Annotated in this window: 50 protein-coding genes (1 of these 50 cut by a window edge); 21 read left to right on the forward strand and 29 right to left on the reverse strand. The window is 67.5% G+C overall.

Annotated features, from left to right (window positions below; all coding sequences use genetic code 11):
• Window positions 1–849: the 5' portion of an isoleucine--tRNA ligase gene (ileS, locus tag C4N9_RS13255; RefSeq protein ID WP_109533807.1), read on the reverse strand. The gene continues 2,052 nt to the left of window position 1, outside the view; only the first 849 of its 2,901 coding nucleotides appear in the window; it begins with the start codon at window positions 847–849; its stop codon lies off the left edge, out of view.
• A gap of 340 nt (window positions 850–1,189) precedes the next feature.
• On the opposite strand from ileS, the gene C4N9_RS13260 reads away from it, so the two are divergent.
• On the forward strand, window positions 1,190–1,714 hold the full coding sequence (locus tag C4N9_RS13260; protein WP_168192227.1) for a MarR family transcriptional regulator: 525 nt from the start codon (window positions 1,190–1,192) through the stop codon (window positions 1,712–1,714).
• Between the two features lie 22 nt (window positions 1,715–1,736).
• Here C4N9_RS13260 and C4N9_RS13265 read toward each other — a convergent pair whose 3' ends face one another.
• Entirely contained in the window at window positions 1,737–2,306 is a 570-nt protein-coding gene (locus tag C4N9_RS13265) for a YqgE/AlgH family protein (RefSeq protein WP_245902551.1), read from the reverse strand.
• A gap of 121 nt (window positions 2,307–2,427) precedes the next feature.
• On the opposite strand from C4N9_RS13265, the gene C4N9_RS13270 reads away from it, so the two are divergent.
• Window positions 2,428–3,264, forward strand: coding sequence for a protein-disulfide reductase DsbD domain-containing protein (locus C4N9_RS13270; protein WP_109533809.1), 837 nt, complete (start codon window positions 2,428–2,430; stop codon window positions 3,262–3,264).
• Between the two features lie 4 nt (window positions 3,265–3,268).
• Here C4N9_RS13270 and C4N9_RS13275 read toward each other — a convergent pair whose 3' ends face one another.
• The 7 genes from C4N9_RS13275 to rpmI all read right to left on the reverse strand — a co-directional run bounded on the left by C4N9_RS13275 (window position 3,269) and on the right by rpmI (window position 10,985).
• Window positions 3,269–6,694, reverse strand: a complete 3,426-nt coding sequence (locus tag C4N9_RS13275; RefSeq protein ID WP_109533810.1) for an efflux RND transporter permease subunit — start codon at window positions 6,692–6,694, stop codon at window positions 3,269–3,271.
• Window positions 6,695–6,721: 27 nt separating this feature from the next.
• A complete protein-coding gene (locus C4N9_RS13280) occupies window positions 6,722–8,194 on the reverse strand; it encodes an efflux RND transporter periplasmic adaptor subunit (protein ID WP_109533811.1) in 1,473 nt (490 codons plus the stop codon).
• Between the two features lie 79 nt (window positions 8,195–8,273).
• Entirely contained in the window at window positions 8,274–8,816 is a 543-nt protein-coding gene (gene moaB, locus C4N9_RS13285) for a molybdenum cofactor biosynthesis protein B (RefSeq protein ID WP_109533812.1), read from the reverse strand.
• Between the two features lie 8 nt (window positions 8,817–8,824).
• A complete protein-coding gene (locus tag C4N9_RS13290) occupies window positions 8,825–9,433 on the reverse strand; it encodes a LysE family translocator (RefSeq protein ID WP_109533813.1) in 609 nt (202 codons plus the stop codon).
• A complete protein-coding gene (locus C4N9_RS13295) occupies window positions 9,430–10,263 on the reverse strand; it encodes a uracil-DNA glycosylase (protein ID WP_109533814.1) in 834 nt (277 codons plus the stop codon). Before C4N9_RS13295 ends, C4N9_RS13290 begins: the two co-directional genes overlap by 4 nt.
• Window positions 10,264–10,398: 135 nt before the next feature.
• A complete protein-coding gene (gene rplT, locus C4N9_RS13300; protein WP_109533815.1) occupies window positions 10,399–10,767 on the reverse strand; it encodes a 50S ribosomal protein L20 in 369 nt (122 codons plus the stop codon).
• 17 nt (window positions 10,768–10,784) lie between these two features.
• Entirely contained in the window at window positions 10,785–10,985 is a 201-nt protein-coding gene (rpmI, locus tag C4N9_RS13305) for a 50S ribosomal protein L35 (RefSeq protein WP_109533816.1), read from the reverse strand.
• 231 nt (window positions 10,986–11,216) lie between these two features.
• Here rpmI and C4N9_RS13310 point away from each other — a divergent pair, with 231 nt between their 5' ends.
• Entirely contained in the window at window positions 11,217–11,678 is a 462-nt protein-coding gene (locus C4N9_RS13310) for a PaaI family thioesterase (RefSeq protein WP_109533817.1), read from the forward strand.
• Between the two features lie 43 nt (window positions 11,679–11,721).
• Here the strand turns inward: C4N9_RS13310 and C4N9_RS13315 are convergent, their stop codons facing one another.
• Both C4N9_RS13315 and pyk read right to left on the reverse strand, forming a co-directional pair.
• The gene (locus tag C4N9_RS13315) at window positions 11,722–11,961 is read right to left on the reverse strand and encodes a hypothetical protein (RefSeq protein ID WP_109533818.1); all 240 of its coding nucleotides are present in this window, start codon (window positions 11,959–11,961) and stop codon (window positions 11,722–11,724) included.
• A gap of 31 nt (window positions 11,962–11,992) precedes the next feature.
• Window positions 11,993–13,438, reverse strand: coding sequence for a pyruvate kinase (pyk, locus tag C4N9_RS13320; RefSeq protein WP_109533819.1), 1,446 nt, complete (start codon window positions 13,436–13,438; stop codon window positions 11,993–11,995).
• 217 nt (window positions 13,439–13,655) lie between these two features.
• Between pyk and C4N9_RS13325 the strand changes: the two genes are divergently transcribed.
• The 4 genes from C4N9_RS13325 (at window position 13,656) to C4N9_RS13340 (ending at window position 17,360) form a co-directional block, all read left to right on the forward strand.
• Window positions 13,656–13,985: a DUF1244 domain-containing protein gene (locus C4N9_RS13325; RefSeq protein ID WP_109533820.1), complete on the forward strand. Its 330-nt coding sequence runs from the start codon at window positions 13,656–13,658 to the stop codon at window positions 13,983–13,985.
• Window positions 13,986–14,309: 324 nt separating this feature from the next.
• Window positions 14,310–14,594 carry a hypothetical protein gene (locus C4N9_RS13330; protein WP_109533821.1) on the forward strand — a complete coding sequence of 95 codons (285 nt, stop codon included), beginning with the start codon at window positions 14,310–14,312 and terminating at the stop codon, window positions 14,592–14,594.
• Window positions 14,595–14,762: 168 nt separating this feature from the next.
• Window positions 14,763–16,055 (forward strand): calcium-binding protein, encoded by a 1,293-nt coding sequence (locus C4N9_RS22370; protein WP_109533822.1) that lies wholly within the window; start codon window positions 14,763–14,765, stop codon window positions 16,053–16,055.
• A 177-nt stretch (window positions 16,056–16,232) separates the two neighbouring features.
• The gene (locus C4N9_RS13340; RefSeq protein WP_109533823.1) at window positions 16,233–17,360 is read left to right on the forward strand and encodes a calcium-binding protein; all 1,128 of its coding nucleotides are present in this window, start codon (window positions 16,233–16,235) and stop codon (window positions 17,358–17,360) included.
• 97 nt (window positions 17,361–17,457) lie between these two features.
• Here the strand turns inward: C4N9_RS13340 and C4N9_RS13345 are convergent, their stop codons facing one another.
• From C4N9_RS13345 to dgcN, 4 genes are all read right to left on the reverse strand, one after another.
• Window positions 17,458–18,321, reverse strand: a complete 864-nt coding sequence (locus C4N9_RS13345; protein WP_109533876.1) for a D-amino-acid transaminase — start codon at window positions 18,319–18,321, stop codon at window positions 17,458–17,460.
• 49 nt (window positions 18,322–18,370) lie between these two features.
• Window positions 18,371–19,111, reverse strand: a complete 741-nt coding sequence (locus C4N9_RS13350) for a metallophosphoesterase family protein (RefSeq protein WP_109533824.1) — start codon at window positions 19,109–19,111, stop codon at window positions 18,371–18,373.
• Window positions 19,108–20,070, reverse strand: a complete 963-nt coding sequence (dgcA, locus tag C4N9_RS13355) for an N-acetyl-D-Glu racemase DgcA (RefSeq protein ID WP_109533825.1) — start codon at window positions 20,068–20,070, stop codon at window positions 19,108–19,110. Before dgcA ends, C4N9_RS13350 begins: the two co-directional genes overlap by 4 nt.
• A gap of 190 nt (window positions 20,071–20,260) precedes the next feature.
• On the reverse strand, window positions 20,261–21,262 hold the full coding sequence (gene dgcN / locus C4N9_RS13360; RefSeq protein ID WP_109533826.1) for an N-acetyltransferase DgcN: 1,002 nt from the start codon (window positions 21,260–21,262) through the stop codon (window positions 20,261–20,263).
• 347 nt (window positions 21,263–21,609) lie between these two features.
• Between dgcN and C4N9_RS13365 the strand changes: the two genes are divergently transcribed.
• A complete protein-coding gene (locus C4N9_RS13365; RefSeq protein ID WP_109533827.1) occupies window positions 21,610–22,569 on the forward strand; it encodes an L-malyl-CoA/beta-methylmalyl-CoA lyase in 960 nt (319 codons plus the stop codon).
• A gap of 177 nt (window positions 22,570–22,746) precedes the next feature.
• On the opposite strand, the gene C4N9_RS13370 is transcribed toward C4N9_RS13365, so the two are convergent.
• The 3 genes from C4N9_RS13370 to C4N9_RS13380 are packed head-to-tail and all read right to left on the reverse strand — an operon-like array spanning window position 22,747 to window position 24,591.
• Entirely contained in the window at window positions 22,747–23,148 is a 402-nt protein-coding gene (locus tag C4N9_RS13370) for a DUF1801 domain-containing protein (protein WP_109533828.1), read from the reverse strand.
• Window positions 23,141–23,749 carry a GyrI-like domain-containing protein gene (locus C4N9_RS13375; RefSeq protein ID WP_109533829.1) on the reverse strand — a complete coding sequence of 203 codons (609 nt, stop codon included), beginning with the start codon at window positions 23,747–23,749 and terminating at the stop codon, window positions 23,141–23,143. The genes C4N9_RS13370 and C4N9_RS13375 overlap by 8 nt, the downstream gene beginning before the upstream one ends.
• The gene (locus C4N9_RS13380) at window positions 23,746–24,591 is read right to left on the reverse strand and encodes an AraC family transcriptional regulator (RefSeq protein WP_109533830.1); all 846 of its coding nucleotides are present in this window, start codon (window positions 24,589–24,591) and stop codon (window positions 23,746–23,748) included. The genes C4N9_RS13375 and C4N9_RS13380 overlap by 4 nt, the downstream gene beginning before the upstream one ends.
• A 134-nt stretch (window positions 24,592–24,725) precedes the next feature.
• Here C4N9_RS13380 and C4N9_RS13385 point away from each other — a divergent pair, with 134 nt between their 5' ends.
• Window positions 24,726–26,864 carry a DEAD/DEAH box helicase gene (locus C4N9_RS13385; protein WP_109533831.1) on the forward strand — a complete coding sequence of 713 codons (2,139 nt, stop codon included), beginning with the start codon at window positions 24,726–24,728 and terminating at the stop codon, window positions 26,862–26,864.
• Window positions 26,865–27,056: 192 nt separating this feature from the next.
• On the opposite strand, the gene C4N9_RS13390 is transcribed toward C4N9_RS13385, so the two are convergent.
• Complete coding sequence (locus C4N9_RS13390; protein ID WP_109533832.1) at window positions 27,057–28,043, reverse strand: 2-hydroxyacid dehydrogenase; 987 nt, start codon at window positions 28,041–28,043, stop codon at window positions 27,057–27,059.
• Window positions 28,044–28,403: 360 nt separating this feature from the next.
• Between C4N9_RS13390 and C4N9_RS13395 the strand changes: the two genes are divergently transcribed.
• From C4N9_RS13395 to C4N9_RS13405, 3 genes are read left to right on the forward strand one after another with little or no spacing between them, the layout of a single operon-like run.
• Entirely contained in the window at window positions 28,404–28,838 is a 435-nt protein-coding gene (locus C4N9_RS13395; RefSeq protein WP_245902552.1) for an SH3 domain-containing protein, read from the forward strand.
• Between the two features lie 28 nt (window positions 28,839–28,866).
• Window positions 28,867–30,966 carry a hybrid sensor histidine kinase/response regulator gene (locus C4N9_RS13400; RefSeq protein ID WP_109533834.1) on the forward strand — a complete coding sequence of 700 codons (2,100 nt, stop codon included), beginning with the start codon at window positions 28,867–28,869 and terminating at the stop codon, window positions 30,964–30,966.
• Complete coding sequence (locus tag C4N9_RS13405) at window positions 30,966–31,709, forward strand: response regulator transcription factor (RefSeq protein WP_109533835.1); 744 nt, start codon at window positions 30,966–30,968, stop codon at window positions 31,707–31,709. Before C4N9_RS13400 ends, C4N9_RS13405 begins: the two co-directional genes overlap by 1 nt.
• 207 nt (window positions 31,710–31,916) lie before the next feature.
• Here C4N9_RS13405 and fliP read toward each other — a convergent pair whose 3' ends face one another.
• From fliP to fliF, 4 genes are all read right to left on the reverse strand, one after another.
• Complete coding sequence (gene fliP / locus C4N9_RS13410; RefSeq protein WP_109533836.1) at window positions 31,917–32,720, reverse strand: flagellar type III secretion system pore protein FliP; 804 nt, start codon at window positions 32,718–32,720, stop codon at window positions 31,917–31,919.
• Between the two features lie 266 nt (window positions 32,721–32,986).
• Window positions 32,987–33,220 carry a FliM/FliN family flagellar motor switch protein gene (locus C4N9_RS22295; protein WP_245902557.1) on the reverse strand — a complete coding sequence of 78 codons (234 nt, stop codon included), beginning with the start codon at window positions 33,218–33,220 and terminating at the stop codon, window positions 32,987–32,989.
• A 64-nt stretch (window positions 33,221–33,284) separates the two neighbouring features.
• Window positions 33,285–33,881 carry a FliH/SctL family protein gene (locus C4N9_RS13420; RefSeq protein WP_109533838.1) on the reverse strand — a complete coding sequence of 199 codons (597 nt, stop codon included), beginning with the start codon at window positions 33,879–33,881 and terminating at the stop codon, window positions 33,285–33,287.
• Window positions 33,881–35,461: a flagellar basal-body MS-ring/collar protein FliF gene (gene fliF / locus C4N9_RS13425; protein WP_109533839.1), complete on the reverse strand. Its 1,581-nt coding sequence runs from the start codon at window positions 35,459–35,461 to the stop codon at window positions 33,881–33,883. Before fliF ends, C4N9_RS13420 begins: the two co-directional genes overlap by 1 nt.
• Window positions 35,462–35,595: 134 nt before the next feature.
• On the opposite strand from fliF, the gene C4N9_RS13430 reads away from it, so the two are divergent.
• From C4N9_RS13430 to C4N9_RS13450, 5 genes are all read left to right on the forward strand, one after another.
• On the forward strand, window positions 35,596–36,153 hold the full coding sequence (locus C4N9_RS13430) for a flagellar basal body-associated FliL family protein (RefSeq protein WP_109533840.1): 558 nt from the start codon (window positions 35,596–35,598) through the stop codon (window positions 36,151–36,153).
• A gap of 12 nt (window positions 36,154–36,165) precedes the next feature.
• Window positions 36,166–36,726 carry a DUF6468 domain-containing protein gene (locus C4N9_RS22130; RefSeq protein ID WP_210404035.1) on the forward strand — a complete coding sequence of 187 codons (561 nt, stop codon included), beginning with the start codon at window positions 36,166–36,168 and terminating at the stop codon, window positions 36,724–36,726.
• The gene (locus tag C4N9_RS13440; protein ID WP_109533841.1) at window positions 36,726–37,364 is read left to right on the forward strand and encodes a MotE family protein; all 639 of its coding nucleotides are present in this window, start codon (window positions 36,726–36,728) and stop codon (window positions 37,362–37,364) included. Before C4N9_RS22130 ends, C4N9_RS13440 begins: the two co-directional genes overlap by 1 nt.
• Before the next feature lie 113 nt (window positions 37,365–37,477).
• The gene (motA, locus tag C4N9_RS13445; RefSeq protein WP_109533842.1) at window positions 37,478–38,347 is read left to right on the forward strand and encodes a flagellar motor stator protein MotA; all 870 of its coding nucleotides are present in this window, start codon (window positions 37,478–37,480) and stop codon (window positions 38,345–38,347) included.
• On the forward strand, window positions 38,347–40,647 hold the full coding sequence (locus C4N9_RS13450) for a hypothetical protein (protein WP_109533843.1): 2,301 nt from the start codon (window positions 38,347–38,349) through the stop codon (window positions 40,645–40,647). The genes motA and C4N9_RS13450 overlap by 1 nt, the downstream gene beginning before the upstream one ends.
• Here the strand turns inward: C4N9_RS13450 and C4N9_RS13455 are convergent.
• The 4 genes from C4N9_RS13455 to paaG all read right to left on the reverse strand — a co-directional run bounded on the left by C4N9_RS13455 (window position 40,637) and on the right by paaG (window position 43,860).
• Window positions 40,637–41,254, reverse strand: coding sequence for a TetR/AcrR family transcriptional regulator (locus C4N9_RS13455; RefSeq protein ID WP_109533844.1), 618 nt, complete (start codon window positions 41,252–41,254; stop codon window positions 40,637–40,639). The genes C4N9_RS13450 and C4N9_RS13455 overlap by 11 nt on opposite strands.
• Window positions 41,255–41,317: 63 nt before the next feature.
• Window positions 41,318–42,628, reverse strand: a complete 1,311-nt coding sequence (paaK, locus tag C4N9_RS13460; RefSeq protein WP_109533845.1) for a phenylacetate--CoA ligase PaaK — start codon at window positions 42,626–42,628, stop codon at window positions 41,318–41,320.
• 3 nt (window positions 42,629–42,631) lie between these two features.
• Complete coding sequence (gene paaI / locus C4N9_RS13465) at window positions 42,632–43,060, reverse strand: hydroxyphenylacetyl-CoA thioesterase PaaI (RefSeq protein WP_210404036.1); 429 nt, start codon at window positions 43,058–43,060, stop codon at window positions 42,632–42,634.
• An 11-nt stretch (window positions 43,061–43,071) separates the two neighbouring features.
• The gene (paaG, locus tag C4N9_RS13470) at window positions 43,072–43,860 is read right to left on the reverse strand and encodes a 2-(1,2-epoxy-1,2-dihydrophenyl)acetyl-CoA isomerase PaaG (RefSeq protein WP_245902553.1); all 789 of its coding nucleotides are present in this window, start codon (window positions 43,858–43,860) and stop codon (window positions 43,072–43,074) included.
• Between the two features lie 134 nt (window positions 43,861–43,994).
• Here paaG and C4N9_RS13475 point away from each other — a divergent pair, with 134 nt between their 5' ends.
• Both C4N9_RS13475 and C4N9_RS13480 read left to right on the forward strand, forming a co-directional pair.
• Window positions 43,995–44,804: an NAD-dependent epimerase/dehydratase family protein gene (locus C4N9_RS13475; RefSeq protein ID WP_109533848.1), complete on the forward strand. Its 810-nt coding sequence runs from the start codon at window positions 43,995–43,997 to the stop codon at window positions 44,802–44,804.
• Window positions 44,801–45,406: a sugar transferase gene (locus C4N9_RS13480; RefSeq protein ID WP_109533849.1), complete on the forward strand. Its 606-nt coding sequence runs from the start codon at window positions 44,801–44,803 to the stop codon at window positions 45,404–45,406. The genes C4N9_RS13475 and C4N9_RS13480 overlap by 4 nt, the downstream gene beginning before the upstream one ends.
• A 27-nt stretch (window positions 45,407–45,433) precedes the next feature.
• Here C4N9_RS13480 and C4N9_RS13485 read toward each other — a convergent pair whose 3' ends face one another.
• Both C4N9_RS13485 and C4N9_RS13490 read right to left on the reverse strand, forming a co-directional pair.
• Window positions 45,434–45,718 carry an NfeD family protein gene (locus tag C4N9_RS13485; RefSeq protein WP_109533850.1) on the reverse strand — a complete coding sequence of 95 codons (285 nt, stop codon included), beginning with the start codon at window positions 45,716–45,718 and terminating at the stop codon, window positions 45,434–45,436.
• On the reverse strand, window positions 45,718–46,599 hold the full coding sequence (locus C4N9_RS13490; RefSeq protein ID WP_109533851.1) for an SPFH domain-containing protein: 882 nt from the start codon (window positions 46,597–46,599) through the stop codon (window positions 45,718–45,720). Before C4N9_RS13490 ends, C4N9_RS13485 begins: the two co-directional genes overlap by 1 nt.
• Window positions 46,600–46,809: 210 nt before the next feature.
• Between C4N9_RS13490 and ettA the strand changes: the two genes are divergently transcribed.
• On the forward strand, window positions 46,810–48,465 hold the full coding sequence (gene ettA / locus C4N9_RS13495) for an energy-dependent translational throttle protein EttA (protein WP_109533852.1): 1,656 nt from the start codon (window positions 46,810–46,812) through the stop codon (window positions 48,463–48,465).
• A gap of 502 nt (window positions 48,466–48,967) precedes the next feature.
• Window positions 48,968–49,483 (forward strand): MarR family winged helix-turn-helix transcriptional regulator, encoded by a 516-nt coding sequence (locus tag C4N9_RS13500; protein WP_210404037.1) that lies wholly within the window; start codon window positions 48,968–48,970, stop codon window positions 49,481–49,483.
• Window positions 49,484–49,705: the final 222 nt, after the last annotated feature.

Raw genomic sequence — 49,705 nt, forward strand, 5'->3', positions numbered from 1 at the left:
GGCCAGAAGGATCGTCTCGCCCACCGTCACCGTGGCCTTTTCCTCGGCCTCGGTCACGCGGTAGAGGCCATAGGTGATCGACGGGTTATAGGCGACCGCGCGGTTTTGCGGGATGGTCCAGGGCGTCGTGGTCCAGATCACGACCGAGGCCCCGTCCAGCGCGCCGTCCACAGGTTTGAACCGCACCCAGATCTGGTGGCTGGTATGGTCGTGATACTCGACCTCGGCCTCGGCCAGCGCGGTCTTCTCGACCGGGGACCACATCACGGGTTTCGACCCCTGATACAGCGCGCCGTTCATCAGGAATTTCATGAATTCCTCGGCGATCACTGCCTCGGCGTGGAAGTCCATCGTCAGATAGGGGTCGTTCCACGTCCCGGTCACGCCCAGGCGCTTGAATTCCTCGCGCTGGACGTCGATCCAGCCTTCGGCGAATTTGCGGCATTCCTGACGGAAATCGACGATGTCGACCTCGTCCTTGTCCAGCCCCTTGGCGCGGTATTGTTCCTCGATCTTCCACTCGATGGGCAGACCGTGGCAATCCCAGCCCGGCACGTAGCGGCTGTCAAAGCCCATCATCTGGTGCGAGCGCACGATGATGTCCTTGATCGTCTTGTTCAGCGCGTGGCCGATATGCAGATGCCCGTTCGCATAGGGAGGGCCGTCATGCAGGATGAAGGGCTTGCGGTTGCCCGAGGCGCGGGCCTTTTCGCGCAGCGCCTCGTAGACGCCGAGCCGTTCCCAACGGGCCAGCCATTCGGGCTCGCGCTGGGGCAGGCCCGCGCGCATCGGGAAATCCGTTTCGGGCAGGAAAAGGGTGTCTTTGTAGTCAGGGGTATCCGCGCACATCGCGTGAGCTCCGGTCGTCTCGATCACAGGGGAAATAGCAAAGGTCGGCGCAGGTCGCCATACGCCTTGTCCCGGCAACTCTGGTCAGAGCGCCGGGCCGCTAATTCGAATGATGGCCGCGAGACGATACCACATGAGCCGGCGTATAGGCCGCACGGCCATCGGGGTAAAGGGGGCAGCGGCTGCGCCGCACAGCGCCGGGCCCTCCGGCTGGCCCTTTCCGAGGCACGCCATGACAGCGCAAGAGCGGGAAAAGTGCGCTTCCTGCCTGCCCCTGCGACACGATGCTTCACGCGTGAAAAAGGCTTGATTTTCCCGCCCACAGATGAATTGTTTTCGTATGGTAACATCAGTCGCCCACACCGCTGCCGCCCTTCCCGCAGATGCCGATGCCGAAACGCATCCGTCGCAGGAAAAGTCTTCGGACACCAATTACTACGAACGGTCGCTGACCGTGGCCCTGCTCCGGGCCCGGGAATCGACCATGCGGCGCTTCAAGAAATACGTCGACGAACGGGACCTGTCCCTGCCGCAGTGGCGGGTCCTGCGCGCGCTGGCCGAAGGCGAGCCGCTCGATGCCGGGACCCTGTGCGAACGCTGCGTGATCCTGCCACCCTCGCTGACGCGGATCCTGCGCGCGCTGGCCGAACGCGGCCTGACGCGTCAGGTCGATTGTGCCGATGCGCGCCGCCATATGGTGGCCCTCAGCGACAAGGGACAGGCGCTGTTCGACGAACTGGTGGGCGCGTCGGAAAATTCCCGGCGCGAGATCTACGATGCGTTCGGCCCTGAAAAGATGGCGCTGCTGCTCGATCTGCTCAACGAACTGCGCGAGATCACCGAAGCCCTGCCCGAACCCGATTGAAACGTGACGGCCGGGCGCGCGGTCAGGCGCGCCCCGCCACCGCCGACAGGCCAACGGGATCGACGCCCATGGATTTCAGCGCGCCGTTCCACTGATGCTCGCCCGGATCGTCGGAAAAGATCAGCCCACGCGGCGCCGAAGTCGTGAGCCACGCGTTCTGCGCGATCTCGTCTTCCAATTGCCCGGGCCCCCAGCCCGAATAGCCCAGCGCCAGCAGCCATTGATGCGGCCCGGTGCCGGTGGCGATGGCGCGCAGGATATCGGTCGAGGCGCTCAGCATCAGCCCGCCGGGCAAGGGCTGCGCATCCTCGTCTTCGAACCCGTCATCGCCATGCAGCACGAAACCGCGCTGGGTCTCGACCGGGCCGCCCGACAGGACCGGACCGTCGGCCAGCGCCTCGTCGGCCTCGATGCCGATCTGCTCCAGCACATCGCCCAGTGACAGATGCGGCAGCGGCCGGTTCAGGACCAGCCCGAAAGCCCCTTCGGCGTTGTGCGCGCAGATATAGATCACCGAGTGATTGAAGCGCCGATCCCCCATCGCCGGGGTCGAAATCAGCAGCTTTCCGGTCAGGTCCAAAGTCATCGACATCGTGGCGTGCCCCCTCATCCCTTCAATGTGGCGCGCAGCCCCGCGCTTGCCAAGGCCACGCGCGCCCGGCTCTCGCCGTTTTGTGACTTTTCGCCCGGGACCGTTCTGCTAAGCACGGTCCATGACTTCGCATCGCCCGACCCTCGGCGCCGCCCTCCGGACCGCGCTGGCAGCCATCGCTCTTGTCACTGCCCCGCTCGCCGCCCCCGCCCAGTCGCGCGGCGCGCCTGTCGTCGAGGCCGAGATCCTGCCCGGCTGGGCCACCGATCGCGGCACCCATATGGCCGCGCTGCATCTGCGCCTGTCGCCGGGCTGGCATACCTATTGGCGGGTGCCGGGCGATGCGGGCATCGCGCCGCGCTTCGACTGGAGCCGCTCGCAGAACGTGGCCTCGATCCGGCCGATCTGGCCGCGCCCCGAGGTGTTCGACCAGAACGGCTATCGCAGCTACGGCTATGAAGATGAGCTGATCCTGCCCATCGAGATCACCCCCGCCGATCCCGCGCGCCCGGTGGCGCTGATGGGGCAGATGGCGCTGGGGGTCTGCAACGAGACCTGCGTGCCCGCCGATGTCTCGGTCGCGCAGGTCATCCGCGGCGCGGGCGGACAAGATCCGCGCATTCAGGCCGCGCTCGACAGCGCCGCGCGTCCCGGCAGCCGCGCGGGACTGGGCGCCGCGACCTGCCGTCTGGTGCCCGACGCGAACGGAGCCGAACTGACCCTGCGCGCGCCGTTTCCGCCGCAGGGCGGGGCCGAACATGTGATCGTCGAGCTTCCTGGATCGGCCTATCGCATCATCCGCCGCGATACCCGCCGCGACGGCGCCGAACTGGTGGCCGAAACCCAGCTGCGCGCGCCGCGCCGGGGCGAGGCCGCCGCCATCGACCGCTCAACGGTGATCTTCACCGTGCTCAGCGATACCGGCATGGTCTGGGGTCAGGGCTGCACGGGCGGCTGAGCCGCTATTCCGCCGCCGGCGGCAAGGCCCGCCTGCGCCCCGGCAACAGCGTCAGCAACCCGCCCAGCCCCCAAAGCGCCAGCACGCCACCGCCCACCGCTGTCAGGAACACGCCGAAGGCGGGCGCCATGCCCCCGGCCCCCGGCAGGACCAGCGCGGTCAGCGGCCCGGCCTGTTGCGTCACCAGCGTCCAGCCCATCGTCAGCGCGAAGGCCACAGCGACCAGCCCGGCGGCAAGCCATGGCAGCGCCCTCAGCCCCGCCCCCACCTGCGCGCGGGGCATGCGCAAAGCCCGCTTCAGAGACCGCACCGCCCGGCTCATGTCGTGCCCCGCCGCCAGCAGCGATGGCACGATGAGCAGCACAAGGAACATTCCGAAGCCCAGCCCATAAGCCAGCGTCACCACCGTGGGCCGTAGGAATTGCGCGTCGTTCGAGCGTTCGAACAGCAGCGGGCCCAGCCCCATCACCGTGGTCGCCGTGGTCAGGAAGACGGGCCGCAAACGGTCGGCGGCGGCATCGGCGATCGAGGGCAAAAGGCCACGATCCTTGGCGTAATCGTCCACCGTCGTCACCAGCACGATGGAATCGTTGATGATGATCCCCGCCATGCCGATGATCCCCACGACCGAGAACATCGTCAGCGGAATGTTCCACGCCGCATGGCCATAGATTACCCCGATCATGCCGAAAGGGATGACCGACATCACGATCAGCGGCCTGAGCCAGCTTGAGAACACCCAAGCCAGAACGAGGTAGATCGCGATCAGGCAGATCATCGCGCCCAGAGCGGCGTCGCTGAGGAACTGGTCCTCCTGCTCGCTCAGGCCCGACAGCCGGAAGGTCACGCCGAAATCCGAGGCAAGCTGCGGCAGGATCTCGGTTTCCAGTTGCGCCAGCAGTGCCGAGGCGGCGGCGGCATCCTCTTCGTCCAGCGTGCCGCTCACCGTGACCAGTTGCAGCCCGTTCTCGCGGTTGATCGCGCTGAAGCCCTGCTGCGTGCGCACCCGCACGATGTCGCCCAAGGGCAGATAGCGCCCCTGTTCGCTGCGCAACAGCGTGCTTTCCAGAAAATCGGCGGCACGCTCGCTTTCGGGCAGGCGCACCCAAATCTCGGCCGAGCGCACGCCATCGGGAAAGACCGCCGCTTCGATCCCGCTGAGCCGCTGGCGCAATTCGCGCGCCAGAATGTCGGTCGAAAAGCCCAGCGCCTGCCCCTGCGGCGTCAGCTCCAGAACCAGCTCTTCCTTGTCATAGGCGAGCGTGTCTTCCAGCCCGGTGACGATCGGATAGGCTTCCAGCAGCGCCTTCAGCGCCTCGGCGGCGGCTTTCAGCGTCTCGGCATCCCCGCCGATCAGGTCCACCGACAGCGAGTCCCCGCCCGGCCCCATGCCATACGAGCGGAAACTCAGCTCTTCCAGCAGCGGATGCTCGCGCACCTCGTCTTGCAGCATGGCGGTGAATTCAAAGGAAGAATAGGGCCGGTTATCCGCGTCGATCAGGTCGATGGTCAGCGATCCCAGCTGATCGGGCGTGCGGTTTTCCGACGCCGCCAGCCCGCGCCCGGAATTGGCGCCCACCTCGGCCAGGATCGACGCCACGGGCCATGCCCCGTGCTCGGCCTCCAGCCGCTCGGACAGGGCCGACGCGGCGCGCTGCAATTCGCGCACCACTGCCATCGTATCCTCGCGCGTGGCGTCCGAGGTCATGACGAAATTGGCCCGCAGCGTCCCCTGTTCGGGGGACGAGAAGAAGCGCCACGTCACCGTGCCGCCCAAAAACGCCGTCGCACCCCAGGCCAGCAACACGACCAGCCCCGCCAGCACGACATAGCGCGCGCGGATCACCAGATGCATGAAGCGCAAGAAAACCCGGTCGCGGAACCAGTCGAAGCCCCGGTTCACCATGCGCGAGGGCCAGTCGTACCAATGTTCCTTGGCCGCGCCGGCCAGCGCGTGGGCCATGTGGTTGGGCAGGATCAGGAAACACTCGATCACCGAGGCGATCAGCACCGCGATCACCGTCCAGGGAATATCGGCGATCATGTCGCCGAACCGTCCGCCCACCGCCGTCAGCCCGCCAAAGGCGATGACCGTGGTCAGCGACGCGGCAATGACCGGCAACCCCATCCGGGTCGCGGCGTTTTCGGCGGCCTCGAACGGGGACTCTTTCAGCACCCGGAACCGCCAGTCGGCATGTTCCCCCACCACGATGGCATCGTCGACCACGATCCCCAGCGTGATGATCAGCGCGAAAAGCGAGATCATGTTCAGGCTCATGCCGGTCGCGTACATGAAGGCCACCGCCGCCAGCATCGATACCGGAATCCCGGCCGCGACCCACAAGGCGGTGCGCGCGTTCAGGAACAGGAACAGCAGCACCACGACCAGCCCCAGCCCCTGCAGCCCGTTCGAGACAAGAATGTTCAGCCGCCCCGAGATCATGTCCGCCCGCGCATTGGCCAGCATGATCGTCGTGCCCTCGGGCAGCGACAGCGTCATCTCGTCCGCGACAGTCTGCACGGTTTCCTGGATGCCGATCGCGTCGCCGTTCTCCGAGCGGTCCACCCGCACCGTCAGCGCCTGCCCGGCATCCGAGTAATAGGCCAGATCGCGGTCCACCGCCTCTTCGCGCACATCCGCCACGTCGCCCACGGTCAGCGTGCTGCCGTCCGGGGCCGAGCGCAGCACGATGGCGCGGATCTCGTCGGCATTGCGCCGCTCCTGCCCCGTGCGCACCCGCTGCGCGCCGCCCGACAACTCGCCCGACGGATCGACCGAGACCGAGGCGTCGATGGCCGCCGCGATCTCGGCCATGGTCACGTCGTATTGCACCAGCCGCATCGACGGCACCTCGACCGATATCTCGGGCGAGGCGATGCCCTGTATCGACGCCCGCGTGATCCCGGCGGCGAACAGACGCGCGACGAATTCATCGGTAAACAGCGCCAGTTGTTCGATGGAAACGGGCCCCGAGATGATGACATTCGTCACCCGGTCGCGCCAGGTCGAGCGCAGAATGCGCGCATCCTCGGCCTCTTCGGGCAGGGTCGAGACGCTGTCGATCGCATCCTCGACATCCGCGGTCGCGCGCTCGATATCCCAACCGGGTTCGAATTCCAGCGAAAAGGACGCCCGCCCCTCGGTCGCGCGCGTCTCGGTGGACATCACCCCCTCGACCGCCATCAGCGCGGGCTCGACCACCTGCACGATGGCGGCGTCCACATCGCCCGACCCGGCGCCCGGCCAGGCGATGCTGACCGAAACCGAATCCACGACGACATCGGGGAAGAACTGCGCATGCATCCGCGGCAGCGACAACAGCCCCGCGGCCAGCATCAGGACCAGAACCAGATTGGCCGCGGTGCGGTGGCGCGTGAAATAGCGGAACAGGCCAAATGCGCCCGAGATGATCGACTTGTCACGCGCCATGGATCACGCTCCCTGCCCCGCGCCCATTCATCCGCCCTGCCGCCCGCCGCCTTCCAGACGCTCTATCAGCCGGGCGGGAACGGCCTCCTGCTCCAGCTGGGCCAGGATGCGCGTGCGCACCGGCTCGGGGAGTCCGCGATTGGTCTCGACCCGCGCGATCAGCGCCGCGCGCCGCTCGGCATCCAGCGTCACCAGTTCGGGCGCCGCCGGAATCTCGGCCTGCGCGGCATCGGCGCTGCGCTGCGGGTTGATGCGGATCCCAGCGCCCAAAAGCGGGTTGCGCGCCGCGACGATCTCGCGCCCGGCCAGATCCCCGGCCCGGATCAGCACGTCATCGCCCTGCCGCCGCACCACCGCGACCTGCGCCGCTTCCAGCCGGTCCTCGGCGCCCAGCACCAGCACCTCGCCCTCGGCGTCGACAGCGGCGGCGGGAACCAGCGCCACGTCCACCATTTCCGGCTCGGTGATCCGCACGACGACGAAATCGCCGGGCCGGAAGCCGCGCGGCTGCAGGATCGAGGCGAAGATCACCCGCCCCGACTGCCCGTCGCCGACCGAGGGCGCCACGCGGCTCAGCCGCCCGGTCGAGGTGATCTCGACCCCGCCCAGCTCAAGCGAGATCTCGGCCTCGGCATCGACCAGATCGCCCGCGTCGTCCAGAAGCCGCAGATATTGCGCGGTCGACAGCCGGAACGACACTTCCAGCCGGTCCGGGTCGATGATCGAGGCCAGCTGCTCGTTCGACGCGACCTGCCCGCCCGCCACTGCCACCGTCCCGCTCAGGACGCCGGCGAAGCTTGCGGTAATCTCGGTCTCGGCCAGCGCGCGCTCGGCTTCCGACAGGTTGATCCGCTGGCGCTCCAGCGCCGAGCGCGCCGTGGCGACCCGTGCCAGCGCCGTCGCTTCCGCCTGCCGCCGCGAGATCAGCGCCGCGCGGGCCCCGGCAAAAGCCAGCTCCGCCTCCTCGACCGCCGAGGCCGAACCGATGCCGCGCTCCTGGATCGTTTCCTGCCGCTCAAACGCCCGGCGCCGCAGATCCACCTGCGCTTCGGCTTCGGCCCGGTCCAGCCCGACCAGCTCCAGCGCCAGCTCGGCATCGCGCAACTCGTCCTCCGCCTGCGCCAGATCCGCGCGCACCAGTTGCAGCGTCGCCTGCGCATCGGCCGGATCGAGCCGGACCAGAACCTGCCCCTCGCTGACCTCGGCCCCTTCTTCGAACCCCTCGGCGAGTTCCAGGATCCGCCCCGCCGACGGCGCGCGCAGTTCCAGCGTCCGACGCGAGACGACCTCGCCGAAAGCCGACAGAACCGGCGCCACCACGCCCGGCTCCAGCGTCAGCACGCGCGCGGTGAAAACCCTCTCGCGGGGCGCGCGCGTGCGGTCTTCCTGCGCGGCCCGTTCGGCCAGCGTGTCGCGCACCATGCCACCCGCCAGGCCCAGAAGGCCCAGCGCGACGGCACCGAGGAACACGGCAATCAGGCTTCGGGTCAGAAATCGCATTGCGGGACTTTCGTGATACTTAACCTACGAAGAATGCCGCCCGCTGGATCACCGGGCAAGCCTGTCACGTCCCGGCGCGTCACTTCCGTCGCAGATGTTCGTCAAGCCGGGGCATGATTTCGACGAAATTGCAGGGCCGGTGACGGAAATCGAGCTGCCAGTGCAGGATTTCGTCCCACGCATCCTTGCACGCACCGGGCGATCCGGGCAGCGCGAACAGGTACGTCCCGCCCGCGACGCCGCCGGTGGCCCGGCTCTGGACCGCCGAGGTACCGATCTTCTGCATCGACACCATGGTGAAAACCGTGGCGAAGGCTTCGATCTCTTTCTCGTAGACATCGCGATGCGCCTCGACCGTCACGTCGCGGCCGGTCAGGCCCGTGCCGCCGGTGGACAGGATGACATCGACGCCCTCGTCATCGATCCACTGCCGCAATTGCTGGGCGATCAAGGCGCGCTCGTCGGGTAGGATCATCCGCCCGGCAAGTTGATGCCCGTCCGCCGTCAGCCTCTCGACAAGCACATCCCCCGAACGGTCGTCTTCCAGCCTGCGGGTATCCGACACGGTCAGCACGGCGATCCGCACCGGGATGAAGGATTTGCTTTCGTCGATACGGCCCATGCTCTGCCTCATTTCAGGAATGCAAGCCGGGCCGCCAGCCCGGCAAAGATCACGGCCGAGAGACGGCCCAGCACCGTGGCAAAGCGCGCCGAGCGCATCAGCCGTCCGGCCAGCCCCCCGGCCGCAAGCCCCACCGCGCCGTTCACCAGCAATCCGCCCAGACTGAGAATGCCGCCGAACAGCAGGAATTGCGGCAGGATCGGCCCGGCAGGGTCAAGGAATTGCGGGATGAACGCCAGCACGAACAGGATGACCTTGGGATTGGTCAGGTTGACCATCAGTCCTTCGCGAAATGCCCGCCGGGGCGAGACCGGCGGCATATCGGGCAGGCCCGACGCGCGCAGGGATTTCCACGCGAGCCAAAGAAGATAGGCCACGCCCAGCCAGCGGATCGCGTCGAACAGCGCCGGATGCGCCGCGACCAGCGCGCCCAGCCCCAGCCCCGCCACCCCGACATGCACCATGCCGCCCAGTGCGATACCCAGATTGGCCGCCATCGCCGCCCGTGGCCCGCCGCGCAGCCCCTGTCCCAGACAGAACATCATGTCCGCGCCGGGCGTCAGGTTCAGCGCCAGCGCGGCCGGGACAAAGGTCAGAAGGGTCCACGGGTCGATCATGGCAGGCTGCGCAGACGCGCCTGCAATTCCAGAAGATCGGCCCAGGCCTCGCGCTTGGCGTCGGGCGAGCGCAGCAGATAGGCCGGATGCAGCATCGGGATCGCCGGACGCCCCGCGACCTCGGCCCATTTGCCGCGCAGTTTCAGGATCCCGCGCCGGCCCAGGAGCGCGTCGCAGGCGACGTTGCCCACCACGACCAGAATCTCGGGATCGGCCAGTTCGATATGGCGCAGCAGGAAGGGCCGCAGCATCGCCAGCTCGTCCTTCGTGGGCTCGCGATTGGCGGGCGGACGCCATGGGACGGTGTTGGTGATGTACAAGGCCTGCCCCGGATCAGGACTTTCGCGCGACAGGCGGATCGCGCCGAACATCACGTCCAGAAGCTGGCCCGCGCGGCCCACGAAGGGACGCCCTGTGCGGTCCTCGTCGGCGCCCGGCCCCTCGCCCACGATCATCACACGCGCCTGCGGATTGCCATCGGCGAAGACGCAATTGCGCGCGCCGCGCTTCAGGCCGCAATGCGGGAAGACCGACAACGCCTCGTGCAGCGACGGCAAGTCCTGCGCCGCGCGCGCCGCGCGTTCGGCGGCGTCGATGGCGACGGCGGCCTCGTCCGGCGGGGGTGCGGCGGGCGCAGCCGCAGCGGCGCCGGACGGGGCCTCGTGCCGGGGTTCTGGCGAAGCCTCGCGCGCCGCCTCACGCTCGGCCCGGGCTTCGGCGACCGAAGCGAATCGGTCCACCGGATCGGCGCCCAGCGCCTCCGTCACGCCCAGTTCCACCTGCCATTCCAGCAAGGCCCGGGCCAAGTGCCAATCCATCGCCGCGTTCATGCGCGCGACCCTAGCCTATCGCGCGCGCCGCGCCAATGCGGCGCACCGCGCCGCGCATGGCAAAACAGGCGCCAAGAAGAAGGGGCCGCCCCGAAGGACGGCCCCTGCCGGATTTCCAAACGTCCGAAGGATCGCTTACGCCTTGGCGGCGGCGTCCTGCGCGCTGCTCACGATCTGGGCAAACGCCTCGGGCTCGTGAACGGCCAGATCGGCCAGAACCTTGCGGTCGACTTCGATCCCCGCCACGTCCAGCATGTGGATGAAGCGCGAATAGGTCAGCGACGGATCGATCGCGCGGACCGCAGCGTTGATCCGCTGGATCCACAGCGCGCGGAAGCTGCGCTTGCGGGCCTTGCGGTCACGGGTGGCGTATTGGTTCGCCTTGTCGACCGCCTGCGTGGCGGTACGGAAGTTGCGCGAACGGGCGCTGTAGTAACCGGACGCCTGCTTGATAACCTTGCGGTGACGGGCGTGGGTGACCTTGCCGGATTTGACGCGTGCCATGTGTGTCTCTCCTCAGCTCAGCGGTCGTAAGGCATGTAGGACTTGACGATCTTCGCGTCCTGATCGCTCAGCACCGTGGTGCCGCGCGCGTCGCGAATGAACTTCTTGGTCCGCTTGATCATGCCATGGCGCTTGCCGGCCTGAGCCGATTTCACGTGGCCATTGGCCGTGACCTTGAAGCGCTTCTTGGCGCTCGCCTTGGTCTTCATCTTGGGCATTTCCGTCTCCTGTCTTGGCGAGAGGTCAGAACGCGCGACTCGGCATGCCACTTGGGCCGGTCACGCGGGTGATGAGCGCGCCCTCTACCGCGCGCCCGCAGGCTTTGCAAGGGCCATCGGCCCGCGATCGCGGCTGTCGCGCAGAAAACGCCCCGACGCAAGGTCACGCCACCGGCAGCTTTGCATCGGCGCGCCACCGGAGTAGCCCTGTTGCAACAACAGAGGTGCCCCATGACCGAGACAAACACCCCCGAACCGATCTGGAAAACCCCCTTCTCCATCGACCGCGCCAACCAGCTCAGCAAGGGATGCGCGAACGAACGGCTGGGGATCGAGCTGATCGAGGCCGGCCCCGATTACGTCGTGGGCCGGATGCCGGTCGACGAGCGCACCAAGCAGCCCGCCGGCATCCTGCATGGCGGCGCCTCGGTGCTGCTGGCCGAAACGCTGGCGTCCTTTGCCGGGGCGTTCTGCGTCGATCCGGAAACGCAATCCGTCGTCGGGCAGGAAATCAACGCCAACCACCTGCGCTCGGCCACGTCGGGCCATGTCACCGGCACCGCGCGGCCCCTGCATCTGGGACGCCGCTCGCATGTCTGGGAAATCCACATCACCAATGACGACGGCAAGCTTGTCTGCGTGTCGCGCATGACGCTGGCGGTGGTCGACCGGCCCTCTTCCGGCCGGTACTGACCCGGCCCCGCCTGCCCTGGTTGGCCCCGTCTGGCCGCGCGCCTCAGCGCGGCCAGTACCGCGCCGCGGTCTCGATCAGCAGGTCGGGGATCGTGCGCCAGTCATAGCCGCCGCCGGGATGGGTGAGTTGCGCCCAGACCACCACCAGCCCCCCCAGAACCACCAGAATCAGCGCAGCCCAGGGAAAGCGCCGGTCGGCCCAGGCCGAGACCAGCGCCACGAAGGCGAGCGGGAAAAAGACCAGCCCCACGAGAAAGAGGAGGTCGCGGTCGAGCATATCCATGGATCGGCGGCCTTTATTGTCTGGCGCGCAGTCAATCGCCCTCGGCGCGGTAAATCAAGCGCTCGTCGCAGGGGGCGACGCGCAGGATGTTGGTCGTACCCTGCTGGTTGAACGGCACGCCCGCCGTGACCACGATCTGATCGGCCTGCGTCCCGAAACCCAATTCGCGCACCGCCCGCGCGGCGCTGACCACGGCGGATTTGAACCGCTCGATCGGGCCGGTCGCCACGCAGGTGACACCCCAGACAAGGCAGAGCCGCCGCAGCGTATGGACCGAGGTGCTCAGCGCAAGGATCGGCACATGCGGCCGCTCGCGCGCGACTTTCAGCGCGGTGGTGCCGGATTCGGTGAAACAGCAGATCGCCTTGATATCCGTCGATTCCGCGATTTCGCGCGCCGCCGAGACGATGCCATCGGCGATCGAGGTCCGCTCGTAGACCCGGAAGGCGGCGATCACCTGCCGGTAGGTCGCGTCCTTTTCCACCGACAGGGCGGTGTTGTGCATCGTGCGCACGGCCTCGACCGGGTAATTCCCCGCCGCCGATTCCGCCGACAGCATCACCGCGTCGGCGCCCTCATAGATCGCGGTGGCGACGTCCGATACCTCGGCCCGTGTGGGCATCGGGCTTTCGATCATCGATTCCATCATCTGCGTGGCCACGATCACCGGCTTGGCCAGCGCGCGCGAGCGCCGCACCAGCCGCTTCTGGATCGGCGGCACGGCATGGACCGGCAGCTCGACCCCCAGATCCCCGCGCGCGACCATGATCCCGTCGGACACCGCGGCGATCTCGTCGAAGCAATTCACCGCCGCCGGTTTCTCGATCTTGGCCAGGATCGCGGCCCGGCCCCGCGCCAGTTCACGGGCCTCTTCCACGTCCTCGGGGCGCTGCACGAAGCTCAGCGCCAGCCAGTCGACCCCCAGGTCGCAGACGAATTCCAGGTCGGCCTTGTCCTTGTCCGACAGCGCGCGCAGCGGCAACACCACGTCGGGAACGTTGACGCCCTTGCGGTTCGAGATGACGCCCGCCACCACGACGGTGCACTCGGCGTAATCCGCGCCGCAATCCTCGACCTTCAGCCGGATCTTGCCGTCGTTGACAAGCAGGCTGGCGCCCGGTTTCAGTGCCGCGAAAATCTCGGGATGGGGCAGCGTGACGCGCTTGTGGTCGCCCTCGGCCTCGTCCAGGTCGAAGCGGAAACGCTCGCCCTCTTCCAGCTCGACCGCGCCCGCCGCGAACGTGCCCACCCGCAGCTTCGGCCCCTGCAGATCGGCCAGAAGCGCGATCGGGCGACCGGTCTCCTTTTCGATCTGGCGCACGATGGCATGGCGCGCCGCGATCTCGGAATGCGAGCCGTGGCTCATGTTCAGGCGGAACACGTCGGCGCCGGCATCGAACAGCGCGCGGATGGTCGCCATGTCCGACGATGCCGGGCCCAGCGTGGCCACGATCTTGACGTTGCGGTTGCGGCGCATGGCGCCTCCTTCCTGCTGTTCTTGGGCGTTGCTGTTTCCTATCGCGCAAATGTTACGATGCGGCAACCGCCCAGACGGGGTTCGTGTGAACGCTAACACCAGTTTTCGTCAAATGTTAAGCGCCACCCGTCCCCCTGCCCCGCAGCGCGCGCCTTGACCCGTGCGGAGCAAAACGCCAGTTCTTGCGTCAGGCGAACAAGGATTGAGCGAGGCTGTCATGGATGACGCAACCCGGACCCGGATCGAGGCCGCGACCTATCGGCGGCTGATCGAGCACCTGATGCACGACCGCCCCGACGCGCAGAATATCGACCTGATGAACCTTGCGGGTTTTTGCCGCAACTGCCTGAGCCGCTGGTACGGCGAGGCGGCCGCGAAAGAAGGTATCGACCTGTCGAAAGAGGAATCGCGCGAGATCGTCTACGGCATGCCCTATGACGACTGGCGCGCGAAGAACCAGCGCGAGGCGACGCCCGAACAGCTGAAAGCCTTCGACACCGCTTTCGAGCAGAATGTCGGCCCGAAAACGGACGCGACCAAGGACTGAGGTGCCCGGAAGTCCTGCGCGAATCACGACGCCCGGCGCCTGCGCCGGGCGTTCGCGTTTCGGCGGCGGATCCGCAGGACGGCGCGCCCGGCCATTTCCGCCGTCCCGACAATAAGTCACGCGGCAAGCGACTGTTTTCGCATGAGAACGAAACAGGGGTGAATTACGGCGAAAACTTGACGAAGATGTGGCGAATAGCGTCAGGTCGCTGGAATACGAAGAAACGACCGACACGCCGGGTCTCCGGGTTCGGCGCGCCCGCGAGAAATCCGGTGCGGCCGACCGGCAATCCCCCGCATCGAGCAAGAGGCAAAACAGACTCCGATGACCACCCGCGCCCCGTACGCCACCGCCCCGACCGATCATGCCGAGCGCTCCGCCCGTCCGCGCGACGCCCGCGTGATCACCGATTTCGAGGCCGGCGACCGCCTGCACCTGGCCATCCCCTACCGGCGCGGCACCCCGCCGCCGCAGGTCTCGTTCCATGCCAATGATGCCGGGGACCTGCTGGTGATCGTCGATGGCGCGGTTATGACGATCCTGTCGGGCGGGGCGATGATTGACCTCGAATCGGAGGTGATCGTGGACCTGGTGGCGACACGAAGCTGAAAGCGGGGCGCGAATTTTGAAACAATTCGGCCCAAGAAGATTCATTGTTTCCGTTCTGACGCTCAGAAACGGCAGCTTGACGAGTTGCGGCGTCAACGGACCTTGATCTCCAAGGGCATTAAGAGTTCGTTAACTAATTAAAGACGGTTTGTTCACGAGGTAACCGCGATGGCTTTGATCGGATTGTTTGCGACGCTCGGCCTTGCCGCAGCGCTCGGAGGAGTTGCCACGGCAAGTCCCGTCGACGACGACGCCCAGCCCGATGACGGGATGGACATCGACCGTCTGGGATCCAACGGTGGTGACAGCATCGACGGCACCGATGCCGACGACTTCATCCGGGGCCTGCGCGGCGACGACACGATCACCGGCGCGGGCGGCAACGACTCGATTTACGGCGATGGCGGGCGTGACTGGCTTTACGGCGATGACGGCGATGACATGCTGTCGGGCGGCGACTGGCATGACCGGCTGTTCGGCGGCAACGGCGATGACAGCCTCTGGGGCGGTTCGGGTAACGATGTGCTCGAAGGCGGGCGCGGCGACGATGCGCTGGGCGGCGGGGTCGGCTCGGACCGGATTTTCGGCAACGAGGGTGACGACACGCTGTATGGCGGCGGCAGCAATGACGGCCTGAACGGGGGCATCGGCGACGACCTGATCTATGGCGGCGATGGCGATGACGGCCTGAACGGCGACGAAGGCGACGACACGCTGCTGGGCGGCGACGGACGCGACAACATCAACGGCGGCGGCGGGCGCGACCTGATCCACGGCGGCGAGGGCGGAGACGTGCTGGCCGGCGGAGAATGGAACGACACGCTCCATGGCGAGGGCGGCTGGGACTACCTCGCCGGCGGCAACGGCAACGACATTCTGGACGGCGGCTTCGGCAATGACACGCTCGCAGGCGATAACGGCGTCGACCTGCTGTTCGGCGGCGAAGGCGATGACAGCCTGCTGGGCGGCGACCATGACGACACGCTTTACGGTGGCAGCGGCAGGGACGACCTGGAAGGCGGCACCGGCGACGACTCGGTCTATGGCGGGATCGGCAACGATTTCCTGTCCGGCGGCGACGGGGCGGATTTCGTCGCAGGCGGCGACGGGGCGGATACGCTCACGGGTGGCATGGGCGACGACACCCTGGTCGGCGACCGCATGGATTCCATGGAGGGCGGCGAGGGGCAGGACACCTTTGTTCTGGCCGACAGCTATGTCGACACCGATAGCGGCGAGGCGCTGCAGCTCGGTTACTTCGAACCCGGCCAGGACACGATGATCCTGCGCATCGAGACCGACGGTCAGACCCAGCCCGAAGTGACCACCGAACTCGACCCCGACACCGGCGCGCTCAGCGTGCTTGTCGGCGGGCAGGTCTGGGCGGTGATCGGCAATGGCAGCGACTTCGATCCCGAGACCGATCTCGAGGTGCAATATACCACCGCGACCACGGCTTAGCAGGTCAGGTCAATTGTGTTGGCAATGGAAACAGGCCCATCGAAATGACGTGCCCGTTTCTATTTGCGCACCAATGAAAGCCCCCTACCCCGATCAGTCCGGAACATTTTGATTTAACTTGACAATTCCCGCCCCGCGGTCGACCCTTTCAACCTATTCGTGTCCCCGAGGTGTATCATGGTTTTTGCGTTTCTGTTGCTCGGCGCCGCTCTGGCTTTCGCAGCCGCGGGCTTTGCCCCCGGCCCCGATGACCCGATAGACCCCGAAGATCCCCCGATCGATCCGGAAAACCCGCCCGAGGAAGGCACCGAAGGCGACGACCTTATGCAGGGGGGCGGCGAGGACGAGGCGTTGCACGGCCTCGGCGGAAACGACACGATCAGCAGCGGGGGCGGAGACGACACCCTTCTCGGCGGCGACGGCGACGACCAGCTTTACGGCGACGGCGGCAACAACATCCTGCATGGCGGGAACGGCAACGATGTGCTGGAAAGCCGGCTTGGTAACAACACGCTTTTCGGCGACGATGGCAACGACACCCTGATCGCCAGCACCTCAGGAACCACGATCGGCGACGCAGGCGACGGCGACGACCTGCTCATCTGGGATGAAGGCGAGGCCACGCTGAACGGGGGAGCCGGAGACGACATATTCCGGCTGAACAACGTGTTCTCCGAGGGTCAGCGCAGCGGCATGCTCGAGGGCGGCGAAGGCGACGACACGCTCGAGATGTGGGGCACTTGGTACGGCACCGAAATCTCGGTCAGCGCCGATAATGTCGGCACGATTTCAGGCCCCGACGGCGAAGGCCGGTTCTCGGGCATCGAACGTATCGTTCTGGGGCAGGGCGTCACGCGCTTCGATGCCTCGGAAAGCGATGCGGGCGTCTGGGTCGAGGCTGCGTATGAAGACGAAAGCGGAAGTGACACCGATCTGATCGGCTCGCGCGGCGATGACACCTTGGTTCAGGCATATGGTGGGGGAAGCATAACCGGTGGCGAGGGTGCCGACACCTTCGTGGTGAACAATTCGCATACCTTCGACGGCAACGGCATGCTCGTTCATCCCCAAGCGACGGTCATCACCGATTTCGTCCCCGGCGAGGATCGTCTGGACCTGACCGTGAGCTACCCCGACAGCAATTACACCGACCCGGACAACCCGCCCATCGACCCGCCTGAAATCTCTATCGTCGAAGACCCCGAGACGGGCACCTCAACCATCATGGTGAATGACTCGCCAGCCGTCGTGCTCGAAGGGGTCAGCGGCCTCACGCTGGACGACATCAATCTGACGTTGCTCTGACGCGGCCAGATACGCGTTCCCGGCTGACAAACACCAAAAAAAAGAGGGGGCCGCGATCCGCGTGCCCCCCCTTTCCGTAACCCGTGAGCGATGGCGCTCAGATCGCCGCCTTGCGCATCTCGTCGAGATAGATCTCGCGCATCCGTGCCGCCACGCGCCCCGGCGTGCCATCGCCCAGCGCCGCGCCATCGACCGAGACGACCGGCATCACGAAGGTCGAGGCCGAGGTCACGAAAGCCTCGTCCGCCTGCTGCGCCTCTTCGATGGTGAAGGGGCGCTCGACGACCTCCATCTGCGCCTCGCGCGCGAATTTCAGCACCGCAGCGCGGGTGATCCCGTGCAGGATGTCGTTGGACAGCTGGCGCGTGATGATCTGGTTGCCCTTGACGATATAGGCGTTGTTCGAGGTCCCCTCGGTCACCAGCCCGTCTTCGACCAGCCACGCATCGTCCGCACCTGCCTTCTTGGCCAGCATCTTGCCCATCGACGGGTACAGCAGCTGCGTCGTCTTGATGTCGCGCCGGCCCCAGCGGATATCGGGGATCGAGATGACCGAAATGCCCTTCTTCGCCGCCGGGCTGTCGGCCAGCCCCGGCTTGTTCTGGGTGAACAGAACCACCGTCGGCGGGCAGGTCGCGGGATCGGGCCAGACGAAATCGCGGTCGCCCGGCGCCCCGCGCGAGACCTGCAGATAGATCATGCCCTCGTCGATGCCGTTGATCTCGACCAGCTTGCGGTGGATCGCCAGCCATTCGTCGCGGCTCAGGGGGTTGACCATCTCCAGCTCGTCGAGCGAGCGCTGCAGCCGCGTCACATGGCCGTCGAAATCGATCAGCTTGCCGCCCAGAACCGAGGTCACCTCGTAGACGCCGTCCGCCATCAGGAAGGCACGGTCGAAGATCGAGACCTTGGCCTCGTCCTCGGGCAGGAATTCGCCGTTCAGATACACGGTGCGGGTCATGCGGGTCTCCATCAGTTTGTCAGGTTCTTCCGCCCTGCCGGGCGGCGCGTCAAGGGGCGATCCAGCCGGTGCGCAGGGCCGACGCCCATTCGCCCCGCTCCGCCGATCCCGCCCGGGCCACCATCGCCGCGCTGTCGTAGCGGACGCGGCGAAACAGGACATCCCAGCCGCCCGCGCCCGGCTCCAGCAGCGCGTAGCTCGCCTCGGGGAAACCCGATTCCACCCGGTGCGGCACGGGGTCTTCATCGACATAAGCCGGGCAGCCGACCGAGCCGGGATTGACCACCTGTCGCCCGTCGGCCAGCCGCAGCGCACGCGGCAGGTGCGAATGCGCGCACAAGATCAGCCCGGCCTCGATCCCCGACAGCAACCGCGCGATCGTCCCGCCGTCACGCTGCGCCACCGCGCCATCCCCGGTGATACGCTCGCACAGATAGGTCTCGTCGCTGGCGGGCGTCCCGTGGCAGCAGAAGACGCCGTCGAAACGCAGCACCGGCGGCAACGTGGCCAGCCAGTCCAGCGCCGCGCCCGGCAGCGCGTCATGCGCCGCGCCATCCGAGGGCCCCATCGCCGCGCGCGGCTGATCCAGCAGGTAGCGGTCGTGATTGCCGCGCAGGCACAGCGCGTCCAGCCCCTCAAGCTGCGCCCAAGTGCCGGCGGCATCCAGCGGCCCGCTGAAATGATCGCCCAGGATCACCAGCCGCTCCGCGCCCCGCGCCCGCGCATCCGCCAGCACCGCCGCCAGCGCATCGGCATTGCCGTGAATATCCGCAAGCGCGGCGAGTTTCATCCCCAGAGCCCCGGCTCGGACGGATGCACGCCCTGCTCGTCGAAGGTCAGCGGCGTCTCGCGGTCCTCGGCCAGCAGCAAGGGCCCGTCAAGATCCGTCACCTCCGCCCCCTGCGCCACCAGAACGGCGGGCGCCATGGCCAGCGAGGTCCCCACCATGCAGCCCACCATCACCCGGTAGCCTTCGGCCCGGGCCGCATCGCGCAAAGCCAGCGCCTCGGTCAGCCCGCCGGTCTTGTCGAGCTTGATGTTCACCATGTCGTACTTGCCCTTCAGCCCCGGCAGCGACGCCCGGTCATGGCAGCTTTCATCGGCGCAGACCGGCAGCGGCCGCTCGATCCCGGCCAGAAGATCGTCCTCGCCCGCGGGCAAAGGCTGCTCGACCATCGCCACGCCCAGCCGCAGCAGATGTGGCGCCAGGTCGGAATAGACCTCGGCGGTCCAACCCTCGTTCGCATCGACGACGATCCGCGCCTCGGGCGCGCCCCGCCGCACCGCTTCCAGCCGCGCCATGTCGTCGGGCGTGCCCAGCTTGATCTTCAGCACCGGGCGATGCGCATGACGCGCCGCCGCCGCCTGCATCTTCTCGGGCGTGTCCAGCGACAGGGTGAAACAGGTGATCTCGGGTCCCGGACGGCTCAGCCCGGCCAGCTCCCAGACCCGCTTGCCCGCGCGCTTGGCTTCCAGGTCCCACAACGCGCAATCGACGGCATTGCGGGCGGCCCCGGCGGGCAGCGCCTCCTGCAACTCGGCGCGCCCGATCCCCTCGGGCAGCGCCCGGATTTCCTCGGCCACGCTGTCGAGCGTCTCGTCATAGCGCGCATAGGGCACGCATTCGCCCCAGCCCACCAGCCCGTCCCGCTCGACGCGCACGGTCAGCACTTTCGCCTCGCTGCGCGACCCGCGCGAGATGGTGAACACTTCCGCCAGTCGAAAGCTCTCGGCCTCAACGCTGATCATGTCACCCTCATCTTTTTTCCAGAAATATCCACGGGGTTTCCAAAGGGGGGCGTGCCCCCCTTTGGCGCAGGGAGCGCGAGGGGGCGCGTGCCCCCTCGCCTCACTCATAGCACGGGGACGCGAAGCCCCCCTCGCCTCTCTCACCGGAAGGGGGCGCGAAGCCCCTCGCCACGCCTTCAGAAGACCCGGCTCACACCGCTTCCAGCGCATCGACCAGCTTGGCCGCGCCATAGCGGAACGGATCGGTCGCCGGCAGCCCGGTCTCGGACTCGACCTTGGCCAGATAGACCTTTGCCTCGTCGTCGCTCATGTGCTGGGTGTTGACCGAAACCCCCACCGCCACGCAGGCCGGGTTCGCCACGCGGGCCAGCGCCAGCGCGGTGTCGCGCACCGTGGTGATCGCGGGCAGCTGATAGCCCGGCAGGCCGCGCATATGGCTGCGGGTCGGCTCGTGGCAGATGATCAGCGCGTCGGGCTGGCCGCCATGGATCAGCGCCAGCGTCACGCCCGAATAGCTGACATGGAACAACGAGCCCTGACCCTCGATCAGGTCCCAGTGATCGGCGTCGTTGTCGGGCGTCAGGTACTCGATGGACCCCGCCATGAAATCGGCGATCACGGCATCGAGCGGCACGCCCTCGCCGGTGATCAGGATCCCGGTCTGGCCGGTCGCCCGGAACGAGGCCTTCATGCCCCGCTCGCGCATTTCCTTCTCCATGCACAGGGCCGTGTACATCTTCCCGACCGAGCAATCGGTGCCCACGGCCAGACAGCGCTTGCCGGTCCGCTTCTCGCCATTGGCGATGGGATACTTGACCGAGGGAATGCGCACATCATGCAGCGTGCGGCCGGTCGCCTTGGCGACGGCGGCAAGGTCTTCCTCGTCGCGCAGCAGGTTGTGCAGCCCCGAGGCCAGGTCGAACCCTTCCTCCAGCGCCTGGATCAGCACTTTTTTCCATGTCTGGCTGATGACCCCGCCGCGATTCGCGACGCCGATCACCACAGTCTTCACGCCCGCCGCCTTGGCTTCGGCCAGCGTCATGTCGGGCAGGCCCATATCGGCCTTGCAGCCTTCCAGCCGGAACTGGCCCACGGCGTATTCCGGGCGCCAGTCCTTGATGCCCTGGGCGACCTTGGCGGCCAGCATGTCGGGCGCATCGCCCAGGAAGAGCAGGTAAGGGGTTTCGATCATCGCAGGCTCCAATTCAGGTTCTGACCAGCATGCAACGGGATACGGTAAATGTCCTTGATATTTCGGACAGGCCGGGCCCGAACTATCGAAGATTCTTCTGACCATTGACGAAATCGCGATAGTTTCTTCCACAGCTTCGCCCGAGACCCGCCGATTTCGCGCGGCCTGCGCCGGATTCTCTGGCGCGGCCTGCTCCCCCGGGGCAGCTCTCGGCGCGCCGGTTTTCGCGCCGGATTTCGACGCCTTTGCCCGGATTTTTCGCAGTTGCAGAAAACACCTTGCGCAGCGCAGCGCAACATAATAACCACAGGGACAAGAAATTCGAAACTTCCTATCGCGAGGCCCGAATGTCCTTCCGTATCCAGCCCGCTTCTCCGGCCCGTCCGAACCGCTGCCAGCTTTTCGGCCCCGGCTCGCGCACCGCGCTGTTCGAGAAGATGGCGGCCTCGGCGGCGGATGTGATCAATCTCGATCTCGAAGACAGCGTCGCGCCCTCGGACAAGGACACCGCCCGCGCCAACATCATCCAGGCCACGCACGAGGTGGACTGGAACACCAAGTATCTGTCGGTGCGCATCAACGGTCTCGACACGCCGTACTGGTACCGGGATGTCGTCGATCTGCTCGAACAGGCCTCGGACCGGCTGGATCAGATCATGATCCCGAAAGTGGGCTGTGCGGCAGATATCTACGCCGTCGACGCGCTGGTCACGGCGATCGAACGCGCCAAGGGCCGCACCAAGCCCATCAGTTTCGAGGTCATCATCGAAAGCGCCGCCGGCATCGCCCATGCCGAGGAAATCGCCGCCGCCTCGCCGCGCCTGCAGGCGATGAGCCTGGGCGCCGCCGATTTCGCGGCCTCGATGGGAATGCAGACCACCGGCATCGGCGGCACGCAGGAAAACTACTACATGCTGCATGGCGGCGCGTCCTATTGGTCGGATCCGTGGCACTGGGCGCAGGCCAAGATCGTCGCCGCCTGCCGCACCCATGGCGTGCTGCCCGTTGATGGCCCGTTCGGCGATTTTTCCGACGATGACGGCTTCCGCGCGCAGGCGCGCCGCTCGGCCACGCTGGGCATGGTCGGCAAATGGGCGATCCACCCCAAGCAGGTCGCGCTCGCCAACGAGGTCTTCACCCCCTCGGACGAATCCGTCGCCGATGCCCGTGCCATCCTGAGCGCGATGGAAGAGGCCAAGGCCAACGGTCAGGGCGCCACGACCTACAAGGGCAAGCTGATCGACATCGCCTCGATGAAACAGGCGGAAGTCATCGTCAAACAGGCCGAGCTGATCGCCCGGACGTAAACCCGGCCCGGCGACCGGGGAGGGTCAGCCGGGCATTGGGGAGGAGAGCGCGCGTCGGGGCAACCCGGCGCGCGCCGTCGTTTCGGGCCTTGTTGTCTGGCAACGGGGACAGATCGGATAAAGGATCTCTCAGCCCCTGATCGGCTCAAGTATCGCGACGAAAAGGTCGAAAGAGTCTTAGCGCGCATGCCATGTCAGGGCCTGCCGGATCAGGAAGCCCAGCGCCGCCTCGTCCAGCGTCTCTCCCTGCCGGAACAGTACCGCGCGCGTGCCCTCGACCCGATGCCCGGCACCGGGACCTTGCAGGAACCCGGCGATCAGCGGTGTCTGGCAATGGACATAAAGCGCGAAATCCGCCCGGTCCCGCATCGCCTTCGACGGCACACCGATACGCAGGCTCGCGCCCTTCGCGGCCAGAAAAGCGGGCTGGCCCCAGCGCAGCCCCTCGTCCAGCGCGACACCCTCTTGCGCCGCCACCCGGTGGATCAGCGCCCGCAGCGCCCGCAACCCGGCGCGCGCCGGCTCCGGTGCGGCCTCGATCGCGACGCCAACGGCATCGGTCCCGCCGCGCTTACCCATGGGCACGGACAGGCTGGCGCAGGATGGTCTTCAGCTTGTCGGGCGCCGAGCGGTTCGGGTCCGACAGGTAGATTTCGTGATGCGGCCCGCTCAACGCCATGCCCTGCGCCGCGGCCTCGTCATGGATGCGCGCGATCAGCGGCCCCTCTTCGGCATAGGGTCCGACATGCAGGGCCTGCAGGCACGTCCCCTCGGCGTATTCCTGCAACGCGACCCGTGGCAGCGCCTCCGCGACGTCGGGCTTGTCCGTGCGCCGCTTCGCCAGCGCCGCCGCGCGCAAGGTTTCGAACGCTTCCGGGTCCAGCCACCCCGGCGCGCGGATCATCATCCGCCAGCGCCAGCTTTCGCGCGCACCGCCGGGCTGGAAGACCTGCATGTCGTCGGCCCACCACAACCCTTCCAGCGGCCCGACCTTGTCCTCATGGCCCTGCGCCTTGCCCGCGAAACGCGCGCCATAGGCCAGCGCGTAAAGCGCCCCCACCGAGGCCGCGTAACCCGCGCTTTCGGGGGCGCCCTGCCCCTCGATGGCGAAGAACCGCAGCGCGGGGACCTCGACACGGTCGATCCGCCCCGCCTTGCCGCTCAGAAGCGGATCCTTCATGCCTCATCCTCCAGCGGAACGAAAATCAGCGTCTCCAGCGCATCGGGCGCGGTGTCCATGGGCGAATTCAGATACAATTCCCAGCTTGGCGCATCGCGCAAGGCCGCGCCACTCTGTGCCAGCCAGCCCCCGAACAGCCAGTCATAGGCCGCGCCCAGACCGGTATAGGGGCCGGTGAACGCCATGACCGCATGGCGCCCGCCCGCAATCTGCAGACGCTGCAACGGCTCGGGACAGGCGACATCCGCCGGCACCGCGATCGCGGCGAAGGAACGCAGATCCGCCTCGGGCGTGACCGCAGGGTCATCGTAATAGACCGCCGCCATCCCGCGCGAATGCCGCCACAGATCCCGCGCCGCCAGCTCCGCGCCCAGGACGGCATAAGTGCGGTTGATCCCGTGATAGGCGCCCCGATGCGGCAGACCGATCAGCCACCGGGGCTCTTCGTTGCGAATCTCGACCGGAAACATGGCCTGTCCTCCTTTCTGTTTCTCCAGAGCCGCCGGCAAAGCCAGTCCGCGCGCCCTGAACCGGGCCGGTGTCACGCCATAGGCCGCGCGGAACGCCCGCGAGAATCCGGCCGCCGAGGGATAGCCATGCGCGCGCCCGATCGCCGCCACCGGCGCATCCTCGCGCACCAGCGCATGCGCCGCGCCGTTAAGCCGGATGCGGCGCAAGGCCCCCGCCAGCGTCTCGCCGGTCATTGCCGCGAAGACGCGGTGAAAGTGGAACCGCGACAGCGCGGCCAGTTCGGCCATCTCGTCGAGCGAATAGCTGCGGGCCGGATCGTCGTGGATCGCGGCATAGACCCGCTTCAGCCGTTCCCGGTAATTCACCGCCATCGTCCCCTGCCTTTCCGTCCGGACCCTGCCCGCCCCTTATTTGCATGGCCGGAATTTGCCTGTCTTGCTATTCTTACCCTATACAGCGGCGTCCTTGGGGCGTATTGGGGCGCCTTCATCCAAAAGGACCTGCCATGACCGCCCTTCCTCCCCTGCCCGCCCCGCTGTCGCGCGCCCTCGCCGACAAGGGCTATGAGACACTGACGCCCGTACAGGCGGCGGTGCTGGCACCCGAGGTGGCCGGTCAGGACCTTCTGGTCTCGGCACAGACCGGCTCGGGCAAGACCGTGGCCTTCGGGCTTGCCATGGCCGACAGCCTTCTGGGCGACGCGACGATGATGCCGCCGCCCGACACCGCGCGCGCGCTGGTGATCGCGCCGACGCGCGAACTGGCGATGCAGGTGCGGCGCGAATTCGAATGGCTCTACGGCCCGGCGGGCGGCGTGATCGCGTCCTGCGTGGGCGGGATGGATGCGCGCGCCGAACGCCGCGCGCTGGAACGCGGCACGCATATCGTGGTGGGCACTCCCGGGCGCCTGCGCGACCATATCGAACGCGGCGCGCTGGACCTGTCGACCGTGGCCTCGGTCGCGCTGGACGAAGCCGACGAGATGCTCGATCTGGGCTTCCGCGAAGACCTTGAATACATCCTGCAGCAATTGCCCGAAGAGCGCCGCACGCTGCTGTTCTCGGCCACCGTCTCGCCGCAGATCGCGCGCCTTGCGCAGACCTACCAGAAAGACGCCCAGCGCATCGCCACCGAGGCCGCGCGCGAACAACATGGCGATATTTCCTACCGCGCGATGATCGTCGCGAACGAGGATGCCGAACATGCCATCGTCAACGTCCTGCGCTTCTACGAGGCGCAGAACGCGCTGGTCTTCTGCAAGACCCGGGCTGCGGTCAACCACCTGACCGCGCGGCTGCTCAATCGCGGCTTCTCGGTCGTGCCGCTGTCGGGCGAACTGGCGCAGGAAGAACGCTCGCGCGCGCTGCAGGCAATGCGCGACGGTCGGGCGCGGGTCTGCGTGGCGACCGACGTTGCGGCGCGCGGCATCGACCTGCCGGGGCTGGAACTGGTGATCCATGCCGACCTGCCGTCGAACAAGGAAACCCTGCTGCACCGGTCGGGCCGCACCGGGCGCGCGGGCCGCAAGGGCGTCAGCGTTCTGGTCGTGCCGTCCTCGGCGCGCAAGAAGACCGAGCGCCTGCTGGGCTTTGCCGGTGTCGCGGCCGAGTGGGGCCCCGCCCCCACCGCCGCCGAAGTCTCGGCCCGTGACAGCGAGCGGCTGTTGTCGGACGCCGCGCTGACCGCGCCCGAGACCGAGGACGAGGCGGCGCTGATCACCCAGCTTACCGAAAGCTTCGAGCCGCGCGCGCTGGCCGCGGCCGTGGCGCGGCTCTATCTCGGTGGCCGCTCGGCGCCCGAGGACGTGGTGCCGATCACCGCCGACGGCCCCAAACCCCGCGCCCGCGCCGAGTTCGACCGCAGCTTCTGGATCCGCCTCGGCGTCGGCCACGAACAACGCGCCGAACCGCGCTGGCTCTTGCCGATGCTGTGCCGCGCGGGCGACCTGACGAAAGCCGATATCGGCGCGATCCGGATCTACCAGGATCACACGCTGGCCCAGCTTCACGCCGATTGCGCCGACCGCTTCTGGGCGGCTGCGGGCAAGGACGGCATGCTCGAAGGCGAGGTCAGCCTCGCCGAGGCCGAAGCCCCTGCCGAGGGCGAGCGCCCCGCGCCGCGCCCGCGCCCCGAGGGCGATCGCCCCTTCAAGGGACGGCGCGACAATGACGGCGACGGCTACAAGCCGCGCGGCCCGAAACCCGAAGGCGCCCGCCCCTACAAGGCCCGCCGCGAGGACGGTGACAGCGGCTACAAGCCCCGCGCCCCGCGCCCCGAGGGTGAACGGCCCTACAAGCCGCGCCGCGAGGACGGTGACGCGCCGCGCGGCCCGCGCAGGGATTTCGACAAGAAGGATTTCGGCAAGAAGGACTTCGACAAGGGCGACCGCCCCGAGAAAGCCTCTGCGCCCAAACCCTATGGTGGGAAACCGCGTGCCGCCGACGGCGACAAGCCGCGCGGGGCGAAATACGACGCGAAGGCGAAAAAGCCGCGCACCGACGGCGCCCCCGCAAAGCCGCGCATAGACCCTGAAGCGGCCCGCAACCCCTCGGCCCGGCTGGGCAAGCCGGCGCGGAAACCGGCGGGCAAACCCGGCGCGAAGCCGTTCGCGAAACCCGGGCGTCCGTCGCGGCCAAAATCGTAAGGCGACAAGAGAGGGGGCTGTCTGCCCCCTCTTTTCCTGCGGAAAATTCACCCCCGAGGATATTTCCGGCGCAAAGATGGGCGGTTAACCAAACCCTACCGCCGCGTCTTTGTTCTGAAAATATCCCAGGGGGTCCGGGGGAGGATCCCCCGGTATCGTCGCTCACGCGAATGCCGGGCTGGAAAAATCCCGTTACAGCATTCCGGGCAGCACCTGGTCGGGCGGGCGGTGGCCGTCGGCGAAGGTCTTGATGTTCAGGATCACCTTTTCGCCCATCTCGATCCGGCCCTCCATCGTGGCCGAGCCCATATGCGGCAAGAGCACCACGTTGGGCAGCTCGCGAAGGCGCGGGTTGACCTCGGCGCCGCGCTCGTAGACGTCGAGCGCCGCGCCGGCGATATCGCCCGCGCGCAGCATCCGGGTCAGCGCGTTCTCGTCGATGACCTCGCCACGCGAGGTGTTCACGATCACCGCCGAGGGCTTCAGCAGCTTCAGCCGCCGCGCATTCATCAGGTGGAAGGTCGAGGGCGTGTGCGGACAGTTGATCGAGATCACATCCATCCGCGCGACCATCTGGTCGAGGCTCTCCCAATAGGTTGCCTCGAGCGGCTCCTCGATTTCGGGGCGCAGACGCTTGCGGTTGTGGTAGTGGATCTGCATGCCGAAGGCCTGCGCGCGCCGTGCCACGGCCTGACCGATCCGGCCCATGCCGAGGATGCCCAGCCGCTTGCCGCCGATCCGTCCGCCCAGATGCGTCATCGGCGACCAGCCGCGCCAGTCGCCCGCCTGCATCTCGGCCAGACCTTCGGGGATGCGTCGCGTCACCGCCAGCATCAGCGCCATCGCCATGTCGGCGGTATCCTCGGTCACCACGCCGGGCGTGTTGGAGACAAGGATCCCGCGCTGGCGGGCCGATTGCACGTCGATATGGTCGATCCCGGCGCCGTAATTTGCGATCAGCTTCAGCCGCTCGCCCGCGCCGCCCAGCATACTTGCGTCGATATGGTCGCACAGGGTCGGGACCAGCACGTCGGCGCGCGCCATCGCCGCAACCAGATCCTCGCGCGACATCGGCTTGTCGTCGTCGCGCAGCTCGGCGTCGAACAATTCCTTCAGCCGGGTCTCGACCGGGTCGGGCAGGCGTCGCGTCACGACAACACTCAGGCGCTTGAGGGGCATGGAAACCTCCTTGGGTCTTTCAAATCCGTCCGGCTGCTGGCAAAGTGGCGCAGAGCGAACCGAGGCACAAGCCATCCGCACGACCCTGCGCGAAATAAAATTGCGCAACCACCCGGCAACCGGGGGACAGAAAGGGCGGCCATGGCGCATCGAGACCCGCGCAAGCGGGCCGGGCAGGACAGAATGCGAAACGTATTTGCGATCGCCGTTTTGGGCGTCCTTCTGGGCGCATCGCCGCTCGGGGCCGCCAAGGCGCAAAGCCAGGCGTCCGCCGCACCGGCCCCGGACACCGCACCGGACCCCGCACCGGCCCCGGACACCGCACCGGCCCCCGCACCGGCCCCCGTGCAAAGCCAGCCGATGCCCTCCACGGGTCCGGTCACCAACCTGCCGTTGCCGCGATTCGTCTCGATCAAGACCTCGCGCGCCTTCGCAAGGCGGGGCCCCTCGGAGACCCACCGCGTCGACTGGATCTACGAGCGCCGCGACCTGCCCGTGCGCGTGACCGGCGAATTCGAACATTGGCGCCGGGTCGAGGATTCCGAGGGCGAAGGCGGCTGGGTCCATTACTCGCTGTTGTCGGGCGTTCGCACGGTCCTCGTCGTCAACGACATGGCCGCGCTGCGCAGCCGCCCGCGCCCCGAAGCGCCGCAGGTCGCCTATCTGGAAGCCGGTGTCGTCGCGCGGATCATGGAATGCGACCCCGGCTGGTGCCGCGTCAGCATCGACGGGACGCGCGGCTGGATCTCGCGCGGGGATGTCTGGGGGCTGGAACCCGGCGAAGTGCTGGACTGACCCCCCGCGCAGGCGGTAGCGTCGCGCCATGCAGGCCCCGTCCCCCTCGCCTTCCCTCTCGCCCTCGGGCGACACGTTCGAAAAGCTCACCCGTGCCGGGCTGACGCTGATCCAGCAGGCGCTGTCGATCTTCGACAGCGACCTGCGGCTGGCGGTGTGCAATCCGCGCTATCAGGAGATGTTCGGCCTGCCCGACGCGCTGGTCCGCCCCGGCGCGGCCTTCGAGGACACGATCCGCTTTCTGGTCCAGCGTGGCGAATACGGGCCACAACCCGACGAGGAAGCCGCCGTGCGCCTGCGCGTCGAGACCGCCCGCGCCTTCCGCCCGCATTACATGGAGCGCCAGCGCGCCAATGGCCGCTGGGTCTCGGTCGAGGGGGCGCCGCTGGCACAGGGCGGCTGGGTCACGGTCTATACCGACATCACCGAGATCAAGCTGCAGGAGCAATTGCTGCGCGCGCGCTCGGAAGAGCTGTCCGATCAGCTTCTGGCGCATGCCGAACGTCTGGGCATGGCCAACCGTGAACTGGCCGCGACCAATGCCGCGCTGGCCGAAACGCAGCGCGAACTGACCGAGATGGAGGCACGCACCCGGCTGGTGACCGAGATGATGCCCGCACATATCGCCCATCTCGACCGCAACCTCGTCTACACCTATTCCAACCGGCGGCTCTCGTCGCTGGTGCCGGGGCTGCCCGCGAATGTCGTGGGCATGGCCTTTGCCGAAGCGGTGGGGCCGCAGCTTGCGGCCAGCCTTCTGCCGCATATGCAGCGCGCGCTCGCGGGCGAGCCGTCGGTGCGCGAACTCAACCACGAAGACAGCGGGCGGCGCATCCGCGTGGTGATGACCCCCGACCCGCGCAATACCACGGACGACGCGGCGCGCGCAGGTAATGGCGATGGCGGCGTCTACCTGCTGACCACCGACATCACCGCCGAAACGCAGGCCCGCGCGGCGCTGCTGCAGACCCGCAAACGCGAACTGGCGGCGCAGCTGACCTCGGGGCTGGCGCATGATTTCGCCAATCTGCTGACCATCATCCTTGGCCAGCAGGACAAGCTGGCGCGGCTCCCTGACCTGCCGCCTGAGGCCGCCGACCTCGTGCGCGGCACCGTCGCGGCGGCGCGGCGCGGCGGCACGCTTCTGCGCCGGATCGGCGAGATTTCGGGCGCCCGCGCGCTCAAGCCCACGCCGACCGAGCTGGAACCGCTGCTCGACGATCTACGCATGATGGCCTCGCCGTCACTGCCCGACGGCCTGCGCTTCGAGATCGCGCTCGAACCGGGGCTGGGCCGGGTGATGCTGGACCAAGGGGCGCTTCAGGACGCGCTTCTGAACCTCGTGCTCAATGCCCGCGACGCGATTGCCGGCGCGCATCCGGACGGCACCACCGGGGGTGCGATCCTGCTCACCGCGCATCGCGTGCAGGATACATGGCTGGAACTCACCGTCGAGGATGACGGTCCCGGCTTCACGCCCGAAGCGCTGCGCCGCGGGCTCGACCCGTTCTTCACCACCAAGGGCGGCGAGGGCTCGGGGCTGGGGCTGGCCATGGTCTATGACCACGCCACGCTGGGCGGCGGCTCGGTGCGGCTGGCCAATCGCGCGGGCGGCGGCGCGCGGGTGACCTTGCGCCTGCCCCTGCGCCCCGCCGATCCCGCCGACGATCCCGCTGGTGGGCCGGATCCGTCGCAACTCGTGCTGCTGGTCGAGGACAGCCCGGAAATCCGCACCCATGTGCGCGAGATGCTGGTCGCGCTCGGCCACCGCGTGATCGAGGCCGAAACCGCCGCCGATGCGCGCGCGCTGGCGCAGCTGCCGGAAATCGGCATCGTGCTGTCCGACATCCAGCTCAAGGGCGGCGAGACGGGCCTTGCGCTGCTGGCCTCTCTCGCGCGTGAGCGGCCGGGGCTGGCGGGCGGGCTGATGACCTCGCTGCCGGCCTCGGACCCGCTGCACGGCGCCGCCGCGCGGACCTGCCCGCTTCTGGCCAAACCCTTCGACGCCCGCGATCTCGCCGCCTTCCTCCAGGGGCTTACGGGCGCGGCCAAGCCCGGTTTTCCGGGCTCCCTGCCGGCCGCCGCGGAAAGCCCCTCCTCCCCGTCCCTTCTTCCGGATTCCTCGTGATGCAGAACCAGACCGCCGGCGCCCTGCGCCCGGGCACCGACACGCCGCCCCATGTCGCGATCCTCGACGACGAGGCCGAGATCCGCCGCATCCTCGCCGATGCGCTGGGCGAGGCGGGCTTCCGCACCTCGACCTATTCGCGCGCCTCGGATTTCGAAGCGGCGCTCAAGCGCACGGCGCCCGATGTCTGCCTCGTCGATCTAGGGCTGCCCGACCGCGACGGGCTGGCGCTGGTGCACCGGCTGGCGCTGGAATCGGGCGCCACGATCATCATCATCTCGGGCCGCGCCAATACCGCCGACCGGGTGACGGGGCTGGAGCTGGGTGCCGACGACTACATCATCAAACCCTTCGAGCCCGCCGAGGTCGTGGCCCGCATCCGCGCCCGCCTGCGGAAGTCCCGCCCGGCCCCCGAAGCCAGCGCCAATCTCGCCCGCTTCAACGGCTGGGAAGCGCAGTTCGACCAGTACATGCTGGTCTCGGAAGACGGCACGCAGGTCCCGTTCAGCCATGCCGAGGGCGAGGTCCTGCGGCTGTTCCTCGATTCTCCCAAACGGCTGATCTCGCGCCACCAGATGCAGGAAAGCCTTGGCGGCGCGGCGGGCGAAAGCTTCGACCGGGCGATGGATGTCCGCATCTCGAGGCTGCGCGCGAAACTGGGTGAGGATCCGAAAAATCCCCGCCTGATCAAGACGATCTACGGCGCGGGCTACATCTTTCTTGGCGACGTGACCTGGAGCTGACCCTTCCCCCCGGCCGCGCGCGAACGGCACCCCCCGGAGGGCGCACGCCCCCTCCGGACCTCCCCGTGGATATTTTCAGAACAAAGATGGGGCCTTAACACAGCGTTAACCCTCATCTTTGCGCCGGAAATATCCTCGGGGGTGAATTGGCCGCAGGCCAAGAGGGGGCAGACAGCCCCCTTCCCCGCTTGCCACCCGCTCCGGTCTTCAGAAATACCCGCGCACCAGCGACGCCGAGACCAGCGTCCAGCCATCCGCCACGACGAAGAAGGCCAGCTTGAAGGGCAGCGAGACGATGGCGGGCGGGACCATCATCATCCCCATCGACATCAGCACCGCCGCGACCACCAGATCGATGATGAGGAAGGGCAGGAAGATCACGAAGCCGACTTCGAAAGCATGGCTCAGTTCCGACAGCAGGAACGAGGGGATCAGCACCGAAAGCGGGCCGTCGGGGCCGAAGGCGGGCGGGTCGGGGCGCAGATCGGCCAGACCCTGCCAGGTCGCGGGATCGGTCCGTGCGGCCATGAACGCGCGGAACGGCTCGATCGCGCGGATCGCGGCTTCCTCGACGCCGATCCGCCCGGCCTCCAGCGGCACCACGCCCGCCTCCCACGCGGCCATGAAGACCGGTTCCATGATGAAGTAGGTCAGGAACAGGGCCAGCGTCGTCAACAGCATCCCCGGAGGCGATTGCTGCAGGCCGACCGCCTGGCGCAGGATCGCCAGCACGGTGACGAGGAAGGGAAAGCAGGTCACCATGACCATCAGCCCGGGCACGAGGCTGAGCAGCGTCAACAGCACCAGAAGCTGCACCGAACGCACGGCAAGACTGCCGCCCTCGCCCATCGACAGCGTCAGTTCCTGCGCGGATGCCGTGCCGGGCAGAAGCGCGAAGAGCGTCAGCAGCACGGCAATGGCCGCCGGACCCGCGAGAAGCGCGAAAGGGCGCAACCGAGAATGCCCGCGTCGCAGGGCGGGTTGCGAGGGGTCGACGACCTGCGGGCGCATCGACGCAGGCGCTCGATCAGAGCGGCGCGGCAACTTTCCGGACGTGTCCGGGGCCCTCGCGGGTTCCGTGCCACGGCGCCTGCCATTCGCGCCGGGCAAGTCCGGGCAAGGGGCAGCATCCGCGACTGCCGGTGCGGAACAGGACCGGGATGCGGTTTCGCGAAAACCGGACGAGGCCGGCACTTGCCCGGCCACCAAAGTCCGGGCCGCCCGTACGGCGCCAGCCGCAGTTTCGCCGGAATGCCCGGCGCGCACCTGCGGCATGGTCACAGCCCGTTCGACAGGTCGGCCACTTCGGTCAGGCGCACGGCCATCTGGCCGGCCTGATCGTCTTCCAGCTCTTCCAGCACGCCGCGCGCGATCAGCCGGTCGCCCACGAACAGCTCGACCGGGTCCTCGACCCGCCGGTCCAGCGGCAGCACCGATTCGCGCTGCAATTTCAGCAGGTCCCGCACCAGCGGGCGGGCGCGGCCCACGGCCACCACGATCTCGATGGGCACCTGGGTAAAGGCGCTGCGGCCAAGGCCGGAGGCGCCTTGCGGAGCGCTGTCGGGGGTGTCGGTATCAGGCACTTTGACTCTCCTCGGACTGGATCTGGTAGAAACGGTCGATGGCAAGGCCGATCGCCAGCGCCGCATCGGTCAGGTCGACCCGCGTCTGCGCGGCGCCCAGCGCGAAGGATGCCTGCCCCTCGGTCAGGTCTTCGGTCTCGACGATCTCGACGGGCGGCAACAGCAGCCCCTCCATGGCATCGCGAAACGCCTTCTCGCTGCCCGGCCCGACATGCAGGGTGATCGGCGCCTCGGCCCCGGCCTGCGCCAGCGGCAGTAGCTGGTCGACGACGAGCGGCACGACCGAGGCACGCGCCATCGGCGGCAGAACCGTTTCGGCGATCGCGCGCAGAAGCGGATCGAGCGCCGAAAGCACATGACCGCGCGCTTCGTGATAGGTGAAGTTCAGTTGCTCGACCTGGCGCTCGATGGCGGCGCGGCGGGTGCTGGCCTCGGCATCGGCCTGCCGGCCGCAATCGTCCCAGCCCGCGACATAGCCTTTCTCATAGGCATTGAGCCGCAGATCCTCGAGTTCCTCGGGCGTCATCAACACGGGGCCCTCCACCGCATCGGCGGTCTCGAAGACTTCAAGACGCAGGGGCTGGGACATCAGCGGGCCTCCTCGGTTTCGTCCATCCAGGCGCGCAACACCTCGATCGTCTCATCCTGGCGCTCGGCGATGAGCTGGCGCATCCGGTCGACCGAATCCTGCGCGTCCCCCGACTCGGACCCGCCGAAATCGCCGTCGATCTCGCCCGTCAGGCCGGGCGCCATGGCGATCATCGGCGCGAAACCGGCCATGGGGTCGTCCTCGTCCTCGGCCGCCGCAGCCTGGCCGCTGCCCGAGCCGCCGCCCTTCAGGATCGGCCGCAACACGAAGAGCGCCAGCACCAGCGCCACGGCGGCCAGAGCGGCCAGCCGGATCAGTCCCATCAGGTCAAGCGCGGACAGCCAGCTTTGCACCCCCGCCGTACCCAGCTCGGTCGAGACCGGCTGGAATTCCAGCGATCTGAGCGTGATCACATCGCCGCGCGCCTCGTCGTAGCCCACGGCCGAGGCCACCAGTTCGCGCAACGCCGCCAGTTCATCGTCCGAGCGCGGCGTCCATTGTGTCTCGCCCGCGTCGTCGGTGCTGCGCACACCGTCGACGAGGACCGCCACCGTCAGGCGCCGGATCGCGCCCGGGCCGCGTTCCAGCTCGCGGCTGGTTTCGCTGACCTCCCAAGCGATCCGCTCGCGCGAGGTCTGTTCGCGCGATTCCGATCGGCCCTCCGTGCCGCCGGCCTGTCCGTCGGGCAGGTTTGACGCCACCGTCACGCCCGCACCGCCGGTATCCGAGCTGGTCTGCGTGCTTTCCTCGGTCTCTTGGCTGACCGGCACACGCGCCTCGGGGTCGATGCGTCGCTCGGTGATCGTCTCGCGGTCGGTGACGGTTTCGATATTCAGCTCGACCACGGCGCGGCCCTGCCCCACGCGCGCTTCGAGCAGGCGCTCGACATTGCGGCGCATCTGTTCGGCGCGGTCATGACCCTGCATGTCGGGGCCTTCCTCTTCGGCGACGACCATGCCGCCCGCCGAATCGATCACCGCCACGGCCTCGGGCCGCATCCCCGCCACCGCCGAGGCCACCAGATAGCGCAGGGCCTGCCCCTGCTGCGGTGACAGCGCGGGGCCGACCGGCGTCACCGTGACCGAGGCCGACATCTCGCCATCGCGCCGGAACGGTTGCGCCGCCCCCTGCGAGATATGCACCCGCGCCTGCCGGATATGCGGGCTGGCCATGATCGTGCGCGCCAGCTCGCCCTCTTTCGCGCGCCAATAGGCGGCGTCGAACATCTGCGCGGTGGTGCCGAATCCCGTCAGCCCGTCGAGCAGTTCGTAACCCGAGGACGAATTGGCCGGCAGCCCCTGCCCGGCCAGCGCCATGCGCATCTCGTCGCGCTGGGTGGCGTCCACATAGATCGCATCGCCGCGCACCTCATAGGCCACGCCGCGCTGATCGAGCGCCTGGATCACCTCGCCCGATTGCGGCCCTTCGAGCCCCGCATAGAGCAACGCCATGCCCGGGGCGGTCGCCAGTCGGGTCAGGCCAAGCACGGCGGCGAAGACCCCGATGGCGGCGAGCGCGACGATGATCCGGCGCCGGGGCTCGAGTGAATTCCAGGTCGATAGGAGCTGTTCCAAGGGCATTCCTTTGCGCGGACGTTCTGTCCCGATGCGCCGATCCTTGCCCTGACTCGATTAACAATCGGTTAGCCACCTCGTGCGAAAACGAAGCCCGGAACAGCCTCGCAATGCAGATCCGGATTCAAGGAACCTCCGCCATGGCCAGTGCAGACACGGACGCCCAAACGCCTGAGAAGAAATCCAAACTCCCGCTGATCATCGGGATCGTGCTGGCGCTTCTGGGCGCGGGCGGGGGATTCTTCGTGACCTATTCGGGGATGCTCGATTCGCTTCTGGGCGGCGAGGCCGGCGACCATGCCGCCCCGTCCGAGGACGCCCACGGCGCGCCCGCCGATACCGGCCACGGGGCGGCGGCGGCCGATGACGGCCATGGTGGCGACTCGGGCGACGGCAGTGCGGCGGGCTACGTGCCGCTCTCGCCCATCGTCGTCACGATCGGCCAGCGCGGGGAAACCCGCCACCTGCGTTTTCTGGCCCAGCTTGCCGTTGCGCCCGGCGCGGCGGGGGCCGTGACCAACCTGCTGCCGCGCATCGTCGACGTGCTCAACATCTACCTGCGCGCGCTGGATCCCTTCGAGCTTGAAGAACCCGCCGCACTGATGCGGCTGCGCGCACAGATGCTGCGCCGGGTTCAGATCGTCACCGGGCCGGGCATGGTCAACGACCTGCTCATCATGGAATTCGTCATAAACTGAGGGGCTTTTCGCATGGAATTTCTGTCTGACCTCCTGCTCGCCGCCGCGACGATCGGCGCCGCCGCCTATTGCGTCGTGCTCTCGCGCCGGCTCAAGGCGCTGGGATCGCTCGAAGGCGGGATGGGCAGCGCAATCGCGCTGCTCTCCACGCAGGTCGACGATCTTTCGCGCTCGCTTAATGCCGCGCGCGAGGCGTCGGGCAAAACGGGCGCCCGGCTCGACGCGCAGGCCGCGCGGGCCGAAACCGTGGCGCGCAAGCTCGAATTGCTGGTGGCCTCGATGCACGATCTGCCCGACGGGCCGCCGCGCGATCCGGGCGATGACGGGCAGCCACAACCGCCCCTGGGGAGCGCCGCGTCGGGGTCAAAGCCCGCCTTGTTCCGATCGACGGGCCTGCGTTCGGCGCGCCCGCCCAGCCCCTGGCCCGCCAGCGCCGGGCGCCGCGCCCCCCTGAATCAGCCGTCGGACCCGGAGGATGATGCCCATCCCGACAGTGGCGAAAAGGCCTCTGCCCCGTCGCGCGGCCGCGTCCTGCGCCGCCGCCCCAGCGCCCAGACCGCCGAGAGCCGCTGATGGGTCGCCGAACCAAAGCCGCTCCGACCGCCACCCGGCGGCGGCCCCGTCGCCGCGCCATCCGCGTCCTGCCACTGCTCGCGCTGCTCTTCGTCGCGGGCGGGACGCTGCGGCTGGTCCCGCTTGTCCCCGAAGCGCTGGCCCGCGATCCGGCAACGGATCCGACCACCGCGCAGCCGGTTCAGGCCGAGCTTCCCGCCGATCCGCAGCGCCCCCTGCGCACCAGCCCTGCAAGCGATGCCGAATTGTCGCTGCAGATCCGCGAACGCGAGCGTCAGGTTGCCGAGCGGGAAGCGCAGCTTGAGGAACGCGCGGCGCTGATGGCGGCGGCGGAAGAGCGGCTGCGCGCCCAGATCGACGCGCTGCAATCGGCGGAATCCGACCTGTCCGCAACCATGGCGCTGGCCGACCGCGCCGCCGAGGACGATATCGCCCGGCTGGTCGCCGTCTTCGGCTCGATGAAGCCCGAGGACGCGGCCGCCGTCTTCACCGAGATGGATCCCGATTTCGCAGCGGGCTTCCTCGCCCGGCTTGAGCCGCAAAGCGCGGCTGACATCCTGGCGGGGATGGAGCCGCGCCTGGCCTATACGCTCAGCGCCATCGTCGCGGGCCGCAACGCCCTGGTGCCGCGGGAGTAACCGGCGCGAAAACGCGTGGGCGAGGCGCGGAATCATGGCCGCGACCGGCCGCCGGTCAGGCTTTCTTAACGCCCTTTTGCCACCCTCGATACGCAGGAGAATCGGAGTGCGTCATGATTGGAATCATCGGCATCGTCGTCGTGTTCGTGATGGTGTTCGGGGGGTTCGTCATGGCTGGCGGGCATTTCGACATCATCCTGCACTCGCTGCCCTATGAGATGACCATGATCGGCGGCGCCGCGGTCGGTGCCTTCCTGATCGCCAATAACGGCGCAGGGGTGAAGCACACGCTCAAGGATATCGGCAAGGTGTTCAAGGGCGCGGCGTGGAAGCCGCAGGATTACCGTGAATTGCTGTGCCTTCTTTTCGAACTGATCCGCCTCGCGCGTCAGAATCCCGTCGCGCTGGAAGAGCATATCGAAGCCCCCGACAGTTCGGAGATTTTCGGCCGCTACCCCAAGGTCCTTAAAGACCACGAAGCCACCGAACTGATCTGCGACACGCTGCGCTCGATGACGCTCAGCTATGACGACCCGATGCAGGTCGAAGAAGTGCTTGACAAGCGGATGGAAGCCTCGCTCAACCACGCCATGCATTCCAGCCACGCGATGCAGACGGTGGCCGACGGGCTGCCCGCGCTGGGTATCGTCGCCGCCGTTCTGGGCGTGATCAAGACCATGGCGGCCATCGACCAGCCGCCCGAGGTGCTGGGCGGGCTCATCGGCGGCGCGCTCGTGGGCACGTTTCTGGGCGTGTTCCTCGCCTATGGTTTCGTCGGACCCTTCGCCTCGAAAATGGCGATGGTCGTGCAGGAGGACGCGCATTTCTACAAGCTTATCCGCGAGGTACTGATCGCGAACCTGCACAATCACCCCGCCAATATGTGCATCGAGGTCGGGCGCCAGAACACGCCGCACCATGTCCGGCCCAGCTATGGCGAGCTGGAAGAAGCGATGCGCGCCCTCAAGCGCGAGGCGGCGTGATGGCCCTGCGACACGCTCTCGCCTCGGCTGTCTGCCTGCTGCTCGGCGCCCCCGCCGCGGCGCAGATCGTCACGCCCTATGCAGGCGAGCACGACAGCTTCACCCGCCTCGTCGTCCCCCTCCCGCCCGGCACCGGGTGGTCGCTTGACCCCGATGGCCGGACCCGCCGCCTCACGCTTGACGCCGAAACATTGCGCCTCGGGCTCGACCGGGTCTTCCGGCGCATCCCGCGCGACCGGCTGGCCTCGGTCACGGCGGACGGCGCCACGCTCGTCCTCGAGCTGGCCTGCGACTGCCCGATCCGCGCCTGGGAAGAACGGCCGGGCCTGCTGATCCTCGACATTTCCGACGCGCCCGACCAGGGCCCTGACATCTCGCCACTGCCCGCCGTGACGCCCCGCCCCGCGCTGCCCCGGCGCCCCGATCCGCTCGCCGCCGCGCGCGCCGCCGGTGCCGCGCTGGCGCGCAGCCGCCCGGCCCTGGCCGTTGCCCCGACGCCCGCACCGACGGAACCGACCGAGGCGGACGAAGCGCTGCAAAGGCTGGGGCAGGATCTGGGCGCGATCCTGTCCACCGCGCTGGGACAGGGGCTGCTCGACCCGGCCGTCGAGGCGCCGGTTTCGGCGACGCAGGTTCTGTCCGGCCCCCCCGAAGACCCCGCCGGCTTCCCCCCCAACATGCGCATCAGCTCGGTGCTGGACCGCGCCGACCCGTCGCGAATGCCCGATCCGCCGCCGCCACAGCATTGCGCGCAAAGCGATGTGCTCGACACCATCATCGCCCGCGACGTCGGCGATTTCGATAATCGTTTCAGCGAGCTTTCCCGCGCGCTTTACGGCGAATTCGATCAGCCCGATCCGCAGGTCCTGCGCAATCTCGCGGGCCTTTACCTTGCCGCCGGCTTTGGCGCCGAGGCGCGCGCGCTCATCGATGCGGCGGAAACGCCGCTTGACGGTCAGGATTTCCTGCTGGGCATGGCCGATATCCTCGAAGACCGCTCGACCAATTCGCGCCTGCTGCTGGCGCAGAGCCTCGATTGCGGCGGCGCGGCCTCGGTGCTGGCCGTCCTTGCCGGCGCCGAACAAGACCGCATCCGCGAGCAGGCCGACAGCATCGCCCTGAGATTTCTCAATCTTCCCGATAGCTTGCAGGACATCTTCGGCCTCGACCTCGCGACCGCCCTGATCGAGGCTGGCGCGATCGACGCCGCGCGCGTGGTGGCCGAACGGCTGCAACGCTCGCCCTGGATCCCCGCCGCGCAGATCGCCCTGATCGAAGCCCGGCTCGATCAGGCACGGGGCTTGCCGCGCGATGCCATCGCGCGGCTCGACCATGCGGGGGGAACCGATCCCGACACGGTCACCACGCGGCTTGACCTTGCGCTCGACACGCAGGAACCACTCGATCCCGGCTATCTCGCTCAGGCCGAAGGGCTCGCTGCGACCGAGCGGTCGGCGGGGTCCGGTCCCGACATGATGGCGGCGGTCATTCGTCTTCACGCGCGGTCAGGCGCGCATATCGACGCGTTTGCCGCGCTCGACCGGCTGGAAACCTGGATGCCGGAAACCGGCGAAAACCGGCGCATGATTGCGGATTTGCGCGACACGGTATGGTCCGCTCTGGCCGAAACCGGCACCGACTTCGCGCTCACCGAAACGGTGCTGGCGCGGGACGACTGGCGCGATCCGGCGCTGAGCGACACGACGCGCGAAATCCTGGCCGCCCGGCTGCTGGATCTGGGTCTCGTGCTGCCGGCGCGGGACCTGACCACGGGCCCGGCAGGGCAGGCGCGGGTTCTGCAGGCCCGCGCGGCGCTGGAAACCGGCGATCCCGAAGGCGCGCTCGCGCTTCTGGGGGACGATGACAGCGCATCGGCGGCGCAGGTCCGCGCCGCGGCGATGGACCGACTGGGTGACCACGCCGCCGCCGCGCGTGCCTTTGCCGAGCTGGGGATCACCAACGCGGCCTTGCGTGCGGCGATCCTGGCAGGCGACTGGCGGCGGGTCGAAGAACTCTCGTCCGGCCAGACCGACGCCGCGACGATCGGCCCTCTTCTGGGCCGCGATCCGGGCCATGCCGAAATCGTCCTGCAACAGGAAACCACTGCTCCGGCGGGCGCGCCTGACAGCGACACCGCCCCTCCGCCGGACACCGAAAGTGACCCGCTGGCCCCGGACGCGTCGCTTGCCGCTGATCCCGGCGCCGTTTTCGACCGGCTGGGGCTGGTTCAGCGCAGCTCGACGCTGCTGAGCGAAAGCGCCCGCCTGCGCGAGGCACTTGCGCCGCTGATCACCGAGTGACGCAACCTGACCGCACGGCCGGCACCCCGTCGAGCCCGTCCAGAACCAGCGCCGTGGCGATCTGCGCGTAATCCTCGCGCGTGACCGCGCCGCCGTCGCGAAACCACATATAGACCCAGTTCAGCATCCCGAAGAGCGACATCGTCACGGGCATCAGCGTCTCGGCCGGCAGATCGGGCCGCAGGCCCGCCAACAAGACCGAGAACCGCCGCACCACCCGCCGTTCGATCGCGTGGATCTCGTCCTTCTGCTCGGGCGGCAGGGTCGGCGTGCCGTTCAGCTGGACCTTGTGGTAATTATCGGCGTCCCGGTAGCATTCCAGCACCGCGCCGACCAGAATGCGCAGCCGCTCACGCGGCGCGCGATCAGGCGCGTCGGCCTGTTCCAGCGCCGCGTCCAGCTCGGACAGATGGGTGCGGATGATGTCGAAGATCAGCGCGTCCTTGCCGGGATAATAATGGTACAACAAAGCCTTGGATACGCCCGCCGCCCGCGCGATCTGCGCCATCGACGCCTTGTCCATGCCCTGTTCGGCCAGCACATCCGCCGCGCTCGACAGAATCGCGCGCTGCTTGTCCTCAAAATCCGCCGCTCTGGTGCGCGCCATCGCCCGCCTCCCGCCTTGACCCGGACCGCGCGCCGCCCGGACGGGGCGCGCGCGGCGGGGCTGTCACTCTTTGGGCCGGTTGTCGACCACGCGTTTGGCCTTGCCTTCGGAGCGCGGCGCGCCGCCGGGTTCGTGCACGGTGATCTTGGTCGACACGCCCACCACCGACTTGATGTGATGCGCCAGTTCCCTGGCCGAGGCCGCGCGCGCCTCGGCATCCGAGGCCGCCCCGGTCGCCTCGCAATGCACGACCATGACGTCCATCCGGTCCTTGCGCGTCAGCTCGATCTGGAAATGCGGCGCAAGGCCCGCGCATTTCAGGATCTGTTCCTCGACCTGCGTGGGGAACACGTTGACGCCGCGCAGGATGATCATGTCGTCCGAGCGCCCGGTGATCTTTTCCATCCGCCGCATCGAGCGCGCGGTGCCCGGCAACAGCCGCGTCAGGTCGCGCGTGCGGTAGCGGATGATCGGCAGGCCCTCTTTCGTCAGCGTGGTAAAGACCAGCTCGCCCATCTCGCCATCGGCGACCGGCTCGCCGGTTTCGGGGGTGATGATCTCGGGATAGAAATGATCCTCCCAGATATGCAGCCCGTCCTTGGTCTCGACGCATTCATTGGCCACGCCCGGGCCCATCACCTCGGACAGGCCGTAGATGTCGACCGCATGCATGTCGAACGCGTCCTCGATCTCGCGGCGCATCGCATTGGTCCAGGGCTCGGCCCCGAAGATCCCCACCGCCAGCGAGCTCTCGCGCGGGTCGATCCCCTGCCGGTTGAACTCGTCCAGGATCGACAGCATGTAGCTGGGCGTGACCATGATCACCCGCGGCTTGAAATCCTGAATGAGCGTCACCTGCCGCTCGGTCATCCCGCCCGACACCGGCACAACCGTCGCGCCCAGCTTCTCGGCCGCGTAATGCGCGCCAAGACCGCCGGTGAACAGCCCGTAACCATAGGCCACATGCACGATATCGCCCGCGCGCCCGCCCGAGGCGCGGATCGAGCGCGCGCCCAGATCGGCCCAGGTGTCGATATCCTTCGCGGTATAGCCCACCACCGTGGGCTTCCCCGTCGTCCCCGAGGACGCATGGATGCGCGCGATCTTCTCGCGCGGGACGGCGAACATGCCGAACGGGTAATTGTCGCGCAGGTCGGTCTTCACCGTGAAGGGAAACTTGGCCAGATCCGCGAGCGTCTTCAGATCGTCGGGATGAACCCCGTGATCGTCGAAACGCTTGCGGTAAAACGGCGAATTTTCATAGGCATGGCGCAGCGACCATTTGAGACGCTCAAGCTGCAGCGCGGCGATTTCATCGCGCGAGGCGGTCTCGATCGGCTCCAGATCGCCGGGACGGGGTGACAGGTCTTCCATGTCTCACTCCTCGGGTAGATGGGTGCCCTTGACGGTGCGCGAATGGCCGCGGAACTCCGCGATCTTCACGCCGTCGTCACGGGTCACGCTGATGTCGTAGATACCGCCGCGCCCCTGCCGCCAGACTTCGCGGGCCTCGGCGCGCAGCACGTCGCCCTCGAAAGCCGGGGCAAGGAACGTCACCTGCGCCATCTGCGCGACGACCCGCTGGTTGTAGGTGTTGCAGGCAAAGGCGAAGGCGCTGTCGGACAGGGTAAAGATATAGCCGCCATGGCAGATCTTGTGGCCATTGGTCATTTCGGGACGCACCGTCATGGTCATCACCGCCTGTCCCGCCCGGACGTCCGACAGCACCATGCCCAGATGTTGTGTGGCGTTGTCGTCGGCCCACATCGCATCGGCGCAGGCCTGGGCCATTTCGTCGGGTGTCATGTCCCGCACCGTCATTTCCCCCGGAACTCCGGCTGCCGCTTGTCGAGGAACGCGGCCACGCCCTCGGCGTAATCCGCGCTTTCGCCGCAGGCTTTCATCAACTGTTCTTCCAGTTCCAGATGCGCGTCGAGCGTGTTGGTCGCCGCCGCCTGCATCGCCCGTTTGGTCGAGGCATAGCCAAAGGTCGGCCCCGAGGCGAACTTCGCCGCCAGCGCGCCCGCTTCGTCCAACAGCGCCGCGTCGGGCAGGCACTTCCAGATCAGTCCCCAATCCGCGGCTGTCTGCGCGGGCAGCGGCTCGGCGGTCAGGGCCAGCCCCATCGCCCGTTGCGGCCCCAGAAGCTTCGGCAGATGCCAGCTTCCCGACGTGTCGGGGATCAGGCCCACCTTGCTGAAAGACTGGATGAATTTCGCGCCTTCGGCGGCAAGGGTGATGTCGCAGGCGATGGCCAGAGACGAGCCCGCCCCCGCCGCCACGCCATTGACCGCGCAGATCACCGGCATCGGCAGCGCCTTGATCTGCCGGATCAGCGGCGCCCAGAGCCGGCGCACCGTGTCGCCCAGATCGGGCGGACCGTCCATCTTGCGCGGATCGCGGTCGCCCAGATCCTGCCCGGCGCAAAAGCCCCGGCCGGCGCCGGTCAGCAGCACGCAGCGCGCTTCGGCCTCGGCCCGGGTCAGGGCTGCGCGCAGCGCGGCGTGCATCTCTTCGGTGAATGAATTCAGCCGCTCGGGGCGGTTCAGCGTCACATGCAGCACGCCCGCCTCAAGGCGCACCAGCACGGTGTCCGATTCGGTCATCTTGTCCTCCCTGCGCATTTCTGCGCTTCGGGGCTGATTTTTTCATCAACCGTACGGTCAGTCAATGAATATCTGCGGCCGGTATGGTGGCGCGAACGCTGGTCTTGCTTCCGCCATCATGGCAATCAGGGCGCATGAACACTCTTCTTGTCACCGGTGCCAATGGCCGCGTCGCCCGGCTTCTGCGCCGCGCCTCCGTCCCGGGCGCGCTGTGGTCGCAGCGCGGACCGGGCGCCGATCTCGACTGGTCGCCGCTCGACGGGCCGCAAGCGCTGCTCGACCATTGCGCGCGCCACGGGGTGCCCGGCACGTTGTGCATGCTGGCCGGTGTCACCCCCGGTCCCGGCGCCCGGATCGAGGACAATGCAGCCCTCGGCCGCGCCGCCGTCGAGGCCGCGCAGGCGGCCGGCATCCCGCGCGTGCTGCTTGCCTCCAGCTCGGCGGTCTATGGCCACGGCCGCGCGCGCCCGTGGTCCGAGGACGACCCCACCCGTCCCGCCAATCCCTATGGCGAGGCCAAGCTGGCGATGGAGCGTGCCTGCGCCGCGCCGGGCGTCACCATGCTGCGCATCGGCAATGTCGCGGGCGCGGACGCGCTGCTGACCAATCCCCGCCGTCCGCTGCGACTGGACCGTTTCGCCGATGGCACCGGCCCCGTCCGCAGCTATATCGGCCCGCAGACGCTGGCCCGGCTGCTGCACAGGCTGGCGCAGGCCCCTACCCTGCCGCCGGTGCTGAATATCGGCGCGCCGCGCCCGGTGGATATGGCCGATCTGGCCCTTGCCGCCGGTTTGCCCGTGGAACGCCAGCCCGCGCCGCCCGAGGCGATTGCCGCGCTGACACTCGACACGACGCGGCTTGAACAGCTTTTCCCCTTCGCCGATACCGACAGCGCGCCCGCGGCGATGATCGCCCAGTGGCGCGCCTGCAAGGAGCCGTCATGAACCCGCTCAAACGCGCTTTCGACCTGTGGACCGCGGCGATGATCACCCCCATCGTGCTGCCGCTGATCGTGGTGATCTCGCTGGCGATCCTGATCACCGACGGGCGGCCGATCTTCTATGGCGGCGAGCGGATGAAAACCCCGACCAAGGGATTCAGCCTGTGGAAATTCCGCAGCATGAAGGTCGACCCGACCGACAGCGGCGTTTCGGGCGGCGACAAGAGCGCGCGGATCACGCCCATCGGCCGCTGGCTTCGCAAGAAGCGCCTCGATGAGCTGCCGCAGCTCTGGAACCTGTGGCGCGGCGACATCTCGGTCGTCGGGCCGCGCCCGCCGCTGCGGCAATATGTCGAGCAGTATCCCGACATCTACAACGAAGTCCTGAAATGCCGCCCCGGCCTGACCGGCTTCGCGACGATCTATTACTCGCGCCACGAATACATGCTTCTGGGCCGCACCACCTCGCGCGCGGAAACCGACGCGGTCTACCGGCGCAACTGCGTGCCGCGCAAGGCCCGCATTGACATGATGTATCAGCGAAACTGGAGCTTCTGCTTCGATCTCAACGTGGTGCGCAAGACGCTGTTCTCATCCGCCCGCTAAGCAAAAGGGCCCCGCAGGGCCCTTTCGTCAATCCTCGTTGATGTCGTGGTCGATGCGCTTCATCTGGCCCTGCCGGACCCCCAGCACCGCCCGCATCACCAGCCAGGCGGCGACCGAGATCACCGCGAACATCAACAGCGACAGGACCAGCGAATCCACGATCCACTCGGTCGAAGGCATCCCGACCCAGACCAGCGCGCCGGTGATCACCGCGCCCACCGCGAAGCCCGCGAACAGAAAGCCCGGCACGATCACCTCAAGGATCGCAAGCCCCAGCCCGGCGGCGATCCAGACCCACCAGAATTCGTCCATCACCCGCGTCCTTTCAGCAGCTTGAACGCATCGCCGAAGGCATCGATCATATGCGCCGGCAACACGATGGTCTGCTTGCCCGCGCCCTCGGCCACGTTCTTCATCGCCTCGACCTGCGCGATGGCGATCTGGTATTGCGCGGCTTCCAGCCCGTTGCGGGCGATGGCCTCGGCGATGACACCGGTCGCATAGGCTTCGGCATCGGCGCTGATGCGCTTGGCCTTGGCGGCCTGCTCGGCGGCGTACAGCTCCCCGTCTGCGGCCAGCTCGACCGCGCGACGCTTGCCCTCGGCCTCGGTCACGGCGGCGCGGCGCGCGCGCTCGGCATTGAGCTGCTGCAGCATCGCCGCGCGCGTCGCCTCATCAAGGTTGACGTCCAGCAATTCCGCCCGCGTCACCTGTATGCCCCAGTCATCGACCACATCCGCGATCGAGGCGCCGATCTTCTGCGTCAGCCGCGCGCGGTTCGACTGCACCTCGTCCAGCTCCATCGTGCCGATCTCCGAACGCACGATGCCCGCCACCGTCGTCAGGATCGCGGCATCCACGTCGCGGATCCGGTAAACCGTCTTTTCGGGCTCCATGATGCGGTAGAAGACCGAGGTTTCGACCTGCACCAGCACGTTGTCCGAGGTGATCGCGTCCTGTTGCTGGTTGGGCAACTGGCGCTCAAGGATCGACACCTTGTGCGCCACCGTGTCGATGAAGGGCACGATCAGGTTGATCCCGGGCCCCAGCACCGCGCGCAGGCGGCCAAACCGCTCGACCACGAATTTCTGCGATTGCGGCACGATCCGCACGCCCAGAAAGATCGACAGGATGATGAAAAGCGCAAGCAGAAGCAGCACGATGGTACCGCCGCCGATAAAATCGAAGGGCATGAACGTCTCCGGTACAAGGGGCTGTGTCATCTCGACAGAATCAGGTTTCACAGCGGGGCCAAATCCATAAATCTCGGCCCCATTATGCCGCCGGGGCTTTGCGAGGGAAAGAGCCGGTGCTTGCAGCCAAGGCGCCGCACCTGTAGGGATCTCTGCAAATTCCCGTTATATCTGGCGCCCTGCGCGGGTGCTCAAAACACTGGAGCTGACATGGCCTCGTATCAGTACGTCTATCACATGGATGGCGTGTCCAAGACCTATCCCGGCGGCAAGAAATGCTTCGAAAACATCCGCCTGAACTTTCTGCCCGGTGTGAAGATCGGTGTCGTCGGCGTCAACGGCGCGGGTAAATCCACGCTGCTGCGCATCATGGCAGGCATCGACAAGGATTTCTCGGGCGAGGCCTGGGCCGCGAAGGGCGCCAAAGTCGGCTACCTGCCGCAGGAGCCGCAGCTGGACGAAACCCTCGACGTGCGCGGCAACGTGATGCTGGGCGTGGCCGCGAAACAGGCCAAGCTCGACCGCTACAACGAGCTGGCGATGAATTACTCGGACGAAACGGCCGAGGAAATGGCCCAGCTTCAGGACGAGATCGACGCCGAGAACCTCTGGGATCTGGACAGCCAGGTCGACGTCGCGATGGAAGCGCTGCGCTGCCCGCCCGACGAGGCCGATGTCTCGAAACTGTCGGGCGGCGAGCGTCGGCGCGTCGCTTTGTGCAAGCTGCTGCTGGAAGCCCCGGACATGCTGCTGCTGGACGAACCGACCAACCACCTCGACGCGGAAACCATCGCCTGGCTGCAAAAGCACCTGATCGAGTACAAGGGCACGATCCTGTGCGTCACGCACGATCGCTACTTCCTCGACGACATCACCTCGTGGATTCTCGAGCTCGAGCGCGGGCGCGGCATCCCCTACGAAGGGAACTATTCCTCGTGGCTGGAACAGAAGGCCAAGCGCGTCGCGCAGGAAGCGCGCGAAGACAAGGCCAAGCAGAAGGTTCTGGAGAAGGAACTGGAATGGATCCGCGCCGGCGCCAAGGCCCGTCAGGCCAAGTCGAAAGCGCGTATCTCGGCCTATGAAAAGATGGCCGACCAGTCCGAGAAGGACCGCGTGGGCAAGGCCCAGATCATCATCCCCAACGGTCCTCGTCTGGGCGGCAAGGTGATCGAGGTCGAAAACCTCAACAAGCATTACGGCGACCGCCAGCTGATCGAAAACCTGTCCTTCTCGATCCCGCCCGGCGCCATCGTCGGGGTGATCGGCCCCAACGGCGCGGGCAAATCGACGCTGTTCCGCATGATCACCGGCAACGAAGAGCCGGATTCGGGCTCGGTCACGCTGGGGGACACGGTGAAGCTGGCCTATGTCGACCAGTCGCGCGACGCGCTCGACCCCGACGCCACGGTCTGGGAAGAAATCTCGGGCGGGGCCGAGCTGATCGAGCTGGGCGATGCGCAGGTCAACAGCCGCGCCTATTGCGGGGCGTTCAACTTCAAGGGCGGCGACCAGCAGAAGAAGGTAGGCCTGCTGTCGGGCGGTGAACGCAACCGCGTGCATATGGCCAAGCTTCTGAAAGAGGGCGGCAACGTGCTGCTTCTCGACGAGCCGACCAACGATCTGGACGTCGAAACCCTGCAGGCACTCGAGGCCGCGATCGAGGATTTCGCCGGCAACGCGATCATCATTTCGCACGACCGCTTCTTCCTTGACCGGCTCTGCACGCATATCCTCGCTTTCGAAGGCGAAGCGCATGTCGAATGGTTCGAAGGCAATTTCGAAGCCTATGAGGAAGACAAGATCCGCCGCCTCGGCCCCGATGCGGTCGAACCCAAGCGGGTGAAATACAAGAAATTCAGCCGCTGAGGCGTCCGCTTCTCGTGCCCGAAACGACAAAGGCCCGGTCAACAGACCGGGCCTTTTTGTCGCGCATACAACCTAAGGGGTTGACGCATTAGGTAACTCCGTTACCTTTTACTTCAGTTTATGCGAATGTATTAGTATCTAAAGGGAGGGCTCCGATGGTCTGTCAACGTGTCCATCTTGCTGTGTTACCCCGTTCAATCCCCAACCGGATCGTTCAGAACCTCGCGCCGCGCATCGCCGGGCGCTTGGCACTGGCACCGCTAAGAACCAGCGGCTTTCAACCCATAGGCGAACCTGCATCGGCAATCCAAACACGACGTCACCGGCGCGTCCCCATCAGATATGACGCCGGGGCGGGGCGCTCTCGGCGCGCGCAGGCGTGACGCCCATGCCAAACCGTCAGCGTTCCGTCACGCCACAGACAAGCAGCGTCTCCACGTCGGCCCTCTTGCCCATGCCCGCAGCGCCCCGCCCTTCCCTGCTCGCCCAGCAAGGCAACCTTGTGTCCCAGCCGGACGAAAGCCTGACACGCCTCGACACCGGACACAGCCATAACTCGACCTTCATCCGCGACGGACGCGTTATCCTCGATATCGGTCGCTATGTTCCGTATTTCATCACCGTCGTTCACAACAAGCTCGCGCGGGGCTCTTCGGCGATTTATCTCGAACGGTTCGGGATCGGCATCGTCGATTGGCGCGTCATGGCCAGCCTGGTGCTGGAACCCGGCGCCTCGGCGTCCCGCATCTGCCAGCTGATCGAACTCGACAAGGGCGCGGCCAGCCGCGCGCTGACCAAGCTTGACGAGTTGGGCTACCTGGAACACGAAGCCGCGGAACACGATACCCGCCGCAAGACCTGGACGCTCAACGCAAGGGGGCTTGCGCTGTATGACGCGGTGCTCGATCTCGCGCTCGAACGCGAAGAACGGCTGATCAACGGCATCGACAGCGAGGATCTGGCAGTGTTCATCCGTGTCATGAAACAGATGATCGGGAATCTTCAGGACATGGGCTGAGTCCGCGGGCCGCTTGATGGCCCGAAGTCGTAGCCCGGTGTCGCACGGGCACCGCATGGACGCATCTGGGCGGTCAGATGCCAGCAGGCTCCGGGAGTCTGAAACGCAAACAGCCGCCCCATGGGGCGGCGGCTTGGTATTCGGACATCGTATAGAATGAGGTTTTTTTGTTTCTTATCAGGTTTGGCGGTGACCTACTCTCCCACGACTTGGGTCGCAGTA

It is taken from the genome of Pararhodobacter marinus (genome assembly GCF_003122215.1).
GTDB lineage: Bacteria > Pseudomonadota > Alphaproteobacteria > Rhodobacterales > Rhodobacteraceae > Pararhodobacter > Pararhodobacter marinus.

What these genes read in the sequence shown, in the direction of transcription:
- C4N9_RS13450 (WP_109533843.1), top strand. Translation starts at nt 38,347, where the DNA reads ATGGCCCTGCGACACGCTCTCGCCTCGGCTGTCTGCCTGCTGCTCGGC.
- C4N9_RS13345 (WP_109533876.1), bottom strand. Translation starts at nt 18,321, where the DNA reads ATGACCCGCACCGTGTATCTGAACGGCGAATTCCTGCCCGAGGACGAG.
- dgcN (WP_109533826.1), bottom strand. Translation starts at nt 21,262, where the DNA reads ATGATCGAAACCCCTTACCTGCTCTTCCTGGGCGATGCGCCCGACATG.
- C4N9_RS13380 (WP_109533830.1), bottom strand. Translation starts at nt 24,591, where the DNA reads ATGGCGGTGAATTACCGGGAACGGCTGAAGCGGGTCTATGCCGCGATC.
- paaK (WP_109533845.1), bottom strand. Translation starts at nt 42,628, where the DNA reads ATGGAAGACCTGTCACCCCGTCCCGGCGATCTGGAGCCGATCGAGACC.
- C4N9_RS13430 (WP_109533840.1), top strand. Translation starts at nt 35,596, where the DNA reads ATGGCCAGTGCAGACACGGACGCCCAAACGCCTGAGAAGAAATCCAAA.
- C4N9_RS13385 (WP_109533831.1), top strand. Translation starts at nt 24,726, where the DNA reads ATGACCGCCCTTCCTCCCCTGCCCGCCCCGCTGTCGCGCGCCCTCGCC.
- motA (WP_109533842.1), top strand. Translation starts at nt 37,478, where the DNA reads ATGATTGGAATCATCGGCATCGTCGTCGTGTTCGTGATGGTGTTCGGG.
- C4N9_RS13330 (WP_109533821.1), top strand. Translation starts at nt 14,310, where the DNA reads ATGACCACCCGCGCCCCGTACGCCACCGCCCCGACCGATCATGCCGAG.
- C4N9_RS13480 (WP_109533849.1), top strand. Translation starts at nt 44,801, where the DNA reads ATGAACCCGCTCAAACGCGCTTTCGACCTGTGGACCGCGGCGATGATC.
- C4N9_RS13275 (WP_109533810.1), bottom strand. Translation starts at nt 6,694, where the DNA reads ATGGCGCGTGACAAGTCGATCATCTCGGGCGCATTTGGCCTGTTCCGC.
- C4N9_RS13265 (WP_245902551.1), bottom strand. Translation starts at nt 2,306, where the DNA reads ATGTCGATGACTTTGGACCTGACCGGAAAGCTGCTGATTTCGACCCCG.
- C4N9_RS13395 (WP_245902552.1), top strand. Translation starts at nt 28,404, where the DNA reads ATGCCCTCCACGGGTCCGGTCACCAACCTGCCGTTGCCGCGATTCGTC.
- pyk (WP_109533819.1), bottom strand. Translation starts at nt 13,438, where the DNA reads ATGCGCCGCAACCGCAACGTCAAGATCGTGGCCACGCTGGGCCCGGCA.
- C4N9_RS13485 (WP_109533850.1), bottom strand. Translation starts at nt 45,718, where the DNA reads ATGGACGAATTCTGGTGGGTCTGGATCGCCGCCGGGCTGGGGCTTGCG.
- C4N9_RS13280 (WP_109533811.1), bottom strand. Translation starts at nt 8,194, where the DNA reads ATGCGATTTCTGACCCGAAGCCTGATTGCCGTGTTCCTCGGTGCCGTC.
- dgcA (WP_109533825.1), bottom strand. Translation starts at nt 20,070, where the DNA reads ATGATCAGCGTTGAGGCCGAGAGCTTTCGACTGGCGGAAGTGTTCACC.
- ettA (WP_109533852.1), top strand. Translation starts at nt 46,810, where the DNA reads ATGGCCTCGTATCAGTACGTCTATCACATGGATGGCGTGTCCAAGACC.
- C4N9_RS13455 (WP_109533844.1), bottom strand. Translation starts at nt 41,254, where the DNA reads ATGGCGCGCACCAGAGCGGCGGATTTTGAGGACAAGCAGCGCGCGATT.
- C4N9_RS13490 (WP_109533851.1), bottom strand. Translation starts at nt 46,599, where the DNA reads ATGCCCTTCGATTTTATCGGCGGCGGTACCATCGTGCTGCTTCTGCTT.
- C4N9_RS13405 (WP_109533835.1), top strand. Translation starts at nt 30,966, where the DNA reads ATGCAGAACCAGACCGCCGGCGCCCTGCGCCCGGGCACCGACACGCCG.
- C4N9_RS13270 (WP_109533809.1), top strand. Translation starts at nt 2,428, where the DNA reads ATGACTTCGCATCGCCCGACCCTCGGCGCCGCCCTCCGGACCGCGCTG.
- C4N9_RS13310 (WP_109533817.1), top strand. Translation starts at nt 11,217, where the DNA reads ATGACCGAGACAAACACCCCCGAACCGATCTGGAAAACCCCCTTCTCC.
- C4N9_RS13340 (WP_109533823.1), top strand. Translation starts at nt 16,233, where the DNA reads ATGGTTTTTGCGTTTCTGTTGCTCGGCGCCGCTCTGGCTTTCGCAGCC.
- paaI (WP_210404036.1), bottom strand. Translation starts at nt 43,060, where the DNA reads ATGACACCCGACGAAATGGCCCAGGCCTGCGCCGATGCGATGTGGGCC.
- C4N9_RS13440 (WP_109533841.1), top strand. Translation starts at nt 36,726, where the DNA reads ATGGGTCGCCGAACCAAAGCCGCTCCGACCGCCACCCGGCGGCGGCCC.
- C4N9_RS13375 (WP_109533829.1), bottom strand. Translation starts at nt 23,749, where the DNA reads ATGAAGGATCCGCTTCTGAGCGGCAAGGCGGGGCGGATCGACCGTGTC.
- paaG (WP_245902553.1), bottom strand. Translation starts at nt 43,860, where the DNA reads ATGACCGAATCGGACACCGTGCTGGTGCGCCTTGAGGCGGGCGTGCTG.
- C4N9_RS13325 (WP_109533820.1), top strand. Translation starts at nt 13,656, where the DNA reads ATGGATGACGCAACCCGGACCCGGATCGAGGCCGCGACCTATCGGCGG.
- C4N9_RS22370 (WP_109533822.1), top strand. Translation starts at nt 14,763, where the DNA reads ATGGCTTTGATCGGATTGTTTGCGACGCTCGGCCTTGCCGCAGCGCTC.
- fliF (WP_109533839.1), bottom strand. Translation starts at nt 35,461, where the DNA reads ATGCCCTTGGAACAGCTCCTATCGACCTGGAATTCACTCGAGCCCCGG.
- C4N9_RS13290 (WP_109533813.1), bottom strand. Translation starts at nt 9,433, where the DNA reads ATGATCGACCCGTGGACCCTTCTGACCTTTGTCCCGGCCGCGCTGGCG.
- C4N9_RS13475 (WP_109533848.1), top strand. Translation starts at nt 43,995, where the DNA reads ATGAACACTCTTCTTGTCACCGGTGCCAATGGCCGCGTCGCCCGGCTT.
- fliP (WP_109533836.1), bottom strand. Translation starts at nt 32,720, where the DNA reads ATGCGCCCGCAGGTCGTCGACCCCTCGCAACCCGCCCTGCGACGCGGG.
- rpmI (WP_109533816.1), bottom strand. Translation starts at nt 10,985, where the DNA reads ATGCCCAAGATGAAGACCAAGGCGAGCGCCAAGAAGCGCTTCAAGGTC.
- C4N9_RS13400 (WP_109533834.1), top strand. Translation starts at nt 28,867, where the DNA reads ATGCAGGCCCCGTCCCCCTCGCCTTCCCTCTCGCCCTCGGGCGACACG.
- moaB (WP_109533812.1), bottom strand. Translation starts at nt 8,816, where the DNA reads ATGGGCCGTATCGACGAAAGCAAATCCTTCATCCCGGTGCGGATCGCC.
- C4N9_RS13315 (WP_109533818.1), bottom strand. Translation starts at nt 11,961, where the DNA reads ATGGATATGCTCGACCGCGACCTCCTCTTTCTCGTGGGGCTGGTCTTT.
- C4N9_RS13390 (WP_109533832.1), bottom strand. Translation starts at nt 28,043, where the DNA reads ATGCCCCTCAAGCGCCTGAGTGTTGTCGTGACGCGACGCCTGCCCGAC.
- rplT (WP_109533815.1), bottom strand. Translation starts at nt 10,767, where the DNA reads ATGGCACGCGTCAAATCCGGCAAGGTCACCCACGCCCGTCACCGCAAG.
- C4N9_RS13295 (WP_109533814.1), bottom strand. Translation starts at nt 10,263, where the DNA reads ATGAACGCGGCGATGGATTGGCACTTGGCCCGGGCCTTGCTGGAATGG.
- C4N9_RS22130 (WP_210404035.1), top strand. Translation starts at nt 36,166, where the DNA reads ATGGAATTTCTGTCTGACCTCCTGCTCGCCGCCGCGACGATCGGCGCC.
- C4N9_RS13370 (WP_109533828.1), bottom strand. Translation starts at nt 23,148, where the DNA reads ATGGGTAAGCGCGGCGGGACCGATGCCGTTGGCGTCGCGATCGAGGCC.
- C4N9_RS13260 (WP_168192227.1), top strand. Translation starts at nt 1,190, where the DNA reads ATGGTAACATCAGTCGCCCACACCGCTGCCGCCCTTCCCGCAGATGCC.
- C4N9_RS13420 (WP_109533838.1), bottom strand. Translation starts at nt 33,881, where the DNA reads ATGTCCCAGCCCCTGCGTCTTGAAGTCTTCGAGACCGCCGATGCGGTG.
- C4N9_RS13365 (WP_109533827.1), top strand. Translation starts at nt 21,610, where the DNA reads ATGTCCTTCCGTATCCAGCCCGCTTCTCCGGCCCGTCCGAACCGCTGC.
- C4N9_RS13350 (WP_109533824.1), bottom strand. Translation starts at nt 19,111, where the DNA reads ATGAAACTCGCCGCGCTTGCGGATATTCACGGCAATGCCGATGCGCTG.